Below are 55,748 nucleotides of genomic sequence, written 5' to 3'. Positions count from 1 at the left end.
CATCGCCAGGGCGCTGGCGCTCGACCCGCGCGTGCTGGTGCTGGACGAGCCCGTCTCGGCGCTGGACGTCTCGATCCAGGCGCAGGTCGTCAACCAGCTGGCTCACCTGCAGCGCACGCTCGGTGTCGCGTACCTGTTCATCTCGCACGACCTGTCGGTGGTGCGGCACCTGTGCGACCGGGTCGCGATCATGTATCTGGGCCGGATCGTGGAGGAGGGCGAGCGGGACGACGTCTTCGCCCGGCCCGCCCATCCGTACACCCGGGCGCTCATCTCGGCCGTGCCGATCGCGCATCCGTCGGAACGCGGTTCGCGGCGGCGGATCACACTCCCCGGTGACGTGCCCAGCCCGGCCGACCCGCCGTCGGGCTGCCGGTTCCGTACCCGCTGCTGGAAGGCGCGGGAGCGGTGCGCCGCCGAGGAGCCGCGGCTGGCCGGCGCGGACCACCGCGTCGCCTGCCACTTCCCGGAGGAAGGGCCCTCGTGAGGGTGTCCGGACGCGGCGAAGCGGGCCCGCCCGACTCCGGGACAGGCCCGATCCGTTCAGTCCGCGAACCTCACAGGTTCACGACCCCCTGTGCCGCAGCGGTCAGCACGTGGCCTTGCCCGCGCTGAATCCGGCGTTGTAGCCGTGCATGTACACGGCGTCCTGCAGCTGGGGCGAGAGGCGGCTACGGAGCGTCGGCTTGCACGACTTCACTCCGTGGCTGAAGCCGTCGTTGAAGCCGGTCGTGCACAGTCGCCTCGGCTCGCCCTTGAAGCTGCGCGTGCAGGTGGGCGGCGCGGCCTTCGAGGTCGCCTGGATGTCGGCGCTCACGGGCGCCGGAACGGCTGTGGCTTGCGCGGTTTCGACCGGCCCCACCATGAGGGCGGCGATCAGCGGACTGGCGAAGAGCAGATTCCTTGCGTGCATCTCCGTCTCCTTCCTGGAGCGGACGCTGTCCCGGCGGCCATGCGGCCGGCCGGTGGAACGGGCCCCGGGATGGCTCAGGACGAGCCGATCCCCGTGAAGGCGAACTGTGGATGGTTCTGCTTCCTCGCCCTCCCGGAGGAGGGCAGCTGGTGCGATTCTGGATCTCTGTGGCCGCCCACTGCCGATGTCCTCCGGCACCCGTGCCGGTCGGGGGCGGCCCACGTGATTCAGCGTGCGGCCCGGCTTCCGGCGTGTCCAGGCACTTGACTCTAATCTGGGCACTCCACGTCATCGCAGCTCGCGGATCTTCGATGGCTTGACCCATTCCCCGGCGTTCCGGCCGTTTGCCGCGAGCGAACCGCGCTCACCGATGGTGCCCGTCGGCGGCGGGCTCCCGCCTCGCGCCGTCCTGGGCGGTGAGCAGCCCGGACCGGTGGAGGTGGTCGCGGGCGGCGGCGATGGCCTCGGGCGTGGTGGCGAGGACGCGGCCCGCCGCGTCGAGACGGGCGATGACGCCGAGCGCGTGCAGGGGCTGGTGGTGGTTGTCGCGGATGCCGGAGACGTAGACGGTGATGCCGCGGCGCTCGAGGCGGTCGATGGCGTCGCCGAGTACCAGCGCGCCGGTGGCGTCGACGGTGGTGACCCGGGACATGCGCAGGATCACGGCCGAGACGTCGGCGACCTCCGTCAGTTCCAGCAGGAAGCGGTGGGCGGCGGCGAAGAACAGCGGCCCGTCGAGGCGGTAGGCGATGATGTGCTCGGCCAGCAGGGCGTGTTCCTGCTCGGTGTGGTCGCCGGGCAGGTCGGGGCGCAGCGGCATCTCGTCCAGGCGGGCGTGGCGGGCGACGGCCCGCAGGGCCAGCGCCCCGGCCACGACGAGCCCGACGATCACCGCGGCGACCAGGTCGAGCGCGACGGTGGCCAGCGCGGTCAGCACCAGGACGACGGCGTCGCCGCGGGTGGAGGAGACGATGGCCTTGACCGAGCCGACCTCGACCATGCGGACGCAGGTGGCCAGCAGCACGCCCGCCAGCGCCGCCAGCGGGATGCGGGCGACCAGGCCGGCGGCGGAGTAGACGATGACGGCCAGGATGGCGGCGTGGGCGAGGGCGGCCAGCCGGGAGGTGGCACCGGCGCGCACGTTGACCGCGGTGCGGGCGATGGCGCCGGTGGCGGGCACGCCGCCGAACAGCGGCGCCAGCAGGTTGGCCACGCCCTGGCCGAACAGCTCCCGATCGGGGTCGTGGCGGTGGTTGACGCTCATGCCGTCGGCCACCGAGGCCGACAGCAGCGACTCCAGCGCCGCCAGCGCGGCGACGGCGACCGCCGGGCCGAGCAGCGTGCCGAGCTCGGAGAGGTCGAGGAAGGACAGCGACGGGGCGGGCAGACCGGCCGGGAGCTCACCGATCCTGCCGACCGGCAGGCCGCCCAGTTCGGCCGCCACGGTGGCGGCCGCCACCGCCAGCAGGGAGAACGGCACGGTGGGCCACCGGCGCGCACCCGCCAGGATCACCCCCGCCACCGCCACCGCGAGGACGAGCGGCCACCAGCGGGGGTCGCCGGCGAATTCCTGGACGGCGCGCCAGGCCAGCACGACGACCTTGTCACCCTCCGGGGTGGGCACGCCCAGCGCGGAGGGGATCTGCTGCAGGCCGATCACGCAGGCGATGCCGACGGTGAAGCCCTCGACCACCGGGGCCGGGACCAGCGCCATGTACCGGCCCGCGCGGGCCAGGGCGAGCGCGATCAGCATCAGCCCCGCCATCAGGCCGACCATCAGCACGCCGGACGCGCCGTACGCGTGCACGATCGGCACCAGCACCACGGTCATCGCGCCGGTCGGCCCGGACACCTGCAGGCCCGAGCCGCCGAAGACGGCCGCGAGCGCACCCGCGATCACCGCGGTGGCCAGCCCGGCCTCGGCGCCCATGCCGGAGGAGATGCCGAACCCGAGCGCCAGCGGCAGCGCCACGATCGCTACGGTCAGCCCGGCCAGCAGGTCGCGGCGCGGACGACGGCCCATCGCGGCCAGTTCGGCGCGCTCGGGCAGCACCGAGCGCACCCGGGCCCAGCCCGAGAGGATCAGATCGCTCACGGGGCTCCGGCCTCCGCGAGCAGTTCGTTCAGCAGCTCGTTCCGGCCGACGAGCATCTGGGTCAGCAGGGTGCGCGCGGCCACCAGCAGGTTGGCGACGCCCCCGCCGGCCAGGGCGTAGACCACGGTCGGCCCTTCACGCTGCGCGGTCACCATGCCCGAGCGGCGCAGGACGGCCAGATGCTGCGACAGCCCGGTCGCCTCCACGTCGATCGCGGTCAGCAGGTCGCGTACGGGCATCGGACGCTCGCTCAGCAGTTCCAGCACCCGGATCCGCACCGGGTGGCCGAGCAGCCGGAACATCTCCGCCTTGGCCTGGTACAGCGGCACGGACTTCACAGCGCGGGCTCTCCCCCGGGCCCGGGCGCCTCCTCGTCGAGCGGCACGCCGTGCCGCTGGGCGAAGCGCCGCGCGTCCTCCCATGCGGCCTCGGCCCGCATGCGTTCGTCGGCGTCGTCGCCCAGGCGGGCCGCCTCCAGCGCCGCGTGTGCCTGGTGGACGCGCTCCCTGACCGCGGCAGAGAAGGACTCACTCACCACTTAACTCCTGGGCCAAGATCGATTCAGAACATGCGAGAACCATCATGTAGCAAATTGCAGAAATTTTCAATTGGTGGATTGATGGTTCCATGGAACGGCCCGGAGAGAACGCGCCACAGCCATGAGCGCGCGCCCCGGCCGGGTCGCCGGTCGGGGCGCGCGGAACTCCGCTACGTGGCCGAAGGCGTGCGCTGCGCGAGCTCGAAGCCGAGCTGGCTGAACAGTTCGAGCTGGTCGTAGTACTCGCGATGCGTGACGATCTTGTCGTTCTCGACAAGGATGGCGCAGCAGGCGCGGAGGGTGATGCGGCGGCCCGTCCCGAGCACCTCATACCCGTCCGGCAGCAGGAAGGGGCCTGTGTGGGTGCCCGTGTACGTCCATTCGGTCACCGCGGGGTTGTCGAGTTCGCCGTACTCGTACCACGCCGAGTGATGGAAGTCCGGGAAACCCCTGAAGAACTGCTCGTACAGCCAGGCGATCTGGTCCCGCCCTTCGGCGACGCCGGAAGGCGTCACGTAGACGGCGTCCGGGCTGTAACAGTCGAGGATCGCATCCAGGTCATGAGCGTTGACCGCGTCCCTCAGCCGATGTTTGAGCTCCCAGAAGTCAGACATAGAGTCGTTCCCCAGCTGAAATCAGGTTGTACGTATCAATGTCACGCTATGCGGTGACAGGTCATCGGCTCGTGATGGTCCACCGGCGGCAGGAACATTCGAGACCATGGTTTCCTCAGACCTTCGCCAAGCCGGGCCGGGGCCGCCGCTCGTCAGCGCTTCGTACGGCTTCCGTCCGCTCTGCTGTGAAAGGTGCGCGCGCCCGCGCGATGCACGGCGGCCTTGATCAGGCCGAAGATCGCGCCCTGCACCGCGGCGGCGACGAGGACCTCCTTCCAGCCGCGGTCGAGGTCGCCGGCATCCGGCGCGTCGTCCTGGCCGGACACCAGCGTCCAGACCCGCTTGAAGAGCGCTGCCGCCAGCGCGCCGCTCAGCATGCCCATGCCGAGCGACGCGGCCTTCTCCACCGATCGCATGTCAGCCTCCCTACGCCGACTTCTGCTTGTGCCCCGTTCCACGCGCCTAAACGACCCAGATGTCGGCCAGCCGACCGGCTCCCAGGTCAGGGTGGGCAATCGTCGGCGGCTGCGCGGCGCGCACCTGACCGCTAGGGTGCGGACCATGTCGCCGTTAGCTCGAACCCTGCAGGTCCTCCTGATGGTCTCCGGATTCGCCGTGCTCGGGTATGCCGTCCTTTGGCACATGGACGACGCCACCGGGTGGCAGTGCCGGGCCGAGAAGGTCGGGAAGGAGACGGTGCAGATCTGCGACACCGAGGACGGCGTCGACACCCCGATCCTCCTGGGCATGGGCGGCCTCGCCCTCGAGATCGCGAGCGTCTCCGTCGCAGCGGGAGCCCGCCGCCGGGATGCGCATTCACCGCCCACCACTCCAGCCCCCGTTCCCCCGACCCCCTTCGCCGCGGGACAACCGCCCCAGGCACCCGCCGCTCAGCCCGGCCCATGGCCACCCCAGCCCCATCCCGGACAGCGCTGAGCACACGTGTCTGCCGGAAGCGTCTGACACCCGAGACCGCACGGGGGCGTGGATGACCGTTCCGCGACCTGGCGCAAGGCTGCCGCCAGCGATAATGAGCACTCCGGAGTGCGGACGTGACGGAGTGGAGGATCGTGGATCGCTACGAGGGTGCAGATCACGCGCAGGACGCGCCCGCGTCCCGTGACCGGCTGACGATCGCGCTGATCGACTCCGGCATCGGGCTGCTGGCGGCGGCCGCCGCGATCCGGCGGTTGCGTCCCGACGCCGATCTCGTGCTGTCGTCCGACCCCGAGGGCATGCCCTGGGGGCCGCGCGGCGTGGCGGATCTCGCGGCGCGGGCGCTCGCCGTCGCCGAGGCGGCGGTGGCCCACCGTCCGGACGCGCTGGTCGTGGCCTGCAACACGGCGACCGTGCACGCGCTGCCCGCCCTGCGCGCCCGTCTCGAACCGGACATCCCGGTCATCGGTACGGTTCCGGCGATCAAGCCCGCCGTCGCGGGCGGCGGGCCCGTCGCCGTGTGGGCCACCCCGGCCACCACGGGCAGCCCCTACCAGCGCGACCTCATCGCCCGGTTCGCGAACGGCGCGAAGGTCGCCGAAGTGCCGTGTCCCGGTCTCGCCGATGCCGTGGAACGAGCGGACGCGCGGGCCGTCGCCACGGCGATCACGGCCGCGGCGGAGCTCACCCCCGACGACGTCACGGCCGTCGTCCTCGGCTGCACCCACTACGAACTGGTCGCCGAGGGCATCCGCGCGGCCGTGCGGCGCTCGGGCCTGGTGGCGCCCGCGTTGCACGGCTCCGCCGACGCGGTGGCCGCCCAGACCCTGCGCCGGCTCGGCGTCGAGCCCGCTCCCGGCTCCCCCGTGACGGGAGACCTCACAGTGCTTCTCAACGGCCGGGAGGCGGCGCTGCCCGCACCGGCGCTGGCCTACGCGGAAGGCCGCCGCCTGCGCGCGTGAAGTCGTTGCCCGGCCGTGACCGGCCTTCGGCATGATCACCGGGCAGGTAGAAGACGATCATCGCGCCGGCCGCCTGCGGCTCGCTGCTCGCCACCGCCGCGCCCGCGTACGCCACCCCCAAGGACCCCTTACACGCGCTGAAGGGTGTCCTGAAGTCGGGTCACGGAGTGCGCTTCACCGAGACGACGACCCTCGCCACCCCGTCCGGCCGCGACAAGAAGAAGCTCCAGGACCGCAAGGGCACGTTCCCGTTCTCCGCCAAGGGCATCGCGGCCTCCGACATCACGGCGAACCAGGTCGGCGGCCTCCGCGAGCGCGCCGTCTCCGTCGGCAAGACCGGGTACATCTCGGGCGGCATCCTGGCGAACCGGCTTCCGCCCGGCGCGAGCTGGTACAGGACCAACCTGCGTGCCGGCACCAGCGGTTTCCACGGCCAGGTGATCACGATCGACAGCCGTTTCACCGGGTGGGGTTCCAAGGCGTCGATCAAGGCGCCGGACCCGAAGGACGTGGCTGACCTGGCGGACTGACCACCCGAACCGTACGGCTCGGGTGGTCGGCCCGTCCCCGGTCAGTGGGCGCGGCGCGGCGCCGGGATGCCCTCGGCGGGGGTGTCGCGCAGCAGCCACACGGGGTTGGACAGCGCGAGGACCTGTCCGGTGCGATCCCGTACCTCGATGCGGACGAACCGCGGCGACCACGTGTCGATCGGCAGGTCGACGTAGCCGGGAGCCCACTGGGAGGCCGGCATCTCGGTGAAGGTGGTGCCGGGCTCGGGCTTGTCCGGCCCCGCGAGGTCGACCGTCCCCTGCACGACGCGCACGACGCCGTCGGCGGGCAGGCCGGTGAGGATGGCGCGCACGTTGCGGGTCGCGGCGGTCGACGTGGTGACCGAGCCCATGGGGGCCGAGCCGTCCACCTGGAGGTCGACGACGCCGGAGAACCTGGCGGGGTCGCCGAAGAACACGCGTCCCGAGGCGAGGGCGGCGAGCAGGTCGGGCAGCTCGCGGCTGGGGGCGTGCGCCCAGGTGACGAAGTTGGAGTCCTGGCCGAGCCAGTTCTGTCCTGAGTGGTCGTCGCTGACGCCCGTACCGGTGAGGAAGATCGCGTTGCGGGAGCAGACGTCCCAGACCTGGGCGTGCCGGTCGAGGTCGACGCCGCCGCGGCTGGGGTAGCCGACCTCCAGGATGTCGCACCCCATGGCGCGGTCGGCGAGCACCGTCTTGGCGACGCTCGCGCGCAGCGCGTCCTGCTCCGCCGGGGACAGCTCGGCCGGGTGGGACGTCCCGAAGGGGTGGTTGTAGGAGACGAGACCGCCGGTCGAGTGGATCATCTCGACGGCGGAGAGCGCGGCCTTGGGGTCGGGGTTGGCGACCGGCTGCGGCTTGGCGAACTCCGGCATGGTGATGCGCGGCCCGAACCAGTTGAAGTGGGTGGGCTTGAACAGGGAGACCTCGAGGCCCTGGTACTGGCGCACGGCGGGGAACCGGTGGGCGTACCCGGCCATCAGGTCGGCCTGCACCTGCAGCACGTCGTCGGCCGAACGCGTCGGACGGGAGATGCGGAGCAGGTCGAACCAGCCTTCGGCGCGGCGCTCCTTCGTGCTGACCGCGCCGAGGGTCAGCGAGAGCATCGCGGCGTCGCGGCTCTCGAGGTCGGGCCAGAACCGCTTGAGGTCCTCCTCCGGGGAGAAGCGCAGGGTGTTCCACCGTCCCTGCCGCGCGGGCAGGTGCACGACGCCTTCCAGCCCGGACGCCTTGCGCGCCTTGCCCTGGGTGCCGTCCACGATGTAGGTGAGCTTGTACTGGCCGGCGGGCCGCCCGGCGGTCGCCGGGCGCCAGCTCGTGGAGATGACCACGGCGAGGTACGCGTGCGGCGACACCTCGGCGGGGAAGACGTCCAGCTCGATGGTCTGGTCGTAGAGGGAGCGCTGGTGCACCGTGTTGGCGCCCGTGCCGGAGATCCGCACGGCGGCCTCGTCGCGGCCGGCGGACGTCGCCGAGAGCCGCACCGAGCCGGGCGTGGTCTCGTCGCCGGGCGAGGCCATCGCCTTGTCCCACAGCACCTCCGACGACGCGAGGGTGCCCTGGCGCTGCTCCGCCCACTTCCACTCGACGCCGTTGACCTGCTCGGAGGGGCCGTTCATGTGGATGAGGCCGGGGTAGCCGTGCTCGGCCATCCGGAAGTCGTGCTCGGTCCACCACATGACGTCGATGCCGGCCTTGGTCGCCTGCTCGAGGTGGCCCTGCATGCTGCCGGCGCCTTCGCTCCAGGAGGCGTGGATGTGCATCGCCATCGAGACGGGCCGGGGGGTCACCGCGTCACCGGCGTACCGGGTGGCGGCCGCCGCGGGCTGGGGTCCGAGCATGAGCCGCCCGGCTCCCACGGCGGTCATCGCCGCCGTCGCCTTCAGCACGTCCCGCCGCGATATCCGATTCATCCTGCTTTGCTCCTCAATGTCGATCTGCGGGAGGAGCATGTCACCCACCGGTAAAACCGCCGGCTACGCCGTTCTCTACATAAGACATCCAGTACATGAACAAACGCCGGTACGGGCCCAAAGGGGCGCGCCGCGTACGTTGGCCATGGCTTCCAGAGGTGAGCTGAGCCGGGTGACGCCGTGACGGTCAGAGCCGGCGAGCAGCCCAGAAGCGGGGCGAACGGTCAGTAGTACAGGGCTGAGCGGGCGGCTTCCCTGACGGTCTTGGCGACGTGAAGTGCGGGGCGCTCCAGCTCAGCCTGCACCTTCTCCATCGCCGCCTCGATCTCCGCAGTCGTCAGCATCCCCTCGTACGGCAGCCCTTCCACCCGCTCCTTCCTCAGGTGCGTCGGCGGATGGCTGGCGTCCACACGGGCCTTCTCCTCGAGGGCCTCCCTGCGGCGGTCTTGCAGCGTCTCCTCAGGGACCGCGTCCACACTGGCCAGCAGCTTGCCCCACAGGTCCTCGGCCCCGACGACGGCCGCGCTCGGCTGCAGGAAGCTCGCGACCGACGGCAGCCGGGTGGTCATCGTGTCGAAGGCGGACGCCATGGCCCGCGCGCCCGCGACGCGAGCGCCCAGCTCGTCCGCTCGGTACTCGGCGCGCTGCGACGAGCGGTACAGCAGCCGCCGCAACGCCCACCGCAGACCCCGCGCGGGCAACCCTGCCACCGCCAGCACGGACTCACTGACCAGATCCTGCAACGAATCGTCCCATGTCCAGGTAAATCTGGTCATCCCGTACAACTCCTCAAGAGCGTACAGCGCACCACCCACGACCCACCCGTGCCTGGCATCCCCGTTGCTGGAATGTCCCAGCTCATGAGCAAGAACCGCGACCCGCTCCCGCGGACCGAGGACCAGCCAGAGCGGATACCCGATCACCACCAGACGCCGCCGCCGCCACCCGTACGTGGCCAACGCCGCGTTGGCCATCCCTCCGAGCGCCACCGTGTCGACCTTCGGAGCCCCGACCCCCTCACCGATCCGATCGATCAACGCGTGGAGCTCCGGAGCGTCGGCACGCGTCAGCACCTGAACGTCGGCCGGCAGACGCGCGGCACGAGGACGGACCAACCACGCCACCCCGAGGGCCACGAGCCCAAGAAGAAAGGCGAAGAGATTCATGAGCGACAGCAGGTACACCCCGCTGACCAGAAAAGCCGGACAGAGGAGGTGGACCATCCACGCGAGCACGTAAGAAGCGACACGCGACACACCCGCTGACACGCCGGGCACGGGCCCGGCAGAGGAATCGGGCACGAGGGACGGCACAGGAGGCAGCGCTGCAGACATGTCACAGCAACGTGCCAGACCCCGAACACGGCCGAATAACGATCTACCCGTCCCCCTCCCCCACCGTTCCCGAGCATGGAGCAGGACGGCAGCAGCGTCCCACGCTCATAGCGACGGAAAACACGGCGCCGCGCAGGAAGAGACCAAGGGACGAGGTGAAGAACCAGGCAGGCTGTCTGCTGGAGCCAACTGCCTGGTCGAGGCCTCACGCTTGTAGAGCTCGAAGCCACTGGTCGAGGACGGCGAAGTCTTCCTCGGCCAGTCCGCGGAACGACTCCACACGATGAAGGAGAGCTCGGCCGTCATGGTGCGCGATGACCCAGTCTCGATCGGCGTCGGTGATCTCGTCGTCAACCCAGGCGAATGGGCGCCCAGCTGACCAGGTCACCAAGGGCCGGGTCTTCCAGTGCAGCCCGAACCAACGGTCTTGGCGTTCGTCCTCAAGGGACGGCTCCGGCCAGTTGACGACGGGCAGTCGCGGCAGACCGATTCGCGGCGCTATCTCGGCATTCGCTTCGTCTTCCCAAGTTGTCGCCCAGACGAGTGCACAAGGCAGCGCCGCCAGTCGACGCCCTACTTCGGCGGTCAGCCGCGAAAGGTGCGAGTCCGGCGTGGTACCCCGTACTTCGCGCTGTGGTCCCGCACCGTAGGGCAACAGCGGCCCGTCAACGTCAAGGAAAAGCAGCGGGCGTCCCGCATGATCGGTCATACCGCCGTACCCACCTCCCTACATGTAGCTGCCCTCTTTGCGACCACGTCCCGCACTGCGGCGATCCTCCCTCACGCAGCCCGGTAACCCTGCGTCACCTGGCCTCGTGCATGGTGATCGACGGTGATCTGCGCCATCCAAGTGGCAGGCGATCGTTGCTGGTCACAGCACTAGCCGATGTCGACCACCCGTGCCCATGAGGGTGGTGTGTCCGGCACGTAGTCGGGATCGCTCTCGTACGACGGCTTGATCCGGGGGAACAACCCCACCACCATGCGGGACGCCGGCCGTTCCCGCGGCCATGGGGTCTGCCCGTCGGTCAGCACCACGATGACGTCCGGCCGGTGGCGCGCCCGCAGCGCCGCGGCGATGCCCGTGCGGAGATCCGTGCCTCCCCCGCCCACCAGTGTCATTCCCTCGGCCCGGCACAGCGGTTGCGCGACCCGGGCCGCCGCGTCGCAGGACAGGACGCTGACCAGGTCGCGCCGCCCGCCCACGGCTCGGACGATCGCGGCGACCTCCAGCAACGCGCTCCCCAGCTCGGCGTCGCTGACCGACGCGGAGGTGTCGATGACGACGCTGATCCGCGGGGGCCTGCGCCGCAGGCTCGGCAGGATGACACCGGGCAGGCCCGCCGAACGCCGCGGCGGCCGGCCGTAGGCGTAGTCCTCGCCCACGCCCGGTCCTGACACCGCCGCGCGGATGGCCGTGCCGAGCAGTTCCCGCCACGACTGCGGCGGATGGAAGGCCTCCTCAGCCCACCGCCTCCACCCCTTCGGCACCTTCCCCGGGTGGGCGTTGATGCCCCGCGCCACCCGGAACCGGACCGCCTCCCGCTCGTGGTCGCTCAGCCCGTACGCGCCCTCCGGCCCGAGATCCCAATCCCGCTCGAGTCCGTCGGCGCCGCTGCCGCAGTCCAGCCAGACCAGATCCTGCGTGTACGGCCCGAGCCGGAATTGGCGCAGATAGTCCTCCATGAGCTCGCCTTCGCGCAGCCCCAGCGTCTTCGGTTCGACGGCACCCTCAGGCCGGACCAGCCCGTCACCGTACACGTCGTCGTTGATCTCGAGATCGGCGGCGATGTTCATCCGTAGCCGCTCTCCCCGTCCCGTCAGCTCCCGCTGCCGGGCGACCCGGTCGCTGCGACCGTGATGGTCGCGCAGCAGGTGGGAGACCTCGTGCACCCACACGCTCGCCAGTTCCTCGACGGGGGTCCGCGCGACGAACGCCGGTGACGCATAACACCGCCAGTGCCGATCCACGGCCATCGTGGGCACGAACCTCGATTCCACCGGGTGCAGCGCGAACAGCGCCGTCGCGAGATAGGGCCGTGCCCGCGCGGCGTACAACCGGGCGGTGAAGAGCTTCTCGAGGTCCATCAGCCCGCCACCCGCGCCGCGACCTCGTCCGTCTTCCTGCTCAAGGTGGCCACCCCGGCGAGCTTCTCGATCGAGGCCGGGACCTCCCAGTCCGCGCGGCGCAGCGCGGCGAGCGTGGAGGCGGGCACGACCACCAGATCCGGGGCGCCGGTCTCGAGCGCTCGCGCCAGCAGCGCCCATGCCGCGTCCCACCTGCCCTTCTCCGGCCGTTTCCGCACGGCCGTGACCACACCGTCGAGAACGGCCTGGCGCAGGTCGCCCCGCTGGGGCAGCTCGGCCGTCGCCGGGTCGGCCAGCAACGCCTCCGGATCGGGAAGGTCCATACGATCCATGGCGGCGAGCAGCTCCAGCCCAGGCCCGTCCCCCACCGTGCCCCTGACCAGCATGGACAGAACGTCCTTGGACGCTTCGGCCGCGGTGGCGAAGGCGATCAGGTGCAACGCCATCTCCCAGCTGCGAGGTGAGGGCCACGCGCCGCCCCGGTGCGCCTCGTTGTTCGGCAGCCGGTGCACGAGATCAGGGCGGGCGGTGAGGAGCCCGCACACCGCACGCCGGGCGAACGCCACCGCCTCGGACAGCCGCTCCGGGTCCAGCCACGGCAGGCTCGCGCGCGGCCAGACCCCGCCGAGGCCGCGTACGACGACATCGTGTTCGTGACGCCATTGCAGGTGGACGAACCGGTTCGCGAGCGGCGGGCTCAGCTCCCAGCCGTCGGCGGCAGAGGAACGCGGGTTGGCGGCCGCGACGATCCGGACACCTGGCGGGAGCCGCAGGGCCCCGACCCGCCGTTCCAGTACGAGGCGGAGCAGGGCTGCCTGTACGGCGGGCGGCGCCGTGGAGAGCTCGTCCAGGAAGAGCAGTCCCCTGCCCGATCGAGCCAGACGTACGGCCCAGTCCGGCGGCGCCATCGGGACACCCTGCACGGCAGGGTCATCACCGACCACCGGCAGGCCGGAGAAGTCGGACGGCTCGTGCACGCTGGCGATCACCGTCGTGAGCGGCAGGTCGAGCGCCTCGGCGAGTTGCTGCAGCGCCGCCGTCTTGCCGATGCCCGGCTCCCCCCACAGCAGGACGGGCAGATCGGCCGCCACCGCCAGGGTCAAGGCCTCCAACTGCGTGTCGGTACGCGGCTCCGTGGTGGTGTCGCGGAGCAGGGAAAGCAGATCGCCGGCGACTTCGATGCGCGAGGCGTGAACAGAAGAAGACATGAAGAATCACCTTGAGGTTCAGGAAGGTCTCAGCGGAATGTGGCGTGGCGCGGGTGAGCGCGTCCCTTACGGGAGCGGCGGTCCGGTCGCTCGGCCGGTCCCGGCCCCGACCCGAGCCCGGCACGGAACAGACCGTGGTCGATCCGCCGCCGCGACGCCTCCTGCAGCACGTCGCGCAGCGCTCCCTCGGGCAGCCGCGCACCAGGTCCGAGAAGTCCGTCGACGGTGGCCTGGGCGCCGGCGGCGTCGCCGTGCTCCAGCCGCGCGCTGACGTCGGAGAGGCGCTCCGGGGAGCGGTGGGCCTCCTCGATCAGCCGCAAACAGGGCAACGGGGTACCGGTCAATTCGGCCAGCAGCTTCTCGCGCCGGATCTCGGTCGCGTCGTGATCCAGGGCGACGAGCACACCGTTCACGAGCGCGATCCTGTGCTGGGCGCCGCGACACTCGACCATTCGGGGCCCGCTCCGGTGGCTGTGTGGCCTGGCGTCCGGCGGATGGCCGGGTACCAGCGAAGCTGCGACGAGCGGGTGCAGTTTGCCGGCCTCGATCAGGCCGGCACGCAGCAACGCCAGGTCGGGCAGCACCCAGGTCGCCGCGTCAGGCAAGATCAGCGGCGGCGCATCGCCGATCCGGGACGCGTCCACATCGAGGATCACCCGACGCCGACCGCCGACCCGGACGGTGACCGTACCCCCGCCCTGTCCATGGGCGCCGAGCAGCAACCGGGCCTCGGCCGGCCACCGATCGACGGCCCAGCCCCGTGCGTGCGGTGCCGTTGCGGACCGTGTACGCAGCTCACCGGCCCTGCGCGCATCCCACAGGTGGCGATGCAGGTCGAGGCGGAAGCGCCGATGCGGATGGGGGTGCGGATGCGGTCCTGACCGGGAGCCGTCCCAGAGCGCCAAGCTGATCCGCTGACCGGCGTCCGCCCAGGCCGGCGGGGTCCTGGCCACGAGGTGCAGCGTGTCGCGCCCCTCGTTGTACCGAGCCAACGAGAGGGTCAGACCCGGACGTAGCAGGCCGTTGGGGGCGATCCTTGGCATGTGCCAGCGAAGCAGGTCAGGCGCCAGGTGGCGGAGGTCAGTGCGAAGGTGGGTGGCCAGTTCCTGGCCGTGAAGGCGCGCTATGCGGCGCAGGTCGAGATCGACGTCCACGTGTGCCGCTGCGCACGCTGCTGCCCAGTCTCCGGTCGTACGGCGGGCGGTCGCTGACTCGATCATGGTGGGCGGCACGGCGAACTCACGCACGCGCAGCCAGAGGGTCAGGCGGGAATCCTCGTTCGAGGTCGAGTGCGGCATCAGCACTCACCTTGCGCGAACGGGTCCCCCAATCTGCTGTTGGAGGTATTCATCGTGATCAGCGTAGCGTCCTCCGGCCCGCACGAACAGAGCCGTTCCGGAGAGCACTTCGTTCGACCAGCATGACGGCCGCGCGGACCGCCCGATGGGCGCAGGCGTGTGCGGGTCGATCGGTCGTGATGGCCGGCGCAGGCGCGTGACCGAACCGGCCCCCACCATAGGCAGCATCTTCCTCAAGCGTCACACCCCACTGGTGATGGAGTGGACCTCACTCCGCTGACCGGAATGATCTCGGCCATTCACCAGCGGTTCTGAGGCGATGACGCGCACATTGTGGCCAACTTCAGGAATGGCCCCGGTCAGGGCGTATATGGCAGCCCCGACTACGACGACGTAGTCGGGGCCGGACGCCATCCGACTGCGGGCAGGCCCTGGCCAGTGGTATCGGGGTCCAGCTTTTCTACTCGCTGGGTGCTGTTCCCTTGTCCACCACCCGCTTGCGGGCCAAGAGCGCCACGAGCAGTGCAACCACGAGACCCGCGCCTGCCAGGAGGGCGGTTCCCGGGGAAGCGACTTCGATGACCAGGCCCGCGGCCGCCGCGCCCATCGCCACGCCTACGTTGTTGGCGGTGTTCACCCATGTGGTCGCTTCGGTACGGTTCGCCGGGGGAATGGTGTCGTCAACCGCGATGTACACCACGATGAGAGCGGGAGCGATCGCTATCCCCATCAACGCCAGACACAGGCCGAGCGGGAGGAGATCGGAAACGAACCCCGTCACGGCCGTGGTGCAGGCGATGACCGCCAAGAGGCCGCCCAGCTGCGTCGACAGTCGTTGTCTGTGCCGGATGCGTCCCCACAACAGCCCTCCCAGGCCGCTCCCGACCGCCATGGCCGCCAGCAGGACACCTGCGGCCACGGGGTTCCCCGCGTCGTTGGCCTTGGCGACGACCACGACATCGATCGGCCCCAGTCCAGCGCCGAGTCCCAGCACGATCAACACAAGAAGGATGAAGCCGCCCGACGTGAACGGCCCGAGCAGGTTCTTGTGCCGAGAGCCTTGCTCCTTGACAGTGACGGCCTGAGGAGCGGCGGGAGAAGTGGCCAGGCCGATCGTGCCGACCAGCAGTAGCACGCCCATGGCCAGCGTCGGTACTTCGGCGCCGGCCACGCTGGTCAGCGTTCCGGCGATGACTGGTCCGACGGCGTAGAGCGCCTCCTCGGCGACGGTGTCCAGGCTGTAGGCTCGCTGGCGGGCGTCGAGGTCCGGAGTCAGGGCCGCCCAGACGGCGCGCATCGCCGGCCCGAGTGGCGGCGCGCAGATCCCGATCATGGCACCTAGCGCGATGTGAACGAAGGCCGTAGCGCCGGTGGAGAACGCCAGGGCGAACAGGCAAAGGACGAGGGTACAGGCCAGGGCTAAGGGGATCAGGACCTTGCGCTGGCCAGAAGTGTCGACGAAACGCGACTTCACTGGAGCTACGAGGCTGGCGAGTGAGTAGGCGCCCAGGGCGCTGCCGGCCACCGCGAACGAGCCGGTCGCGTCCTCCACTCCGAAGAGGAGGACCAGCGGGAGCATCGCGTACGAGAGCCGACCCGCGATCGCCGCCGCGAAGGCGCGAGATACGCCAGGAAGGCGCAGAATCGCTCCATAGGTGAGCGTGACCGGAGCCTCTTGCTGGGTCATCGATGTTTCCTTGGAGATTGAGGTCCCAATATGACGGGTCAGGTAGGTCCCGCACGGGAGCGCTCAGGGTCATCAGGCTGGTGATGTCCAGCGCGAGGTGGGTGATGACGTCCTGGCAGGCGTCCCGAACGAAGAAATGACCCCTGGGGAAAACGCGCAGTCCGAGCTGGCCGACGACCGCTGAACGCCACTGTCTGTTCAGACGGTCGGGGTCAAGGACTCCGTCGATTCCGTAGTAGACACGCACGGGTGCGTCGAGCAGCGGCTCAGCCGGACATACCGGTAGTCAGAGACGACTTGGAGGTCGGCCAGGAGAACCGGCAGCACCAGAACTCATCAGCCGTCGTTGGCCAGGAGTTCGGCTGGAGCGACGTCGTCCGCGCGCATTTCGGCTAGGCGCCTGCGGCGCTGACGCTGGGATCCCGGACGCTACGACGAGCCTGGTGGGACGGCCTCGCGCGTCGAGTCGCGTGGCGACCTCGACGGCGAGGAGGCCACCCCATACTGTGCCCGAAAAGGGTGACTTCGACGTCGAGATATGGCTCTGAGCTCTCTGCCAATTGACCGACGAGCGGCGCGTATCGCGTCGCGGACGGCTGCTGAATCGGCTCGCTTTGCCCGGCAGGCATGCCGCGACGATGTCTACATCGGGTATTCTCCCCACCCATTCGCGGTAGCCATTGGCAGAACCTCCCGCATACGGGAGACATATTAGGCGATCATCCCGAACGAATGGTCGTCCGAACGCCGTGCATTCACGCCGTTGTGGCGATGCGGACACGGCCTGGCCGAGATGGTCGCGGCGTGACTCATGGAAGGGATCGGCGTGCTGCCGGCTCGTGTCGGGGCGTGACCATGAGCGAGTTCCCGCCGAGGTCGAAGAAGTTGTCTCGCGCTCCCAGCCCGCTCACGTTGAGGACCTCGGCCCACACGGTGGCGAGTTGTCGCTCCGTGGTGGTGCGTGGCTCGACGGTCGCGGCCGAGACACCTGCTCTGCCCGGTACGCCGGGCGGCGGCAACGCGGCGACGTCGAGCTTTCCGTTGACGGTCAGCGGAATCGACCGCACAGGCAGGCCCACCTGCGGCACAAGATGATCAGGTAGCCGGTTCGACAGGTTCCGCTTCAACTCGTGCACGAGCAGATCGGAGGAACGAGCCGGCAGCGGGTCATTCGTAATCGCCGTGCCCGCACTACCTGGGCCCTGCCCTCACTGGCATTCTGTCGTCCGTGTCATGAGCAACGGCGGCTTCGGCCCCGCCCACACCCTTCTGGGACTGCCACCCGGCGGACATCGGGCAAACGGCACCGGCCCGGACGCGCTCGAACAGTACGAGAAGCACCCGGAGTTGAGCAGTGTGCTCGGGTTCCCCCTCGTAGCCGCCGGATGCTCCATGTACTGGTAGATGTCGCTGACTCAGCCCGGCAATCCTGTCTACCTCTGGGATGGCGACGGGTGGGACTTTCCCGAGGAGCAGTCGCCCGAAGTGGGGATCGTGGCCATCTGCTCGTCCCTGGCAGAGTGATTCGACCGCTGGGCCGACGGACGCAGCCTGGTATCTGCATTTCCTGTACGCCAAGATCAGCCGCGGCATGGCGGCACCGTAAGCGGACACGACCTGGCGCCCTCGCGTGCGGACGGCGCCCCTTGGATCATGTCCGAGAATGACCCATGGCTAGCGGCCACGGGATGGGAGCACGAGGACGTTCGGGATCTCACCCGCGAACCTGGGGAGGAATCGCCGTGTGGAGGGAACTGATCGGCGGGCTGTACGACGATGCGGAGTTCGCCGTACCTGCTTCCGATGAAGCCATCGATCAGATCGAGCGGCTGCTCAACCAGACGGTGCCGGACGACCTGCGAGAACTGCTGCGTGAGACGGACGGCGTTCAGGCCGAGTACGGCTCTGGGCTGGTGTGGTCGGTGCAGGACATCATCACGGAGAACACACGCTTCCGGCAGAGCGCCGACTTCGCCGAGCTCTACATGTCGTTCGACCAGCTCATGTTCATGGGGGACGACGGCGGCGGGAACCAGTTCGCGCATGTCCGCGTCCCTGCGCGAGGGCCTGACCTGTTCGTGTGGGATCACGAGACCGACGAGCGCAAGTGGGTCGCCGGGTCACTGGAGGAGTATCTGCGGCGTCGGGCGAGCTCGTACATGTGAGAGGAATGCCTCAGCCCCGAACACCCGCCTCCTGTACGGTCACCCGCATGCATGATCGACACAGCCCGGTGGCCGCGGCCAACGCGCTGACCGCCCGATGGGCGCAGGCGTGTGCGGGTGGATCGGTCGCGATGGCCGGCGCAGGCGCGTGGCCGCTGCTGGCGTACCTGGCAGCGGCAGCCACAGGGCCGGCGCGTACGGAACTGCTGGACGCCGTCGGAACGGACGCCGCCACCGCCTCTCAAGCGGCCCGAACCGTACTGTCGATCATGGACGGTTCTCCGGCGATCCGATCAGCGCTGGGCCTGTGGTCCCGGCCGGACCTGCCGCTGCGTCCGACCTGGACCGCTACCCTTCCCTCCGGGATGTTCGGGGAGCTGACCTCGGACCTAGCTGCCGACCAGCGCCGGCTCGACAGGTGGGCGCACGAACGGACCGGCGGGCTCATCCCCACCATGCCGCTCCAGCTGACCGACGACACGCTCCTGGTCCTGGCCATGGCGCTCACCGTACGCACCACGTGGCTCCGCCCGTTCACCGAGGACATCGGCGGGTTCGACACAGGGCCGTGGGCCGAGCGCGAGATCCACGTGTTAAGCCGCAGCACCCGCGTGCTCGACCGGGCCCGGATCGCCGACACCCCGGCCGGCCCGCTGACCCTGCTTCGCGTCATGGGGACAGGCGGCATCGACGTCCACCTCCTCCTCGGCGAGGAGTCGATGAAACCCGCACACGTTCTCACCGCGGGCATCGACGTCCTGGCCGGACGCCACCCCTCGACGGGCGTCGACGTCCTCGGCGTGGGCGAGCCAGGACCTGGCCTGACCGTTCGCCTGGTCCGGGATCACACCCCTGACGACGCGTTGAACGTCACCGTGCCGCGGTTCACCGTCACCTCAGAACATGACCTGCTGGATCTGCCGCAAGTGTTCGGCCTGGCGACGGTGACCGACGTGACCCACGGACATCTCCCCGGCGTCAGCCCCGTGCCCCTCGCCGTCACCCAGGCCCGGCAGAACGTCGTCGCCTCCTTCGAGGCGACAGGCTTCGAGTCCGCCGCGCTCACCGCCGTGGGTGCCGTCGGGGCCGGACCAGCCCCTCGACCCCCGTACCGCGTACGGCACGTCGGCCTCGACTACGCCCGCCCCTTCGGCTTCCTCACCGTCGACCGCCGCAGCCATCTCATCCTGACCGCCGGCTGGATCGACGAGCCCGAGACGATCAAGGCAGAACACCTGACCGCCGACCCCGCAGCACCGGCCTGTACCTGACGACGGTCATTCGCGACCGGTATCGCTTTCCTTTCCATCAGAGCGTCGCTCGATGCGGCGATCTCGGGGGCGTTCGCGGGTGATCAAAACCGCGACCAGATTGAGGGTGTCACCGATGGTGCATGTAAAAAAACTTTGACACCATGTCCGGCGCGCTTTACCTTGAGTGATGTCAGCTTTGTTTTACATGAGGAGCGGGCATGGCCTTCGAGGAGAAGCGCGCCTGGGTGATGATCGTGGTCTCCTTCGGCGCGTACGCGATCTACGTGGCGATCGTCCTGGGCCGGACCGGCGACGGCCCGCTCGCCGACGTCGCCTACGCGGGAACTCTGCTGTGGACCATCGGTGGCGCCATCGTCGCCGCGATCGTGGCCAACATCGCGATGGCCATCGCGGGCGGCCACGGCGCCGACCGCACCGACGAGCGCGACCGTGAGATCAACCACGTGAGCGAGCGCATCGGGCAGTCGATCCTCGTCATCGGCGCGCTCGCCGCACTGGTCATGTCCATCGCCGAGCTGCGCCACTTCTGGATCGCCAACGCCGTCTACCTGGCGTTCGTGCTGTCCTCGGTGCTCAGCTCGTTTGCCAAGATCATGGCGTACCGCAAGGGCGGCTTCCAGACGTGGTGAAGCCGACGCGGGTCACCAACGCGATCAGGGCCCTGCGGTTCGCGCACGACGAGATGACCCAGGCCGAGCTGGCCGACCGGGTCGGCGTCACCCGCCAGACCATCATCGCGATCGAACAGGGTCGCTACTCCCCCTCGCTGGAGATGGCGTTTCGCATCGCCCGGGTGTTCCGGGTCGGACTCGACGACGTCTTCCAGTACCCCGACATCGAAGGAGACCCCCCATGAGGGCGATCGTCCAGGACGAGTACGGCCCGCCGCACGTGCTGAGCCTCGGTGAGGTCCCGACCCCGACGCCCGGCGCCGACGATGTGCTGATCCGGGTGCACGCGGCCGGCGTCGACTACGGCGTGTGGCACGTCATGACCGGGCTGCCGCTCATCGGCCGCCTCGGCTTGGGCCTGCGCCGGCCCCGCAACCGCGTGCCGGGCATGGACGTGGCCGGCGTCGTGGAGTCCGTCGGCGCCAACGTGACCGCGTTCCGTCCCGGCGACGAGGTGTACGGCGCGGCGACCGGCGCGTACGCGCAGTTCGCGCTCGCCCGCCCGGGCAAGCTCGCCCGCAAGCCCGCCAACCTGAGCTTCACTGAAGCGGCGGCCGTACCCGTGTCAGGGGTGACCGCGTTACGGGCACTCGGCCAGGTCGCCGCCGGAGAGAAGGTGCTGGTCATCGGCGCCGGCGGTGGAGTCGGCAGCTTCGCGACGCAACTCGCGGTCGCCGGCGGCGCCCACGTCACCGCCGTGTGCAGCACGGCCAAGGCCGACCTCGTCCGGTCGCTGGGCGCCCAGGCCGTCATCGACTACACGTGCGAGCCGCTCACCGGGACGTACGACCTGATCATCGACATCGCGGGCATCCGGCCACTGGCGCTCCTGCGCGGACTGCTCACCGAGCGCGGCCGGCTCGTCATCGTCGGCGGCGAGGGCGGCGGCCGGTGGTTCGGCGGGCTCGGCCGGCTGCCGGCCGCCCGGCTGATCTCCCTGTTCACGCGCCGGCGCCTGGACACACTGATCGCGCTGACCCGCACCGCTGACCTGAACGCGCTGCGCGACCTCATCGAGGCCGGCACCGTGCGACCGGCCGTTGGACGCACCTACTCCCTGGCGGAGGCCTCCACCGCGGTGGCTGACCTGGCGGCGGGCAACGCGCCCGGCAAGCTCGTCATCACGGTTGACTGACCCCGGGACTCACACGCCCCCGAATCGGCGCAGCCGAGCGTTACCCGGGCGGTGATGTGAGCCTTGCCGGCACCCGACGTGCGGCATCAACCCCCGTCCCTACACGCGGGCCACTCATCGCCGGGCGCGCAGCTTCGGTATGAGAAGGCGTCCACCACCATCCGGCTCTGACCCGTCGTGCCCTTCCTGATCACCAGGTAGTACTGCTCGGGCACCGGCACTCGCTGGTGGACCGGCACCTGCCTACGCTGATAGCAGTTGCCCCAGCTCGAGAGTGTCAGGCACTCACCGTCGACGTAGACGATCTCGGTGCGCGTGGTGGCCGGCTGGAAGTCCTTGTCGACGACCACCGTGATGTTCGGATCATCATTCATCGTGGCGGAGACCTCCTCGCCTGCTGACGTCGCCTCACGTGACTTCGTCGCCGATGCCATCGCGAGCACGCCAGCAAGCAGCACGGCAACCAGCACGGCGGCCATACCCGCGCCAATATAGGAAGGTTTGACGCGGATCCGGCGCGGCGGCAGGACCAGCGCCGGCACCGGCGGCGCGGCGTGCGGTCCTGACCCAGGCGCCGGACCCGGCTCTCGGCCGGGCGCGGGATCCGCCCCGGGCAGCGCGGTCGTTGCGGAGCCGGAAGCGGGGACCTCGCCGTCGTACTCCTCGACCCACCACGACCAGTACGGCGGCGCGGACGGCCACGAGGGGTCGGGCCTGCCCCAGCCTTCGGTGGGCTCCCATCCATCGGGGGTGGGAGGCCAGCCCGGAGGCGCGTTGAACCTCCACCCGGGTCCGGGTCGCGGCGGAATCTTCATTGTGATCCTTGTGAGTCAGCGGGTAGTTCACCAATGGAGGGAATCGTGATCATCTGGCCGCCCAGCGCCTCCACGATTCCCTGGGCGGCCTCGGTGCACGCCTCGACGGGCCCGCAGTTGACGGCCCATCCCTCTCCGACGGCGAGGTGGTTGTCGGGCCCGTAGGTCCGGAAGCCCTTGATTCGAGCCACTGCATCGTCCTGGGTTCGGCGGCTACCGAAAGTCATGACGGCCGGATGGTGTCCGAGTTCCTCGTGGCACGCGATGGCCTCGTCGCCGTCGAAGCGCACGGCCGGCTGCGGTGCAGAGCAGCGGTAGTCGCCCTCGCCGAGCGCGGTGACCAGGGCGTCCACGGTGATCGGCGGCTCGATCACGAGTGGCGGACGTTTTCCGCCGCCGACCAGGACCACCACGACGCCGGCGGCGAAGAGGACTCCTGCGAGGGCGTAGATCAGGGTGTGGAGCAGGGGCAGCCCGCTACGGGTAGCGGCAGTGCTCGACCCGCCCTCTGCACTGATCCACCACGTCCAGTCGGGGGGCGGCACAGGCCAGCCGGCCTCAGGTCCGGGCCAACCGGCGTGCGGCTCCCACTCCTGCGGGGGGACCGGCCAGCTTGGAGGTGGGTTGAACAACCATCCGGCACCCGGACGTGGTGGGATCCGCAACGAGCACCTTGCCTGTCGAGACGCCGACGATCGTCAAACGGCATTATGCATACCGGCGATCCCTCAAGTCATCAATCGTTCCAAAAGTGCAATCCACCACCATTGCCGCCTAACGATCGCACAGCGATAATCCAAACTCGATTGTGATCAAGTCGGAAGTGGAATCAGGTGAACATCCCTCCGCGCCCCGGCCCTGAATGGCGGTTTTGCTCGCCACCTGGCTGGCCCACGCCTCCGGACGGCTGGGTACCCACGCCTGCCTGGGGCGGCCCCGAGGACGACTGGCCCGAAGCGCCGCCGTACTGGATCTGGTGGGTGCGCGACGCGGAAGCCGCGGCGGCCCCCGGCCAGGCCGCTGCCCAACTTCCTCCCACGGTGATCGAGCCCTCCCCGGCGACGACGGCGGTTCAGCCTGCTCGCCACGGACTCCTGCGGCCGCTGGTCGCATTGGGGGTCGCGATCGGATGCCTGGCCGGAGCAATCGTGTTCGTCACCACCGACCGCGGTGATCCCAGCACACCTATCGCTGCCGCAACCGAACAGGCGGCCGCCGCCGCGTCCTCCGCCCCACCGTCCAAGACGCCCCCGGCACCCTCGCCGCCCTCCCCATCCTCTCCGCCCGAGACCGTGACCAGCCAGGAGGCACACGAACAGGCACTCGCGATCGACGACCTTCTCGACGAGAGCAAGCCCAGCCGGGGAAGTCTCACCCGCGCGATCCAGACGATCCTGCGCTGCTCGAACGTTGATTCCGGGATCAAATCCATCGAGCGAGTTACCCGGCAGCGTGCGGAGCAGGCAGCAGCAGCCGGCGAGCTCGACACGGACGCGCTCGCTTCAGGGCAGCAACTGGAGTCCGCCCTGGTGGAGGCGCTGACCGCCTCGCACCGAGCCGACCAGGCGTACCTGAAGTGGGCCAAGCGGTACAAGGCCCACGACTGCACGGGCCCGACGGTCGGCGACGCGGACTACGACGCCGGCAACGTCGCCTCTGAAGAAGCCACCGCCGCGAAAACCGAATTCGTCGATTTATGGAATCCCGTCGCCCGGCAGGAGGGCCTGGCTGAGCGCACCGAGGACGAGATTTGAGCATTCCCGCTCGCCCAGGTGATGGCTGGTCTTTCAATCCGCCGCCGGGTTGGATCGCTGCCGAAGATCGGTAACCGCCCGCCGGCTGGGAAGGCCGGATCCCGGCTGGCCGGCGGGCCCGCCTTACTGGCTCTGGTGGACCATTTCCGCGTCGCTAGGTTGCGGTGCGATACTCCACCGTTGGCCGCCAGGGGGTGAGCTGCGGCGAATCCTTCAGCAGGTCGTCGGTCTTCACCTGGAGTGCGGTCGCGATGGAGTCCAACCCTGACTTCACACACCGACGTTGGACTCCCTCCTCGCTGGCGATCTGCTGGAATCGGTGCCTATGCGGTAGTGCGCCGGCGGGCCAGTTCCTTCTCCTCCTCCGGCAGCGCGTCGGCGACCAGCAGCCGCGGCAGCAGTTGCGGCTCCAGAGTCATCGCCCGGAAGACGAGCGCGACGGTCACGTCATGGTGGGGCCGGTGCACGACCTGAACCGGGTCAGCGGCGCGGATTTCGCCAGGCTCGATCACGCGCAGATACGCGCCCGGCCGTGCGGCATGGGTGAACTGCTTGATCCAGCCCTCACGCTCCAGCCAGCCCTGAAAGGTGGCACACGGGATACGCGCGCACGACACCTCCAGGACGACATCAGGCCCGATCCGCCAGCGCTCACCGATCAGGGCGCCGTTGACGTCCAGGCCCAGGGTCGTGAGGTTCTCACCGAAGACCCCGTTCGCGAGCGTCCTGCCCAGTTCGGCCTCCCACCCGTCGAGATCCTCGCGGGCATACGCGTAGACGGCCTGGTCAAAGCCACCGTGGTGCTTCACGTCATAGACCCGATCACCGGCGAGGCCGACCGCGCCGGTGCCCTTGGGGCCGGGGGCGGTGACGGCGACCGGACCGTCGACGGGCCGCTTGTCGATGCCCGTCAAACTCAGCCCCTTCCACGGGTTGGGGCGGGGCCGGCCGATATTGACGGAGAGCAGCTTCATAGTGGCGACGGTACGGTCCGTTGCTCGCTCAGGCGACACGTTTTCCCTGCGATTGCCGCGTCTGCGGTACGGCCGTCCGCGTCCTGCAGCGCATCCTCACGCTCACCGCCGCCATCTGTGAAAACGACCACACCGGCCGGCCAGTCGTGCGCGCGCCAACCGAGGCAGCCGACAACGCCCGGACGTCGCCATAAGGCCAAGATCGGAAATTTGCTCCAGGCGGTGGCTTGAGGATGGCGGGACCGTGCGCCCGGTGGGCGCACGGTTCCCACGTGACGTTACGGTTCGCGGATCAAGTGGATGAGGGTGCTGGCGTGGTCGCCGCCCGGCAGGTCGAGGGGGAGGCCGTGGAAGGTGAGGACCGCGCCGTGGTGCACGGCCCCCGTGGCCGCGTCGCGGTAGCGGGACGACGGGTCAAGGCCGGCCAGGCGCAGGTCCTCGGCGGGATGGCCGAAGCGGGCTGACACGCGGTAGGCGAGGACCACGATCTGGTCGTCGAGGACGTACTGCACCGCGCTGACCGGGCCGTCGGTGTCGCCGAGGCGGTACAGCTCGCCGTGCTGCACCACCGGACGGATCTCCTTGTAACGAGCCACCAGCTCGGCCGCCTCGGCCAGCTCGTCCGGCGTCCACTCGGGCAGGTTGCCGCCGAGGCCGAGGACGCCGGCCATGGCGACGTGGAAGCGGAAGCGCAGCGGGACGAGCCGGCCGGTCAGCGGGTTGGGGCTGTCGGTCACCCACGCGGCCATCGTGCGGGACGGGTAGAGCTGGCCGTACCCGTGCTGGATGCCGATCCGGTCGACCGCGTCGGTGTTGTCGGAGGTCCACACCTCGTCGGTGCGGGCCAGGATGCCGAGGTCGGCACGTCCGCCGCCGCCCGCGCACGACTCGATCCGCAGGTGCGGGTGGTCGGCGCGGAGGCGGTCGATGATCGCGTACACCGCGCGGACGTGGTCGATCCACAGCCGGTCGGGGTCGTCGTGCCCGGGGTGGCCCGCCTCGGTGAAGGCCCGGTTGAAGTCCCACTTGAGGAAGTCGATCTCGTGGTCGGTGACCAGCCGGTCGAGCCAGTCGTGCGCCCAGGCGGCCACGTCGGGACGGGCGAAGTTGAGCACGAGCTGGTTGCGCAGCGTGGTGCGCGTACGGTGCGGCATGTGCAGCACCCAGTCGGGGTTGCGACGGTACAGATCGCTGTCGGGGTTGACCATCTCGGGTTCGACCCACAGGCCGAACCGCATGCCGTGGCCGTGCACCGCCGCGATCAGCTTGTCGAGACCGCCGGGGAAGCGGTCGAGGTTGACCTGCCAGTCGCCGAGACCGGCGCGGTCGCTGGCGCGCGCCCCGAACCAGCCGTCGTCGAGCACGAACAGCTCGGCGCCGAGGGCGGCGGCCTGCTCGGCGAGCCGCACCTGCCCGTCGAGGTCGACGTCGAAGCCGGTCGCCTCCCACGAGTTGTACACCACCGGCCGGAGCTCCTGCGGGTGCGGCAGGACGTGCCGCAGCGTGTAGGCGTGCCAGGCCCGGCTGATGCCGCCGAAGCCCGAGGCGCCGTACAGGCCCGCGAACACCGGGGTGGTCCAGGTCTCGCCGGGGGCGAGCCGCCAGCTCAGTCCGTCGTGGCCGAATCCGCCGGTGAGGGCGACCGGGCCGGACGGCGGCCGCTGCACGGTGATCTGCCAGCTGCCGCTCCAGGCGAGGGCCGCGCTCCACACCTCGCCGTGCTCCTCGCCGGCTGTGCCGGCGTCGAGCATGAGCCACGGGTTGGCCTGGTGGCCCGTGGTGCCGCGCCTGTTCGTCAAGACGGTCTCCCCGTACGGCAGCGGCTCGCGCTTGAGCTGGCTCTCGCTGGACCAGCCGCCCACCACGTGGCTGACGCGGACGCCGGGGAGCACCGGCAGGGTCCACGAGGCCGAGTCGGAGCGTTCCAGCCGGATGGGCTCGCCGTCGCCGGTGTGCCGCAGCTCGGTCCAGCGCTCGATGACGTCGGTGTCCTCGCGGACCCGGTAGTGCAGCGTGATCTCGAGCGGGTGGTGCCGGTCGGCGAACCGGACGGCGAGGTGGCCGCCGTCGATCTCGTGCCCCAGGTGACGCCACTCCACGCCGGCCCCGCCGTCGGCGTACCGGAGGAGCAGGGAGGGAGCACCGAAGCCGGGGCCCTCCAGCTCGCCGTAACCCTCGGTCTGGAAGCTGCTGCCGTCGCGGCAGACCGGGCCGGGCACCGTGGCGGCCTGCTCGGCGGTGAGCGGCGGTCCCCAGTACACGTGCCGCGGGCGGTCGTCCGCGTCGAGGCGTAGCGCGTAGGAGGTGGCGGGCGTGCGCAGCAGCCACAGCCGGTGCTCCGCCAGGTACGTCACGAGGCTCATGAAGGTCCTTACCTAGGGTGGCAGGAGCGTACGGCCGCCCCGGCCCCCGATTCAATTCTTGACACAATTAATTAATGATCCTACGTTACGACCATGTTTCAACCGCCGACGTTCACCCGGGGTTCCATCGGTAGCCCCGCGGAGGCCACCGTGATCACCACGGTGCTCACCCGTGGCCCCATCTCGCGGGTCGACATCGCCCGCATGACGGGGCTGTCGCAGGCCGCGGTGACCAAGGCGGCCCGGCCGTTCATCGACGCCGGCTACATCGAGGAGCTGCCCAACCGGGAGCGGACGGCCGGCGCCGGCCGGCCCGCCAGCCCGCTCGCCTTCCGCGCCGACCGCGAGTTCTTCGTCGGCATCAAGATCACCTCGGACGAGCTGATCGGCGTGGTCACCGACCTGCGGGCGCAGATCCTGCACTCCCGGCACCGGACACTCGGCTCCCACGTGTTCGACCACGTCGCCGCCCAGATCGTCGACCTGGTCGGCGAGCTGCTCGGCCACGACCCGGCCTACCGCGAGCGGACGCACTGCATGGGCGTCGCCCTGTCCGGGGACGTCGACCGCGCCTCGGGCACCGTCCGCTACTCCCCCTTCATCGGGTGGAAGGACGTCGAACTGGCCGCCCACCTGACCAGGGCGACCGGCCTCATCACCACGCTGGAGAACGACGTCAAGGCGCTGACCGTGGCCGAGCAGTGGTTCGGCGAGGGCGTCGACACGGCGACGTTCGCGCTCGTCACGGTGGGCGCCGGCATCGGCTGCGGGCTGGTCGTCGGCGGCCAGGTGGTCGGCGGCGCGTACGGCGTGGCCGGCGAGATCGGGCACGTCCCGGTGGCCGACGGAGGGCCGCCGTGCCACTGCGGCGGGCGGGGCTGCGTCGAGGCCATCGCCTCGACCGAGGCCATCGTCGCCGCCTCCCGCCGCGCCGCCGGGCGCGAGAACCTCACCATGGACGACGCCGTAGCCCTGGCCCGCGGCGGTCACGAGGGCGTGCGCGAGGTCTTCTCCCGGGCCGGGCACGCCATCGGGCTCGGGCTCGCCGCCATGGTCAACCTCGTCGGCCCCGAGCGGGTCGTGGTGTCGGGCGAGGGCGTAGCCAACTACGACCTGTTCGAGGAGCAGATCAGGCAGACCTTCGTGGCCCAGGCGTTCGCCGCGGCCGCGAAGTGCCCGCTCAGCATCCGGCCCCTGCCCTTCGAGGCGTGGGCCCGCGGCGCCGCGGCGGTCGCCGTACAGACCCTGTTCACCCTCTGACCTCTCGAGACTCCTTCAGCGGACCGCCCGCGGCCGGCGGCCCGCCGGATCACCCTTGCCTCTCTCGGCCGCAGAACCGGAAGGAATGCACGATGAAAGACGGACTCACCCGGCGTGGCTTCCTCGGCGCCTCGCTGCTGTTCGCGGGCGGCAGCCTCGTGGCGTGCAACGCCGGTGACCCCACCGGCAAGGCGACCGCCAACGGCGCCAAGATCACACTGAACCAGTACTACCACGCCTACGGCGAGAAGGGCGTCCAGCAGGCGGTCCAGCGCTACGCCGCGGAGTACACCAAGGCCAACCCGGACGTGGCGGTCAACATCACCTGGGTCGGCGGCGAGTACGAGACGCGGCTCAACGCCGCCCTGCTCACCCCGCAGGCGCCGGACATCTTCGAGATCGGCGACTTCCGGTACCAGATGATCAAGAACGGCCAGCTCGCGCCGCTCGACGACATCATCAACCCCGCCGAGTACGTCAAGGCCAACGTCGACAACGTCACCGCCGACGGCAAGGTCTACGGCGTCAAGATGATGGACGACATCATGATGCTCTACTACCGCAAGAGCGTCCTGGAGGCGGCCGGCGTGACCCCGCCCACCACCTTCGACGAGCTGGCCGCCGCCGCCAAGAAGCTCACCACCGACAAGATGAAGGGCCTGTTCGTCGGCAACGACGGCGTGGGCGACGCGGGATACCTGCTGCTGTGGTCCGGCGGCAGCGACGTGATCAAGGACGGCAAGGCCACCTTCCAGGAGGGCGCCGAGGCGATCTCCGGCCTGCGCCGCCTGCACCAGGACGGCTCGCTGCTGCTCGGCTTCCCCACCGACTGGTACGACCCGGGCGCGATCGTGCAGAACGCCGTCGCCATGCAGTGGTGCGGCCTGTGGGCTATGCCCGACATCCAGAAGGCGCTCGGCGACGACTTCGGCGTGATCCCGTGGCCGGCGTTCACCTCGGGCGGCACCTCCGTCGGCCGGCTCGGCGGCTGGTACGAGCTGGTCAACGCCAAGAGCCAGCACGTCGACGAGGCCAAGAAGTACGTCCAGTGGCTCTGGGCCAAGCAGGACGAGCTGCAGCAGGACTTCTGCCTCAACTACGGCTTCCACGTGCCGGCCCGTACGCCCGTCGCCGAGAAGGCGCTGCAGGGCGGCAAGCTCGCCTCCGGCCCCGCCAAGGAGGCCGTCGCCATCTCCCAGCAGTCCGGACGCTCGTTCCCCGCGCTGTGGAACACCGCGATGGGGACCGCGTTCGGCCAGGCCGTCGCCGGGGTGGCCAAGGGCGAGGGCGACGCCGCCGGGCTGCTCGGCGACGCGGCCGCGAAGGTACAGGCCGAGCTCGACAAGCAGCTCGCCTGATGACCAGCACCGCCGCGCCGGCGACGGCCGCCAAGGCCGTCGCCCGCCACCCTCGGCGCCGGGTCGACCGGCACGCCGTGGGTGCGTTCATCCTGCTCACCGCGCCGACAGTGATCGGCCTCGGCCTGTTCAAGTACGTCGCCATCGGGTGGAGCCTGCTGCTCAGCCTGAACGACGCCCGCGGCACGCTGGAGCTGGGCTCCTGGGCCGGCCTGGACAACTACGCGTTCCTGCTGTCCGACGACGGATTCCGGTCGTCGCTCGGCACCGTCGTCGCGTTCACCGCGTTCATCGTGCCGGTGACCTTCGTGGCGTCGCTGGCGCTGGCCGTCCTGGTGAACCGGGTACGGCGCGGCCGTGCGTTCTTCCGCACCGCCTTCCTCATCCCGGCGGCGGTCTCGTACGTGGCCGCCTCCCTGGTGTGGAAGATGAGCCTGTTCAACGGCCTGCCCTCCGGGATCGCCAACACCCTGGGCGACCTGTTCGGCATGTCGCCCGTGCCGTGGATCGGCACCGAGCAGCCGCCGCTGTACTGGATCGTGCTGGTCACCCTGCGGCTGTGGCTGCAGGTCGGCCTCTACATGATCCTGTTCCTGGCCGGACTGCAGGCCATCCCGCAGGAGCTGTACGAGGCCGCCGCGATCGACGGGGCCGGCGCCTGGCAGACGTTCCGCCGGATCACGCTGCCCCAGCTGCGCAACACGTCGGTCGCCGTCATGCTGCTGATGCTCATCGCGGCGTTCCAGGCGTTCGACGAGTTCTACAACATCTTCAGCTCCGGTCTCGGCGGCAGCTCGACCGCTCCGGTGCAACCGCCCCTGGTCTACCTGTACGGCATCGCCATCAAGGACCAGAACTACGGCCTGGCATCCGCCGGTGCGTTCCTGCTCACTGTGGTGATCGTCCTGGTCACCCTGCTGCAGGGCCGTCTCGTCGGATTCGGCAGGAAGGACTGAGGCCTGATGACCGCGACTTCGGCGAGAGCGGGCGGCGCCCGCGGCGTGGCCGGCACGATCGCGACGTACCTGGTGCTCGGTGTGGCATCGGTGCTGTTCCTGCTGCCGTTCTACATCATGCTGCGCAACTCGATGATGACGCAGATGGAGGTGAGCTCGCCCGACTGGCAGTGGCTGCCGGCCATCTTCTCGCTGGACAACTACCTCGAGCTGTTCTCCGATCCGTCGGTGCCGATGGCGAGCGCGCTCGGCAACTCGCTGCTCATCGCCGTCGTCACCGCGCCCGTCTCGACCATCTTCGCGTCGATGGCCGGGTACGCGCTGGCCCGCCTGCCGGTGCCGGGGCGCGGCGCGGTGCTGACGTACGTGGTGGTCACCATGATGATCCCCGGGTCGGTGACGTTCGTGCCGACGTTCGTCGTGGTGGGCGCCATGGGCGGCGTCAACACCACGTGGGGCATCATCGCCCCTGGTCTGTTCAACGCCTTCGCCGTCCTGCTGTTCCGGAACTTCTACCTGCGCTTCCCCGCCGAGATCGAGGAGGCCGGGCGGATCGACGGGCTCGGCTACCTCGGCGTGTACCTGCGGATCGCGTTGCCCAACTCGGTCAGCATGCTGGCCTCGCTCGGAGCGCTGTCGTTCATCGACGCGTGGAACGCGTTCCTGTGGCCCCTGGTCATCGGCCAGGACCCGGCCTCCTGGACGGCGCAGATCGCGTTGTCCACCCTCCTGACCGCCCAGTCCGTCAACCTGCCCGGCCTGTTCGCGGGCGCGGTGGTCACCGTCGTCCCGCTGGCCGTGATGTTCCTCGTCGCCCAGCGGTACATCGTGCAGGGCCTCACCACCTCCGGTCTCAAGGGCTGAGCCCGGAGAACCGCACCTTCGATCCACTCAAGGGAACCGAATGCGACACTCCCCACCTGTCCGTGCCCTTCTCACCTTGCTCGCCGCCATCGGGCTGACCGCCGCCCTCGCGGTGGTGAACGTCAGTCCCGCGCTCGCCAAGAGCGACTTCTCCGTCCGGCCGTTCATGGGCTGGAGCAGCTGGAGCGTCCAATCATCCACCCGTGAGGGCTACGGGACCGACTGGCTGAACGAGCGCAACATCCTTCGCTCGGCCGACGCCATGGCCAAGCACCTGAAGAAGGCCGGCTACCGCTACATCAACATCGACGCCGGCTGGAACGCCAACCTGGACTGGGTCTTCGAGTTCGACGGCAACGGCATCCCCACGCCGGACAAGGGCCGCTTCCCCCGCGGCATCAAGCCCGTCGCCGACCACGTCCACGGCAAGGGCCTCAAGATCGGCCTGTACGGCGCCGCCGGGCTGGAGAAGACGGTCTACGACCGCAACTCGCCGATCCTCGGCACGAACTGCCGCGCCCAGGACATCGCCGTGCAGCCGCTCACGCCCACCAACATGTGGGGCGGCAACTGGAAGATCGACTACTCGAACCCGTGCGCGCAGAAGTACGTCGACTCCATCGTCGCCCGGATCGCGTCGTGGGGCGTCGACTTCATCAAGATCGACGGCACGACGGCCGACAACGTCGCCGACATCGCCGCGTGGTCGAAGGCCATCGACAACTCGCGCCGCACCATGTGGCTGACCGCGAGCGCGTGGCCGGTGCCGCGTGAGGCCGGCGAGGGGCTGCAGCCGCACGCCAACAGCGTCCGCGTCGACACCGACATCGAGTGCTACTGCGACACCGTCTCCAGCTGGACCAGCTCGGTCGACGACCGCTGGAACGACCTGCCCGCGTGGCTCGACGTGGTCGGCCCCAACTACTGGCCGGACCTCGACTCCATGCCGATCAACAACAACACCGGCAAGGGTCTGCAGGACGGCATCACCGACATCGAACGGCAGAGCGTGATGACGTTCTGGTCGATGGCGTCGTCCCCGCTGTACGTCGGCGGCGACCTGGCCAACCTCGACAGGAAGGCCATCTCGATCCTCACCAACCCCGAGGTCGTCGCGGTCGACCAGGCCGGGCGCATCCCCAGCCGGGTCACCGGCGGCACCCAGCAGATCTGGAAGAAGCAGCTGAGCGACGACACCCTCGCGGTGGCCGTCTACAACATGGGCGACACCCCCGCCGACATCACCGTGCGGTGGACCGACCTCGGCATCGCGGGCAAGGGCCAGGTCCGTGACCTGGTCGCCCGCAAGAACCTGGGCAAGGTCACCGGCAGCTGGCAGGCCACCGGCGTCCCGCCGCACGGCTCCCGGCTCGTCTCCATCAAGCCCGACGTCATCCTGCCGCCGGACACCTCCGCCCCCACCACTCCGGCCGGCCCGCAGGCCACGGACGTGACCGCCACCGGCGCCACCCTGTCGTGGACCCCGTCGACCGACGACGTCGGCGTCATCGCCTACGACGTCTACCAGGACGGCACCCTCAAGGTCTCCGTCACCGACCCCACCGCGCAGGTGACCAACCTGAACCCCGGCACCTCGTACGCGTTCACGATCCGGGCCAGGGACGCGGCGGGCAACGTCTCGTCGCCGTCGGGCGCCGTCACCGTCACCACCGCCCCGGCCAATCCCGGCACCGGCTACGAGGCCGAGTCGGGGACTCTGAGCGGACAGGCCAAGGTGGTCTCCTGCGAGGCGTGCTCCGGCGGGCAGAAGGTCGGCGACCTCTACCAGGGCGGCGCGATGTCGCTCGACGTCACCGTTCCCGAGGACGGCACCTACGTGCTGGTCATGACCTACATCGCGGGCGACCCCACCCGCGGTGTGTTCCTGGCCGTCAACGGCGGCCCGGCCGCCACGCTGTCGTTCCCCTCCACCGGCAGCTGGGACACCCCCGGCGACTTCAGCACCACGGTCGAGCTGCACGCGGGGGTCAACACCCTGACCTTCGACAGCGGCACGGGCTACAGCCCCGACTTCGACAAGTTCACCGTCAGCCCCGCCTGATGACATGACGAAGGCCCGGCGCGATGCGATCGCGCCGGGCCTTCGTCACGTTTCAGGTCGTGTTTCAGACGCTGCGCAGGACCGAGACGACGATGCCCAGCACCACGGCGCCGGTGCCGTCGATGACACCATAGGCGGGGTTGCGGGGTTCGAGGAGCACCTTCCCGTCGCGCCGGCGATAGACCTTCACGGTGGCCTCGCCGTCGATCATCGCCGCGACGATCTGGCCCGAGTATGCCTCGGGCTGCTGCCGCACCACGACGACGTCGCCGTCGCAGATGGCCGCGTCGATCATCGAGTCGCCGCGCACCCGGAGGGCGAACACCTCGCCCCGCCCGGTGAGGTCGCGCGGCAGGGTGAGCGTGTCGTCGACGTGCTCGACGGCCGTGATGGGCGTGCCCGCGGCGATGTCGCCGACCACCGGCACGGTCACCAGGTCACTGGGCTGCTCCTGGGCCGGGGGCCGCAGGAACAGCCGCACGTCCATCGGCCGGGTCACCGTCGCGCCCCGGCGCAGCAGCCCCTGCTCCTCCAGGCTCCTCAGGTGCTTCGACACCGACGAGGACGAGCGGAGCCCGACCGCCCTGGCGATCTCGCGGGTGCTCGGCGCGTACCCGTAGCGGACCACCCAGTCGCGGATCACGGCCAGAATCCGCTGCTGTCGCTGCGGCAGGGCCGAGAGGTCGAGGTGCTCGAACGCGTCATGATCGTAGGTGGTCACCCGCGACATGCTAACGCCGCCGGTGACCCACCCGACGCGCCTTTCCGCCTGTCACAGCCACATCCCGAGCATCCGAGCGGCGGCTGCTGCCCGGCGCCCCGGCTGGCGAGCCTTTCCAGCCGGGGCGGCCGCATGGCGGTGCGGCCAAGCCGACGCCTTTACGTTGTAGATTCCTGAAGGACGCGTCCGGCGCGTACCCAGTCGCGGTTCTCGCGAACGACGGTGAACCCGACCGCTCGGTAGAACGCCACCCCGGCCTCGTTCGATGCCGGTGTCACGACGGCGACCGCGCTCGCGCCCCGCTCGACGAGGGCCGCGCACACGCTCAGCACGGCGTCGCGCCCGTAGCCGTGCCCGCGATGGTCCGGATCGGTGCCTACCGGCTCCAGCAGCCCGCACCTGCCCACACCCGCGAACCAGCCGGTCGCGGCGGCGGCGGGCTCACCCGCGGGCGTGCGCACGAGCGCCTCCACCGCCAGCTCGCCCGCCGGTGACCGCTTCATCCGATGCCAGCGTTCGACGGTGAACGTGGAGCCCGCGAAGGCCGCCCGCTGCACCAGCACCCGGTCGGGCGCATTGGCCGCGTCGACCGGCTCGGCGCGGCTCGACACCGGACGCGGTGCCCACGACAGGACGACCCAGGACTCCTTCTCACGCTCCCACCCGGGCACGGGCAGGCCGTCGCACCAGTCGTTGCCGGCGACGAGGAGCTCGTCGGCGTCGGCCGCGAGCGCCCCGAGGTCGGCGCCGGGCGCGGTGGTCACCCGGAGCACGGGGCCGTCGAGGAAGCCGACCGCCGCCGGCGCCGTGCCTTCGGTCCACAGGAAGAACTCCGCGTCCTCCAAGCGCAGCTGCCAGCCGACGTCTCCGGGGTGCAGGCCGCCGCTCGGGGCGTCGGGCGGTGTCCACTCGCTCAGCGCGCGCAGCGCCGGGCCGGTTTTCTCGGGGGTCAGGCGGTGCCGCGTGAGTGCACTCATGGGCTGCACGCTAACCACCGCGCCACAACGGCTCAACACCTTTTCCGCCCACCGCCGAAGGCACTCCTTCGCCCCGAGGCCGCTCCGTCGGGCCGGCGAGGCGGTGGGGGGTGATGGGAGTGGCGGGAGGAGGTGACTGGGGGTGGTGTGGGTCGTGTGGGCGAGGGCGGCGGGGGTGTCAGGGTATGTCGTACGGGATCTCCACCCGCAGCACCGTCGGCCCGCCGGCCGGGCTGGACAGCGTCAGCACGCCGTCCGTCACGGCGACCCGGTCGGCGAGCCCGGCCAGGCCGGACCCCGCCGACGCGTCGGCGCCGCCCACCCCGTCGTCGCCGACCTCCAGCACCAGCGTGCCGTCGTGCAGCCGGCCGCGCACGAAGCCGCGTCGCGCCCGGCTGTGCTTGGCGACGTTCGCGAGCGCCTCCGACACCACGTAGTAGGCGGCCACCTCGATCGAGGGCGGCAACCGGCCGGGCAGCGAGACGTCCACGTCGACGGGGACCGGCGAGCGGCCCGCCACGTCGTGGACGGCCGCGCCGAGACCCCGGTCGGTGAGCACCTGCGGATGGACGCCCCTGATCAGCTCGCGCAGCTCGGCCAGGGCCCGCTTGGCCTCCTCGTGCGCCTCGGCGAGCTGCGCCTCGGCGGGCGACCCCGGCGGGAGGTCGAGCCGGGCCAGGCCGAGCTTCATGCTGAGGGACACCAGCCGCTGCTGGGCGCCGTCGTGCAGGTCGCGCTCGATGCGGCGGCGCTCGGCCTCGAACGCGTCGACCAGCCGGGCGCGAGACCTGATGATCTCGGCGTCGCCCGGCGCGAGGACGGCCCGCACGATCAGCGCCCGGGAGCCCGCCCACGCGGCCGCCAGGTAGGCGAACAGCGGGAGCAGCAGCAGCCCCGCGGCGACCAGCGGCAGGCCCTCCAGCGCGGTCATGCTCGGCTGGAACGGCCCCGACATCAGCAGCAGCGGCAGCCAGAGCGCCGAGGCGACCAGCCCCACGTCCATCCAGCACATCGCGAACACCGCGACGACCGTGAACCCCAGCTCGCGCCAGGTCGCCTGCTCGCGCAGCCGGGTGGTGAGCCAGGCCCGCGGGCCCGGCCGTGGCGGCGGCACGTGCGGGTCGCCCGCGGGCACCCGGTCGACCAGCCGCAGCCGCCATCGCTCGAACGCCGCCGACGGCAGGGCGAGCGCCGCCACCGCGAGCAGCCCCGCGAGGGTCGCCACCCCCACGCCGTACGCGTACGCCGCGTAGATCAGCACGCACGCCGCCACCGCGTGGACGGCGCTGCCCGCCAGATAGGCCAGCGAGCGCCACGGCCACGACGAGCGCAGGAACGCCGACGGCCGTCGGGTCATCGCCGCCAGAGCGGTACGGGCGAGCACTCCCCCGACGCTAGCCGACCCGGCGCACGGGCGCGGTAGTGCTGGGTCTACCCCCATGTCTCGCCCCCGCGCCCGTGCGCCCGCCGGGCGCGGGCGGCTTTCCTGAACGTATGCAACCGACAGACACACAGCGCGCCGATCTCAAGGAGACCGTACGGCTGGAGGAGGTGCGGCGGCTGTACGGCAAGGGCGACCGCGCGGTCAGAGCCCTCGGCGGGGTGACGGCAGGCTTCCGCGCGGGCACCCTGACGGCGATCATGGGCCCGTCGGGCTCCGGCAAGTCGACCCTGCTGCACTGCGCGGCCGGCCTGGACCGGCCGACCGGCGGCACGGTCGTCATCGACGGCACCGACCTCGGCTCGCTGAGCGAGCACGGCCTCACCCTGCTGCGCCGTGAGCGGGTGGGGTTCGTCTTCCAGGCGTTCAACCTGGTCTCCGCGCTCACCGCCGAGCAGAACGTGGCGCTCCCGCTGCGCCTGGCCGGGCGGGCGGCGCCGTCCGAGCTGGTCAGGGCGGCACTGGCGGAGGTCGGACTCGCCGACAGAGCGGGGCACCGGCCGAGCGGACTGTCCGGCGGCGAGCAGCAGCGGGTGGCCATCGCGCGGGCGCTGATCACCCGGCCCGCCGTGGTGTTCGCCGACGAGCCGACCGGCCAGCTCGACACCAGGGCGTCCCGGCAGATCCTCGGGATGCTGCGCGCGCTGGTCGACGACCACGGACAGACGATGATCATGGTGACGCACGACCCGGTGACGGCCTCCTACGCCGACCGGGTGGTGTTCCTGGCCGACGGCGTCGTGGTCGACGAGTACGCGGGAACCGTCACCGCCGAGCTGGTCGCCGCCCGGATGGCCGCCCTGGAGACCGCGTCATGACGGCCTTCGCGACGTTGCGGGAGCGGTGGCCCTCCTTCGCCGGGGGGTTCGCCGTGCTGTTCCTCGGCATGGCGATGGTGTCGACGAGCTTCCTCGCGCTGGCCTCGTCCGGGGCCGAGGTGCCCGACCGGCTGGCCGGAGCGCCGGTGTTCGTCTCGGTGCCGGTGCTCGAACGCGACGACGGCAATTTCGCCCCGGACCGCCCGTGGTCACCCGAGACGGTCGCGGCGCTGGAGGAACGGCTGGGCGCGATCCCGGGGGTGGCGCGGGCCGTACCGGACCGGACGTTCTACGCGCAGCCGGTCATCGACGGCAGGCCGGCGGTGAGCGACCGGGGGTACGCGTGGTCGGCGGCTCTGCTGGCGCCGTACCGGCTGGTGGAAGGGCGCGCGCCGCGGGACGGAGAGGTGGCGCTGGACCGGTCGCTGGGGGTCGCGCCGGGGGCGCGGGTGTCCGTGCTGACCGTGCACGGCCCGGCGACGTACGCCGTCTCCGGCACGGTGGACGGGCCTGGCGTGTACCTGAGCGACGCGCAGGCGGCGCCTCTGTCGGCGGGCGTGCGGGCGATCGGCCTGGTCACGAAGCCGGGGGCGGACGTGAGCGCGGTCGCCGAGGCCGCGCGGACGGCGGCGGGCGCGGACGGCACGGTGCACACCGGCGACGGGCGGAGCGTGCTGGAGCCGCGCGCGGACGAGCGGACCCGCTGGATCGGCCTCCAGGTGCTCACCGGCATGTCCGCGCTGTCCGCGTTCGTGTCCATGCTCGTGGTGGGGTCGACGTTCGCGGTGGGCGTGGCGCAGCGGCGCCGCGAGTTCGGCCTGCTGCGGGCCGTCGGTGCGACGCCGCGCCAGGTGCGGCGGATGGTGTACGGCGAGGCGCTGCTCGTCGGTGTCACGGCGACGGCGGCCGGGGTGACGGCCGGCGCGGCGCTCGGCCCCGTCCTCGGGGACGTGCTGGTCGCGGCCGGGTTCGAGCCGCCGGGCTTCACGGTGCGGCTCACGCCGCTCCCGCTCGCGGGCGCGTTCGCGGTGGGCGTGCTCGTCACGCTGGCGGGCGTGTGGTCGGCGTCGCGGCGGGCCGCGCGGGTGCGTCCGCTGGAGGCGCTGCGCGAGGCCGAGGTGGACGACCGTCCGATGCCGCGCGCGCGGTGGATCGCCGGGGCGGTGTGCTGCGCGCTGGGCCTCGCGGCAGCGGCCCGCGCGGGCTCCTCGGACGGCTCGGACTCGTTCGTGATGTCGGGCCTGGTCGCGGCCATGGGGGTGATCGCGGGGCTGGCGCTGCTGTCGCCCGCGGTGGTGCCGCCGGTGGCGCGGCTGGTGTCGTGGCCGCTGTCCCGTGGTCGCGGCGCGACGGGGATGCTCGTCCGCGAGAGCGCGCTGACCGCGGTGCGCCGTACGGCGGCCACGGCCACGCCGGTGCTGGTCACGGTGGGGTGCGCGGTGCTGATCACGGGGATGGTGCAGACCACCGCCGCCGGGTTCGCGGCGGTGCGGGCCACCACGATCCGGGCGGACGCGGTCGTCGTCCCGGACGGCACACCGGGCCTGACGGACGCGGCGGCGTCGGCGGGCGGCGCTGAGTCGTACCTGTTCACCGGCGTGTACGAGCCGGACGGCGACCCGCTGAGCGCCATCGGCGCCACCCCGGAAGTGCTGGCGCGGGTGGGTGAGGCCGAGGTGGTGTCCGGCTCGCTCGACGCGCTCCGCGACGAGGACTGGGTGCTCGTGGCCGACTGGCTGGCCGAGGACCGGGGGCTGCGGCCCGGCTCGACGCTGCGGGTGTCGTTCGAGGACGGCACCTCGGCGTCGCCGACGGTGGCCGGTGTGGTGCGGGACGCGGGCGCCGACGTGCTGCTGTCCCGTGAGTGGCTGAGGAGGCACGACCCTGCGGCGCTGGCCTCCGAGGCGTACCTCGCGGGCACGTCCGCGCCGGTCGGGGCGGGCGCGCGGGTGGTGGACGTGCCCACGTACGCGGCGGAGGCGGACGCCGCCGAGGACCGGCTGGTGTGGATCGCCACCGTGCTGCTCGTCGTGGTGACCACGGCGTACGCGGGCGTGGCCCTCGTGAACACGATGGTGACGTCGGCGGCCGGCCGGGCCCGCGACCTCGCGGTGCTGCGCCTGGCGGGCGCGACGCGGCGGCAGGTGCTCGGCACGGTGGCCGCGGAGTCGGCGCTGGCGGTGCTGCTCGGCACCGGGCTCGGACTCGTGGTGGCGTTGCCGGCGCTGCTCGGCATGCGCGGCGCGTTCGCCACGGCCATGAACGCGGACGTCCCGCTCGTGGTGCCGTGGCCGCTCATCGCCGGGGTGGTCGCCGCCTGCCTCGTCCTCGCCGCCTGCGCCACCGTGCTGGCCGCACGTCCCTCCGCACGCTGAGGGCCCTCGCCGCAACGTCCCTTCCGCACGCTGAGGGCCCTCGCCGCCCTGCTCGCCGTGCGCTGAGGGCCTCAGCGCAGCAGGGGCAGCCGGGCGGTGAGGCGCTCCACGACCGCGCGGGGGCCGAACAGGCTGACCGCGTGGTACGCGGGCTCCTCCGTACGCGCCAGCTCCGCGAGGTAGTCGTCGTAGACGCCGGTCCGCTGCGCGATGTCGACCATGTCCGACACCACCAGCTCCGGCTCGGCCGCCGCGTCGTTCCTGATCCGGCGGACGATGGCGGCGGGGGCGGCGAGCACCGCGCACCCCGTCCACGGCAGCCCGGCGTGCGCGCCGCCCGAGGCGTCGGGCCCGCCGGACCCGACGATCGCGGGCACGGCCGCCGCGACGGAGGCGGCCAGGCAGGCGACGGCGTTGGCCTGTAGCCCCCGGTGCAGGTCACGGTCGACCACGACCACCCACTTGACCGCGAGCTGCCTGGTGGGCAGGTCGCTGCGCCGTTCGAGTGTCTCCATGCGTCGGCTCCTCTCTCCGAAGTTCCCCCAGAAGAGTCGACGAGAAGCCGTCCTTCATTCAACCTCAATGCCGAGTTTCCGAAGATAATTCGGAAAATCGTGCGAGGATGTGTGCGTGGACGAACTTGATACGGCGATTCTCGGCGAGCTCCAGCGCGACGGGCGCCAGACCAACCGTGAGCTCGCCGAACAGCTCGGCATCGCCCCCTCGACCTGCCTGGAGCGCGTACGCTCGCTGCGCGCCGACGGCGTCATCGAGGGCTTCCACGCCGAGGTGAGCCTCGACGCGGTCGGCCGTCCGGTCCAGGCGCTCATCAACGTACGCCTGCACCCCAAGATCCGTGAGGCGGTCGAGGAGTTCCGCGACTACGTGGTGGCGCTGCCCGAGACGCTCGCCGTGTTCGTGGTCTCGGGCGGCGACGACTTCATCATCCAGGTGGGCGTGCGCGACGCGAGCCACCTGCGCGACTTCGTGCTCGACCACGTCGCGCGGCACCGCACCATCGCCGACGTGCGCACGGCGCTGGTCTACGACCACATCCGCAAGACCTCGGTCGAGGTCCTGCCGCCCGCACCCCCGACCCGCCGCCGCTCCGGCCGCAAGCGATGACCGCACAGGTCAGCCAGGACGGCTGCGGGAATGGGTCCTGCGGTAGTGGGAGGGCGCGACACCGTACTTGGCGGTGAACGCCTGCCGCAACGTCTCGGCCGAGCCGAATCCGCAGCGGGCCGCCACGGCGGGCATCGTCAGCGAGGTGCCGGCCAGCAGGTGGGCGGCGGCTTCGAGGCGGGCTTGCCGCACGTACTGACCAGGCGTCTGGTCGAGTTCGGCGAGGAACAGCCGGGTCAGATGGCGGGCGCTGAGGCCGGCCACGGCCGACAGGGCAGCGGTCGACAGGTCTCCGCTCAGGTTCGAGCCGACGTGGTCGGCGACCCGGCGGACCACGTCGTTGCCGGGCGGCGCGGTGGTGAACATGCTCATCTGCGTCTGGTTGCCCGGGCGCTGGAGATAGATCACCAGCTCGCGTGCCACCAGCCTGGCCAGCTCGGCGCCGTGGTCCTCCTCGATCAGCGCGACCGTCAGGTCGAGCGCGCTGGTGACGCCGGCCGAGGTGACGAGGGCGCCGTCGCGGATGTAAATAGGGGCGGGGTCGACCTGCACCTCGGGGTGGCGGGCGGCCAGGTCGCGGGCGTAGCGCCAGTGCGTGGTGACGCGGTGGCCGTCCAGCAACCCGGCGGCGGCCAGGACGGCGGCGCCCGTGCAGACCGACGCGACGCGCCGGCTGTCCCGGGCGACGCGTCGTACGTGGGCGACGATCAGTGGGTCGGCGGCTGCCGCGCGGTGACCCAGGCCGCCGGAGACGAGCACGGTGTCGAAGGGGCCGGTGACGCGTTCGAGCGCGTCACCGCCGCCCAGGACCAGCCCGGTGGGTAAGCGGATCGGACGCCCGCCGGGGGTGAGGAGTTTGATCCGGTACGGCTCCTCCAGCGAACCGGCCGAGTTGGCCATGCCCAGGCTGGTGGTGACGGAGGCGATGTCGATCAGTTCCGCGCCGTCGTAGCCGACCACGACGACCAGACGTTCGCGCACGCCCACAGCGTAGTCCAGCAGGACATGCATCCCAAGATTTGCGACATATGGCTGCATCAGGCCCGGTCTACCGCGGCACGATGGCTCAGGCTCGGGTGCATGACCGACACTCCACACACCTCGATCGCCACCGACGCGTCGTCGCCCAGGCGGGTGTCCACCGCGATCGGGCACCGCTGGCCCACCTGGTTCGGGTTGGCGTTCGCCGCGCTGAACCTCGCGGATTTCCAGGACGGTCGCGCCCTTGGACTGATCGTTTACCTGGCCGCGCTGATCTACCTGGCCACCGCCGTGATCGGCCGGCCAACGACGGTGTGGACACTGTTCTGGCTCTCCGTGGTGGCGGTGGCGCTGCTGAGGGTGTTCGACGTGGATCCGTGGCCGCCGCTGGTCGCGGGCGCAGCGTCCGTCACTGTCGTCGGCCTGGTCGGCGGGCTCCTGCGACAGCCCCGGCTCACCGCCGCGCAGTTGCCCGCGATGCTGGTCTTCGGCACCGCCGTCCTGCTCGCGCTGTCGCTTCCTCCTCAGCTCGGCGGCTACCTCGTGGCGGCGGCGCTGATCGGCCACGCCGTGCAGGACGTCGTCGTCTGGCGGGCCGGCAAGGTCGTGGCACGCTCGATGGCCGAGTTCTGCGCCGTCCTGGACTTCACGCTGGGGGCGGCGATCATCGTCCTGAGTCTCGCCTCGTGACGGCTTTGCGCGGGCAAGCGGGTCCTTGAACGTACGCGGAGGTGTGTCGCGCCGGATGACCGGGTTCCGGTGATTACGGTGAAAGCACCTTTCGGGCCATTTACCCCCGGGTCCGCTTCTCCTGTGACGACGTCCCATGGCGACAGAAGGAGCCGCGTGTGAGCCCGCAGACCGGGGAGCGCCGGTGAGCCCCGTGGTGGTCGTCGGTGCCGGGCTCGGCGGCCTGTCGGCGGCCGTCCACCTGGCCGCCGCCGGTCGCGACGTCACCGTGGTGGAGGCACTCGACCGGCCCGGCGGCTGCTGCGGCACCGCGCGCGTCGGGGCGTACCGCTTCGACACCGGACCGTCCGTGCTGACCATGCCGGGAGTGCTCGCGGAGGTCTTCGGCGCGGCCGGGCAGGAGCTGCGGCACTGGCTGCCGCTGCGCCGGCTCGACCCGTCGTACCGGATGGTCTTCCACGACGGGTCGCGGCTGGACGTGCTGCCGGACCGCGAGGCGATGACCGAGCAGGTGCGCACGGTGTGCGGGGCCGCGGAGGCGGCCCGCTACGAGCGCTACCGGCGGCTGCTGGACGAGCTGTTCCGCGTCGAGTGGCCGGCGTTCATCGACGCGGACATGACGCGGCTGCGCGGCATGGCCCGCCCTGCCGCGCTGCTGCGGCTGGCCGCGCTCGGCGGCTTCCGCCGGCTCGACCGCCTCGCGGCCCGCCACCTGACGGACCCGCGGCTCATCAGGGCCCACACGTTCCAGGCCCTGTACGTGGGCCTCGCACCGCACCGCGCGCTCGGCATCTACGCCGTCATCGCCCACATGGACACCGTCGGCGGCGTCTACTTCCCGGAACGCGGCGGCATGCACGCCGTCCCCGCGGCCATGGCCGCGCTGCTGGAGAAGCTGGGCGCGAGCATCAGGTACGGCACCCCCGCCGCCGAGGTCGAGACGGACGGCGACGGCGTCACCGGCGTGCGGCTGCGCGACGGGGAACGGCTCCCTGCCCGCCACGTGGTGGTCGCCTGCGACCGGCTCGCCGCCCGGCGGCTGCTGCCCCGCCAGGCCGACGACTGGCGGCTGAGCCGTCCCCGTCACTCCCCCTCGTGCCTGGTGCTGCACGCCGGCCTGGACCGCGAGCTGCCCGGGCAGGCCCATCACACGCTGCACTTCGGCCGGTCATGGCGGCGGACGTTCGCCGCGCTGGCCGAAGGCCTGCCGCAGCCCGACCCGAGTCTGCTCGTCACCTGTCCCGCCCCGGACGGCGAGGCCGCGCCCGCCGGGCACGTCACGCTCAGCGTGCTCGAGCCCGCGCCCAACCTGCGGGTCGCCGACTGGGAGCGACTGCGTCCCGAGCTGGAGACGCGGCTCGCCGGCCGCCTGGCCGAGCTCGGTTACGGCGACCTGTCCGGCGCGCCCCGGCTGGTGCTGGACCCGCCCGCCTGGGCCGCGCGCGGGCACAGCGCCGGCACGCCGTTCGCGCTGGACCACCGCCTCACCCAGACGGCGTGGCTGCGCCCCTCCGGCGTGGCCCGCCGGGTGCCGGGGCTGCACTTCGCCGGCATGTACACCGCGCCCGGCGTCGGCGTGCCGCCGGTGCTGATCTCCGGCCGGCTCGCCGCAGAACGCATTTTCAGGGAGTCCCGTTGACGCTCACCGCGAGCTACGAACGCTGCCGGCTGCTGCACGCCCGCTACGGCCGCTCCTACTACCTGGCCACCCGGCTGCTGCCCCGGTGGAAGCGACGGCACGTGCACGCGTTGTACGGTTTCGCCCGCTACGCCGACGAGATCGTCGACTCCTTCACCATGACCGCCGACCGGGCGCGCGCGCTCGGCGAGCTGTCGGCCGCCGTCGAGGCGGGGTTGGCCGGTGCGGACGTGGACGACGCGGTGCTGCCCGCGTTCCTGCACACCGTCCGCTCCTTCGGCATCGCCCACGACGACGTCGCCGCCTTCCTGGCGTCGATGCGCGCCGACCTGTCGGTGACCCGGTACGCCACCTACGACGACCTGCTCGGCTACATGGACGGGTCGGCCGCCGCCGTCGGCACGATGATGCTGCCGGTGCTGGAGCCGGCGCCGGGGTGCGCGCGCCGGGCCCGCGAGCCCGCCCGGCAGCTCGGCCTGGCCTTCCAGCTCACCAATTTCCTGCGGGACGTCGCCGAGGACTTCGCGAGGGGCCGCGTCTACCTGCCGGTGGAGGACCTGGAGAAGTTCGGCGTCGAGCCGTCCGAGCTGGGCGCCGCCCGCGCCGGGCGGGCCGTGCGGGAGCTGCTCGCCTTCGAGGCCGGACGCGCCCGCGACCACTACCGCGCCGCCGCGCGCGGCATCGACCTGCTCGTCGCCTCGTCGCGCCCGTGCGTGCGCGCCGCCTTCGACCTGTACGGCGGCATCCTGGACGAGATCGAGCGCCGGGGATTCGAGGTCCTGTCCGGCCGGGTACGGGTGCCGCGCCGCCGCAGGGCCGCCGTGTTCGCCCGTCATCTGCTGGCCGCCGCCGGGGCCGGACGGGCCGAGCGGCGCGTCCACGTGGAGATGCCGTGACACCGCCCGTGGCCCTGGACGCGATGGGCGGCGACCACGGGCCGGCCGAGACCGTCGCGGGCGCGGTGGCGGCGTGCCGCGCGCACCGCGTGCCGGTCGTCCTGGTCGGCGAGGAGGCGCGGCTGACGGCCGAACTGCGCAGGCACGGCGCCACCGGCGAGATCGCGGTGGTGCGCGCCGACGACGCCGTGCCGATGACCGAGCGCGGCCCGGCCGCCGCGGCCATGACGGCCTCCAGCCTCGCGGTCGGCTGCCGGCTCGTCAGCGCGGGCGAGGCCGGGGCCCTGGTGTCGGCCGGATCCACCGGCGCGGTGGTCGCGTGCGCGATGCGCGGCATCGGCCGGGCCGACGGCGTGCTGCGGCCCGCGCTCGCCGTGGCGCTGCCCACGCTCGGGGGCGGGGTGAGCGTGCTGGTGGACGCCGGCGCGACGGCCGACCCGAGCCCGGCCATGGTCGCCCAGTTCGCGCTGCTGGGCGCGGGCTACGCGCGGTCGGTGCTGGCCTGTGCCGATCCGGTGGTGGGGCTGCTGTCGATCGGCTCGGAGCCGGGCAAGGGCAACCGGCTGAGCCGGCAGGCCGAGGAGCTGCTCGCCGCCGCGCCGGTGCGCTTCCACGGCACCGTCGAGGGCCACGACGTGCTGACCGGCAGGGTGGACGTGATCGTCACCGACGGCTTCACCGGTAACGTCGTGCTGAAGAGCGTCGAGGGCTGCGTCCGCACGGCGCTGGCGATGGTCGCCGAGGAGGGCATCGCCTCTCCTGAGCGGCTGGCCGCGGTCGCCCGCCGCTACGACCCGCAGACCCACGGCGGTGCCGCCCTGCTCGGCCTGCGCGGCACCGTCGTCGTCGCGCACGGGTCGTCGGGGGCGGCCACCGTCGCGCGGGCCTGCGTGATGGCGTACGCGCTGGCGGGGCAGGGACCGGTCGCCGGGATCGGGTCCGCGGCGGCGGAGCCGGTGCCGTGACCGCGTCAGCGCAGCGGGTCGGTCCCGTCCCAGGTGCCCTCGCTGCCGTACGGGATGAACCGGGCGAACAGCTCTTCGGCGTACCAGTCGTGCGACCGTACGCGCTCGATGACCTGTTGGTGTTCCGCGCCGCGGTAGGCGAAGGCGCGCACGGACGCGCTGTCGCGCCACAGCGAGAAGGTGGCCTGCCGGGCGAGCGGCCACTCCCCCATGCCGATCGAGGCGAGGCAGCCGTCCTGCCGCCGCAGCAGCTCGTCGACCGCGGGCACGGACCGGTAGAAGGCGGCCAGGCGGCTGAAGCGGATGGACGCCCTGGTGAGCACCGCCACCGGTCCCTGGACGCCTCCGGCGCCGCCTTCGATGGCGATCGGATTGCGTCCCGCCCACGCGCCGCGCGCGGCGAGCGGCGTCAGGCGCACGTGCCAGCTCTCGCGGGCCTCGGACCGCCAGCGGGCCGCGATCGGCGAGGTGGCCAGGAACTCCTCCAGGTCGGCCGGACCGCGCCAGACCGCGTACAGCGCCCACCGGCGCAGGTCGGCGCCCAGCGACATGGACCGTCCCCGGCCGGTGCCGAGCAGCCGCCAGAAGGTCAGCCCTTCCGTGCGCCGCAACAGCGGCCGGTCGAAGGCCATGTGCCGCATCGCGCCGAGGGTGTCGTAGCGCAGGAGGTGGAAGGAGGCGATGGTTGACGTGCTGGTGTCGGTCATCGCCGGTTACCTGCTCGGCTCGGTGCCGGTGGCGGTGCTGGTGGCGCGCGCGCACGGCGTCGACCCCAGGGACGTCGGCGACCGCAACCCCGGGTACTGGAACGTCAAGGAGCAGCTCGGCCGCCGGGCCGCGGTGCCGGTGTTCGCGGGCGACACGCTCAAGGGGGCGCTGGCCGCTCTGTGCGGGCTGGTGGTCAGTGGCTTCCACACGGCCGGGTTCGCCACGGTGGCGGGGGCGAGCGTGGTGCCGGTGTACCTCGCCGTGGCGGCGGCGATGGCCGGGCACGCGTGGCCGGTCTTCGCCTCGTTCCGTGGCGGCCGGTCCGTGCTCACCTTCGCGGGCGGCGTGGCCGTCATCTGCCCGCCGGCGTTCGTCCTGGCGGTGGCCCTGCTCGTGGTGACGGCGTGGGCGCTGCGCTCGTTCGCGGTGGGCGCCCGCCTCGCGGTGTTCGGCGTGCCGGTGCTGCAGCTGCTGTTCGCGCCCGTGGAGCTGGTGGCGGCCACCGGAGGGCTGATGTGCCTCATCGGGCTGCGTTTCGGCCAGGCCGCGCTTTTCGCGCGGCATCGGTGATCGCGGGGTACGTACGGCCGCGCCACGTGCGTACGGGACGCAGCGTCGCCTGGGTCAGGCGGACCGCGGACGCCGGGTCGAGCAGCGGCGACAGCAGTAGGCCGGCGCCGGGGTCGCGGTAGCTGCCGCGCAGCGCTGCCGTCAGCAGCAGCCGCGTGCCGAGCAGCGCCGCGTCCAAGGCGGTGGGACGGCCGGCGACCAGGCGCAAGACGGGCAGCGCCCCGGCCAGCCAGACGACGGCCAGGTCGGCCGCCTGCCAGCCGGGGCCGGTCACGTCGCTCAGCGGCAGGGAGCGGCCCCACTCCCGCCACACCTCGGCCGCCGAGTCGTGCATGTCCACCTCCAGCAGGCCGCCCGCGTCCAGGAAGCCGACCGTCCAGCCGCGCCGGGCCAGGCAGCGGGCCAGCGCGACGTCGTCGGCCATCCGGTCGCGGACGAGGGCGAAGCCGTCCGCCTCGGTCATCCGGTCGCGGCGGAAGGCCAGGCACTGGCCGTTGGCGACGACGCGGTGCGGGGGCAGGGGGCGTGCCGGGCCGACCGGCCCGAACCGGTGGACGAGCGTCGCCAGCATGGAGGCGTGCAGGGCCTGTTCCAGCACCCCGTCGCAGACGAACCGGGGGGCGGCGCTCACCAGGTCGTACCGCTCCAGGGCGGCTGTCAGCGCGCCGACCAAACCGGGCGCGGGGCGGGTGTCGGCGTCGAGGGTCACCACGACGTCGCCTGCGGCGGCGGCGACCCCCTGGCGCAGCGCCCACTGCTTGCCCACCCATCCGCCGGGCAGCGGGGCGGCCGTGACGACCTTGGCCCCGAGCGCGGCCGCCAGCTCGGCGGTGCCGTCGCTGGAGCCGTCGTCCACCACGATCACTTCGGTGACGGCGGGGTCGGCGAGCACGGCCCGCAGGCACGGCCCGATCCTGGCCGCCTCGTCGCGGGCGGGGACCACCACGGAGACCGTCACGCCGGACGCGCCCACCGGCCGCAACGGCGGCAACCGCCGCCGCCCCCGCGCCAACCTGGCGATCACCACACCGGCCGCCACGACTTGCGCCGCGGCAAGCCCCCCCACCACAACCCGCCCGACAGCACGCACAACTACCGGTCCCTTTCGGGTGTGAGAGGCAGGCGCACCAGGGGTGGCTGAGGTTCGCGGATGGTGGGCGGTGGCGGGGGTTGCCTGCATGGGGATGGGTGGGGTCATTCGGGGGTGCCTGGGAAGTCCTGTGCCACGAGGGTGGCGACGATGTGGGCGCCGAGGGTGACCATGGGAAGGCCGCCGCCGGGGTGGGCTGAGCCGCCTACCAGGTAGAGGCCGCGTCGGGGGCCGCGGTTGCCCGGGCGGAGGAAGGGGGCGAGTCTGCCTCGGCAGGCGCTGCCGTAGATGGCGCCGCCCCAGGCGCCGTAGCGGTCGCGCAGGTCGGCGGGAGTGAAGACGTCCACGAAGCGCAGCCGGCCCGCGAGGTCGTATCCGCGCTCGGCCAGCCGCTCCAGCACGAGGTCGCGGTACGCCGCCACCCCGATCGGCCAGCGCGCCGGGTCGCGGGCCGGCACGTTGACCAGCATCGTCCAGTTCTCGGCGCCCACGGGGGCCTGGGAGGCGTCGTCCACGGAGGAGCAGCCGACGTACACGGTCGGGTCGCGCGGCGGACGCCCGTGGTCGAAGATGTCGGCGAACTCCCGCCGGTAGTCGGCCGAGAACAGCACCGAGTGGTGCGGCAGCCCGGGCGTGCGTCCCTCCACCCCGGCGAGCAGCAGGAACGCCGACGAAGAGGGCCCGAGCCGGGCGATCCTGCGCAGCCGGGCGCGGTCGGGCAGCAGGCGGCCGTACAGGGCGGCGGCGTCGACGTTGGCCACCACGACGTCGGCCCGCACACGTTCCCCGCTCGCCAGCCGCACCCCGGTGACGCGGGAGGTCCCGGCTTCGACGGCGGCGACCGGCTCGGACAGGTGGACCCGTACGTTCGCCGCCTTCAGCAGCAGGGCGAGGTCGTCGGCGAGCCGGGGCAGGCCGCCGGGCGCGTACCAGACGCCCTGGTCGTGCTCCAGCGCGGGGACGCAGCCGAGTGCGGCGGGCGCGCGGTACGGGCTCGACCCGGCGTAGGTGGCGTAGCGGCCGGCGTACTGGCGCAGGCGGGGGTCGCGGAAGTAGCGGCGGGCGAGCCCGTCGAGCGTGCGCGCGGGCGCCACGGCCAGCAGGTCGGACAGCCGGGCGGCGCCGTCGGCCCTGAGCAGCGGCCCGGCGAACGCCGTGCGGCCGGCCGCGCGCAGGCAGCCGCGCGCCCAGGCGTGGAAGGCGCGCCAGTTGCGTCCTTCGCCGGGGGCCAGCCGCTCCACCTCGGCGGCCATCAGGTCGGGGTCGCGCCGCGCGTCCAGCACGGTGCCGTCGGCGAACCGGTAGCGGCACAGCAGTTCGGGTTCGACGAGCTCGCGTTCCAGGCCCAGCTCGCGGAACAGCTCCGGCATGGTGAGCAGGGACGGTCCGAGGGAGAAGGCGAAGCCGTCGCGGCGGTGCTCGGCGAGCTTGCCGCCCAGTCGCGGCAGCCGCTCGTACAACCGGACCTCGTGCCCCTGCCTGGCCAGCAGCAGCGCGCACACCATGCCGCCGACGCCGCCGCCGATCACCGTCACCTCGGCCATGACCGCCTCCAGGCGAGCGCCGCGAACGCGCCCATCGTGATGCCTCCGGCCGCCGCGACCACCGGGTCGGGCGGGTCGAACACCGCCGCGAAGGCGACCGTCTCCATGACCGCCATCACGGTGTACAGCACGAGCAGCCCCCTGGCAGGCGCGCCGCCGCGACCGTGCCCGACGGCGAGCGTGACGACGCCCATCACGAGGGCGGACACCAGCAGCCAGCCGGCGAAGTTGCTGAGCGGGATGCCGCGGTAGAAGCCGTCCCGCACCCAGGTCCACAGGCCGAGCCGGACCATCTGCGGGTCGAGGAACAGGTCCCACGCGGTCAGCGCGCCCGCTCCGGCGCAGACGCGCACCCACCCGCGCGACGGCGCGACGGCGGACGCGACCGCGTACGCGGCGAGCCCCATGCCGCCCCACGCCAGCGCCACCACGACGGGTACGCCGCCCACCTGCGGCCACAGCACGTCGCTGTAGCGGTACTCGCCGAACGGGAACCCCGTGAGCACCCCGGCCACCTCGGCCGCGTACCCGGTCAGGACCGCCGCGCCGAACGCCTTCGCCGCCCTCGCGGTCCCCCACGCGCCGGACGCGAAGGCGAGGGCGCACGCGGCCAGCAGCAGCACGATCGGGCCGGTGAACCGCTCCGGGCGGGCGCTGAGCCCGGAGGCCACCTGGCAGACCGTCATGACGGTCAGGAACAGCGTGCCCAGCGCGTTCGCGCGCCCGGCGGGCACGCGGCCCACCCATGAGCCTCGTGCCGGGTCGTCCCGTGTCCGGTGGTCTCGTGTCTGGTCCACACGCCGTCTTTCGCCGCAGCCACGTCTTCCGATGCACGTGCCCGTCGGCGGCTCAAGCGAGCCTCATGGCCGCACGAGCATCGGGGCAAGATTCCCCTCCCGCACAGTTCGCTCTACACTTGCTATTCGCATCGCTACGTATATGTAGCATTTCCACGGAGAGGGAGCCTCGGTGAGCGGCACGCTGAAGGTCGAGGAAGGCCGGGATCGGGTGCTTGTCCAGCTGGACCGCCCGCACGTGCGCAACGCGATCGACGCGGAGATGGTGGCCGAGCTGCACGAGGTGTGCGACGGGCTGGAACGCCGGCCCAGGATCCTCGTGATCACCGGCACCGACGGCGTCTTCGCGGCGGGCGCGGACATCCGGCAGCTGCGCGAGCGCCGCCGCGAGGACGCGCTCGCGGGCATCAACTCCGGCCTGTTCGACCGGATCGCCCGGCTGCCGATGCCGACGATCGCCGCCATCGACGGACCCGCGCTCGGTGGCGGCGCGGAGCTGGCGTACGCGTGCGACTTCCGCCTCGCGACGCCGCGCGCCCGCTTCGGCAACCCGGAGGCGGGGCTCGGCATCATGGCGGCGGCCGGAGCCTGCTGGCGGCTGCGCGAGCTGGTCGGCGAGCCCCTCGCCAAGGAGATCCTGCTGGCCGGGCGGGTGGTGTCGGCCGAGGAGGCGCTGGCGGTCAGGCTGGTCAACGAGCTGGTCGCCGAGGACGAGCTGCTCGCGGCGGCCGATCGGCTGGCCGCCCGCATCGCGAGGAACGCGCCGCTGGCGCTGCGCCTGACGAAGCTCGCCCTCGCCGCTCCCCCGGGCGCGCACCCCCGCTTCGACGACGTCGCGCAGGCCGTGCTGTTCGAGACCGAGGACAAGCACGAACGCATGACCGCGTTCCTGGAACGGCGCCGCTCCGACCGGTGACCTCGCCGCTCACCAGCGGCAGCGCGCCGGGCGCGCGGGCCTCACATGCGGGCGCGGAGCACGTCGATCTCGCAGCCCGGTGAGGACGGGTCGAAGCCGTTCTCCGACAGCCAGCGGACCGCAACCAGGCTGCGCCACGACCACCAGCCGCGGATGACGTCGAGGTCGACGTCGGCGCCGTAGCCGGACACGACGTCGTCGAGGCGGTCCTCGTGGCCGAGCGTGAGGACGGCGAGGTCGTACAGGGCGTCGCCGCGGGCCGCCTCGGACCAGTCGAGCACACCCGTGACCTCGTCGCCGTCGACGAACACGTGGCTGAGCTGGAGGTCGCCGTGCGCGAACACCGGCGTCCACGGACGCAGCGCGGCCTCGGCGACCTCGCGGTTGCGCTTGACCAGGTCGCCAGGCAGGACGTCGTTCGCGAGGAGCCACGCGCACTCGCCGTCGAGGCGCGCGACGAGGTCGTCGAGGCTCGGGCCTGGCCAGGGGGGCAGCGGCGCGTCGTGCAGCGCCCGTACGGCGGCGCCCGCCGCGCCCCACGCGGAAGGCGGCGCGGTGGACGGCTCGCCGAGCCGGCCGAGCGCTGTGCCGGGCAGGGCGGCGAGCGCGAGCACGGGCGGCTTGCGCCACAGCACTTCCGGCGTCGGGACCGGCGCCAGGGCCATCGCCTCGACCTCGACATCGATGCGCTGCTGATCGACGTCGACCTTCAGGAAGACATCACCGACGCGCAGGGTGGCCCGCTCGGTGTGGGCGACGACGACCTCAAGCTGCTCCATGCCGGCCATTATCGACAGGTGATCATCGAGGTCACAACGGGTTTTCCAGCCTGCCACCGCCTGGCCGGGCCCAGGAACGCGACAGGTCCATTCGCCCGCACCGCCGAGCCGCGCGCCCTGTCCGACCGCACCGCCGAGCCGCGCGCCCTGTCCGACCGCGCGGCATGCCAGGCGCGAGGACCGGCGCGAGAGCACCCCGGTCAGGGGTCGAGCCTGCGGAGTTCCTTCCGGTAGCGTTCGGCGTTGCCGAGGTACTCCCGCACGCCGTGGTCGATCCACCGTCCCTGGGCGTCGTCGTCCATGGGCCTCGGACGGGCGGGCACGCCGAGCGCCAGGTGGCCCGGCGGCACCTCCAGCCCCTCGGGGACGAGCGCCTGGGCGCCGATCACCGACCCGGTGCGGACGACCGCCCGGTTCAGCACCACCGAGCCGGAGCCGATGAGGCAGCGGTCCTCGATCGTGCAGCCTTCCAGGTGGGCGTTGTGGCCGACCACGCAGCCGCTGCCGATCACGGTGGGCCACCGCTCGGTGGTGTGCACGACGGTGCCGTCCTGGATGGAGGTGCGGGCGCCGATCTCGATGCGGCCGAAGTCGCCGCGCAGCACGGCGCCCGGCCAGACCGACGCCTGCGCCCCGATGTCGACGCTGCCGATGACGACGGCGTCCGGATGGACGTACGCGTCCGGGTGGATGCGGGGCGTCTGGTCCCCGAGTGCGTAGACGGGCATCGGTCACACCCCGCCCGGCAGGCCCGCGTACACCTTGGCGGCGTTACCGCCGAGCACGGCCCGCGCCACCTCGTCGGGGAGCAGCCCGGCGACGGCCCGCGCGTTCGCCGCGGTGCCGGGCACGCCCGGCCAGTCGGTGCCGAAGATCCACTTGCGGGCCAGGCGGGTGAGGTCGTGGCGGGCGTAGTACTCGGGCAGCCGCTTGGGCGGCAGGCCGGACAGTTCCAGCCACACGGTGTCGTTCGACAGGGCGAGGAACGCGGCCGCGTCGTACCACCAGCCGCGCCCGCCGTGGGCGAGCACCACGTTGAGCCCGGGGAAGTCGCGCACGACGGGGATGAGGAAACGCGGGTCGGCGTTCTCGTTGGCCGAGCCGGGGAAGGAGCTTGTCCCACAGTGCACGACGAGCGGCACGCCGCGCTCCTCCAGCACCTGGTACGCCGGGTACAGGGCCGCTTCGTCGCAGCGGAAGCCGCCGTGCACGGGGTGCAGCTTGAGGGCGGCCGCCCCGAGGTCGAGCTGCCGGCGCACCTCGGCGGCGAGCGGGAAGTGCAGGTGCGGGTTGACGTTGGCGACCGGGCGGAACCGGTCCTGGTTGTGCTCGACGATCGGCAGCAGGTCCTCGAAGGCCTGCGTGCCGGTCGCCTTCGGGCTGTACTCGCAGAACAACAGCGCGACGTCCACGCCCTCGGCGGCGAAGAGCTCGTCCAGGCGGGCGGGGCGCGGCCGGCCGTCACCGTCCCAGACGTCGGCCATGACGCCGTCGGCGCCGAAATCGTCCGCCCACCGCAGCCACGCCGGTTTGAGTGTGCCGAGCAGCGGCACGTGGACGTGCGCGTCGATGAGCGGCATGCCGTCGATCATGGCCGCCCCGCCACCATGGACGTGTCCACGCCGATGCGGCCGGTCTTGTTCGCCCCGCCGGGCGCGCCGAGCGGGGCGTCGCGGCCGGGCAGCACTTCGACGAAGAAGCGGCGGTTGTCCTCGACGAAGTCGGTGTGCTCGGGGGCGACGCGGCGGTCCTGGCTGATGGCCTCCACCGGGCACGCGGGCTCGCAGGCGCCGCAGTCGATGCACTCCTTGGGGTTGATGTAGAGCTTGCGCTCCCCCTCGTAGATGCAGTCGACCGGGCACTCCTCGACACACGACTTGTCCATGACGTCGATGCAGGGTGCGGCGATGACGTACGGCATTGCGGAAACTCCTGGACTAGACCGGGGCGGGGTTGTCGGTCGAGTGCCCCGGGAAGAGCTGGGCGCGGGGGTCGAGGTGCACGGCCGCGTTGTTGACGGCCGTCGCCACCTCGCCGAAACCGACCGCGATGAGACGGACCTTGCCGTCGTAGTCGGCGATGTCGCCGGCGGCGTAGATGCCGGGCACGTTGGTGCGCATCGCCGAGTCGACGACCAGGTGGCGGTTGTCGCGCAGGTCGAGCCCCCACTCGCGCACCGGCCCCAGGTCGGCGGTGAAGCCGAGGGCGGCCACGAGCCGCCGGCACGGGAGTGTGCGTCCCGTGCTCAGCTCGACCTGTTCGAGCTCGTCAACGCCGGTGGTGGCGACCACCTGGGCGTCGGTGACGATCTCGACGGGCGAGGACCTGAGCCGCTCGACCGTGCCGCGGTGGGCGCGGAAGGCGGCGCGGCGGTGCACGAGCGTGACGCTGCGCGCGACGGGCTGGAGCATGAGGGCCCAGTCGACGGCGCTGTCGCCGCCGCCGACGACGACCACGTCCTTGCCCGCGTAGCCGGAGCTGTCGGGCACGAAGTAGGCCAGGCCCCGGCCGAGGAACTCCTCCCCGGCCGGCAGCGGGCGCGGGGTGAAGGTGCCGATGCCGCCGGTCACGACGACGGACCCGGCGGTGATCTCGGTTCCGGCGCTGGTCTTGACGACGAGCAGGTCGGGTCGTCCGTCCTGCGGGACGCGGTCGAGCCGCTGCGCCTCCTGACCCATCAGGTACGCCGGTTCGTACGGCGCCGCCTGCTCGACCAGGCCTGCGACGAGGTCGCGGCCGGAGACGGCGGGGAAGCCGGCGATGTCGTGGATCTGCTTCTCCGGGTACATGGCGCTGACCTGCCCGCCGACCTGGCTCAGCGAGTCGACGACCGCGGTGCGCAGGCCCCGCACCCCGGCGTAGTACGCGCCGAAGAGCCCGACGGGCCCCGCTCCGACGATCAGCACGTCGACGTCGAGGTCACTCATCCGGGGTCCTCTCCGCGAGGAACTG

58 protein-coding genes and 1 pseudogene (2 of these 59 only partly in view) are annotated in these 55,748 nt (G+C 71.8%); 24 read left to right on the top strand and 35 right to left on the bottom strand.

Annotation, left to right across the window (positions count from 1 at the left end):
- Positions 1-487, top strand: partial view of an ABC transporter ATP-binding protein gene (locus BLR04_RS14610; RefSeq protein WP_245740254.1) — the 3' portion only. 479 nt of this gene lie to the left of the window's left edge; the window shows 487 of its 966 coding nt (coding positions 480-966); its start codon lies off the left edge, out of view; the stop codon is at positions 485-487.
- A gap of 102 nt (positions 488-589) precedes the next feature.
- Here the strand turns inward: BLR04_RS14610 and BLR04_RS14605 are convergent, their stop codons facing one another.
- From BLR04_RS14605 to BLR04_RS14585, 6 genes are all read right to left on the bottom strand, one after another.
- Positions 590-913 carry a hypothetical protein gene (locus BLR04_RS14605; RefSeq protein ID WP_090764233.1) on the bottom strand — a complete coding sequence of 108 codons (324 nt, stop codon included), beginning with the start codon at positions 911-913 and terminating at the stop codon, positions 590-592.
- 364 nt (positions 914-1,277) lie between these two features.
- Positions 1,278-2,936, bottom strand: coding sequence for a SulP family inorganic anion transporter (locus BLR04_RS14600; RefSeq protein ID WP_176903106.1), 1,659 nt, complete (start codon positions 2,934-2,936; stop codon positions 1,278-1,280).
- A 68-nt stretch (positions 2,937-3,004) separates the two neighbouring features.
- On the bottom strand, positions 3,005-3,310 hold the full coding sequence (locus BLR04_RS14595; protein WP_245740272.1) for an ArsR/SmtB family transcription factor: 306 nt from the start codon (positions 3,308-3,310) through the stop codon (positions 3,005-3,007).
- Positions 3,311-3,342: 32 nt separating this feature from the next.
- A complete protein-coding gene (locus BLR04_RS39685; RefSeq protein WP_143022048.1) occupies positions 3,343-3,543 on the bottom strand; it encodes a hypothetical protein in 201 nt (66 codons plus the stop codon).
- 173 nt (positions 3,544-3,716) lie between these two features.
- Complete coding sequence (locus BLR04_RS14590) at positions 3,717-4,160, bottom strand: ester cyclase (RefSeq protein WP_090764224.1); 444 nt, start codon at positions 4,158-4,160, stop codon at positions 3,717-3,719.
- A 152-nt stretch (positions 4,161-4,312) separates the two neighbouring features.
- A complete protein-coding gene (locus tag BLR04_RS14585; protein ID WP_090764222.1) occupies positions 4,313-4,576 on the bottom strand; it encodes a DUF4235 domain-containing protein in 264 nt (87 codons plus the stop codon).
- 145 nt (positions 4,577-4,721) lie between these two features.
- On the opposite strand from BLR04_RS14585, the gene BLR04_RS14580 reads away from it, so the two are divergent.
- The 3 genes from BLR04_RS14580 to BLR04_RS14570 all read left to right on the top strand — a co-directional run bounded on the left by BLR04_RS14580 (position 4,722) and on the right by BLR04_RS14570 (position 6,588).
- The gene (locus tag BLR04_RS14580) at positions 4,722-5,096 is read left to right on the top strand and encodes a hypothetical protein (RefSeq protein ID WP_143022047.1); all 375 of its coding nucleotides are present in this window, start codon (positions 4,722-4,724) and stop codon (positions 5,094-5,096) included.
- 191 nt (positions 5,097-5,287) lie between these two features.
- Positions 5,288-6,058, top strand: coding sequence for a glutamate racemase (locus tag BLR04_RS14575; protein ID WP_090764767.1), 771 nt, complete (start codon positions 5,288-5,290; stop codon positions 6,056-6,058).
- 167 nt (positions 6,059-6,225) lie between these two features.
- Entirely contained in the window at positions 6,226-6,588 is a 363-nt protein-coding gene (locus tag BLR04_RS14570) for a hypothetical protein (protein ID WP_090764217.1), read from the top strand.
- 41 nt (positions 6,589-6,629) lie between these two features.
- Here BLR04_RS14570 and BLR04_RS14565 read toward each other — a convergent pair whose 3' ends face one another.
- The 9 genes from BLR04_RS14565 to BLR04_RS14530 all read right to left on the bottom strand — a co-directional run bounded on the left by BLR04_RS14565 (position 6,630) and on the right by BLR04_RS14530 (position 17,180).
- Entirely contained in the window at positions 6,630-8,498 is a 1,869-nt protein-coding gene (locus BLR04_RS14565) for a twin-arginine translocation signal domain-containing protein (RefSeq protein WP_176903089.1), read from the bottom strand.
- A gap of 224 nt (positions 8,499-8,722) precedes the next feature.
- Positions 8,723-9,613, bottom strand: a complete 891-nt coding sequence (locus tag BLR04_RS14560; RefSeq protein WP_176903088.1) for a M48 family metallopeptidase — start codon at positions 9,611-9,613, stop codon at positions 8,723-8,725.
- A gap of 424 nt (positions 9,614-10,037) precedes the next feature.
- Positions 10,038-10,541, bottom strand: coding sequence for an HAD domain-containing protein (locus BLR04_RS14555; protein WP_090764207.1), 504 nt, complete (start codon positions 10,539-10,541; stop codon positions 10,038-10,040).
- A gap of 170 nt (positions 10,542-10,711) precedes the next feature.
- Positions 10,712-11,920, bottom strand: coding sequence for a vWA domain-containing protein (locus BLR04_RS14550; RefSeq protein ID WP_090764204.1), 1,209 nt, complete (start codon positions 11,918-11,920; stop codon positions 10,712-10,714).
- On the bottom strand, positions 11,920-13,128 hold the full coding sequence (locus tag BLR04_RS14545; protein WP_090764202.1) for an AAA family ATPase: 1,209 nt from the start codon (positions 13,126-13,128) through the stop codon (positions 11,920-11,922). The genes BLR04_RS14550 and BLR04_RS14545 overlap by 1 nt, the downstream gene beginning before the upstream one ends.
- A gap of 29 nt (positions 13,129-13,157) precedes the next feature.
- Positions 13,158-14,426 carry a hypothetical protein gene (locus BLR04_RS14540; protein ID WP_090764200.1) on the bottom strand — a complete coding sequence of 423 codons (1,269 nt, stop codon included), beginning with the start codon at positions 14,424-14,426 and terminating at the stop codon, positions 13,158-13,160.
- Between the two features lie 460 nt (positions 14,427-14,886).
- Positions 14,887-16,113 carry an MFS transporter gene (locus BLR04_RS14535; RefSeq protein ID WP_090764197.1) on the bottom strand — a complete coding sequence of 409 codons (1,227 nt, stop codon included), beginning with the start codon at positions 16,111-16,113 and terminating at the stop codon, positions 14,887-14,889.
- 286 nt (positions 16,114-16,399) lie between these two features.
- The gene (locus tag BLR04_RS42735; RefSeq protein ID WP_425413436.1) at positions 16,400-16,894 is read right to left on the bottom strand and encodes a thioesterase domain-containing protein; all 495 of its coding nucleotides are present in this window, start codon (positions 16,892-16,894) and stop codon (positions 16,400-16,402) included.
- A gap of 28 nt (positions 16,895-16,922) precedes the next feature.
- A complete protein-coding gene (locus BLR04_RS14530) occupies positions 16,923-17,180 on the bottom strand; it encodes a phosphopantetheine-binding protein (protein WP_176903087.1) in 258 nt (85 codons plus the stop codon).
- Positions 17,181-17,855: 675 nt separating this feature from the next.
- On the opposite strand from BLR04_RS14530, the gene BLR04_RS14525 reads away from it, so the two are divergent.
- The 5 genes from BLR04_RS14525 (at position 17,856) to BLR04_RS14505 (ending at position 21,358) form a co-directional block, all read left to right on the top strand.
- Positions 17,856-18,278 (top strand): SMI1/KNR4 family protein, encoded by a 423-nt coding sequence (locus BLR04_RS14525; protein ID WP_090764192.1) that lies wholly within the window; start codon positions 17,856-17,858, stop codon positions 18,276-18,278.
- Positions 18,279-18,325: 47 nt separating this feature from the next.
- Entirely contained in the window at positions 18,326-19,549 is a 1,224-nt protein-coding gene (locus BLR04_RS14520) for a serpin family protein (protein ID WP_090764189.1), read from the top strand.
- 200 nt (positions 19,550-19,749) lie between these two features.
- Positions 19,750-20,181 (top strand): hypothetical protein, encoded by a 432-nt coding sequence (locus tag BLR04_RS14515; RefSeq protein ID WP_090764186.1) that lies wholly within the window; start codon positions 19,750-19,752, stop codon positions 20,179-20,181.
- Complete coding sequence (locus BLR04_RS14510; RefSeq protein ID WP_090764184.1) at positions 20,175-20,408, top strand: helix-turn-helix transcriptional regulator; 234 nt, start codon at positions 20,175-20,177, stop codon at positions 20,406-20,408. Before BLR04_RS14515 ends, BLR04_RS14510 begins: the two co-directional genes overlap by 7 nt.
- Positions 20,405-21,358 (top strand): NAD(P)-dependent alcohol dehydrogenase, encoded by a 954-nt coding sequence (locus BLR04_RS14505; protein ID WP_090764182.1) that lies wholly within the window; start codon positions 20,405-20,407, stop codon positions 21,356-21,358. Before BLR04_RS14510 ends, BLR04_RS14505 begins: the two co-directional genes overlap by 4 nt.
- Positions 21,359-21,444: 86 nt before the next feature.
- On the opposite strand, the gene BLR04_RS14500 is transcribed toward BLR04_RS14505, so the two are convergent.
- Together BLR04_RS14500 and BLR04_RS14495 are read right to left on the bottom strand one after the other, a co-directional pair.
- The gene (locus BLR04_RS14500) at positions 21,445-21,900 is read right to left on the bottom strand and encodes a hypothetical protein (RefSeq protein WP_143022045.1); all 456 of its coding nucleotides are present in this window, start codon (positions 21,898-21,900) and stop codon (positions 21,445-21,447) included.
- Positions 21,901-22,169: 269 nt separating this feature from the next.
- On the bottom strand, positions 22,170-22,586 hold the full coding sequence (locus tag BLR04_RS14495; protein ID WP_143022044.1) for a hypothetical protein: 417 nt from the start codon (positions 22,584-22,586) through the stop codon (positions 22,170-22,172).
- A 567-nt stretch (positions 22,587-23,153) separates the two neighbouring features.
- On the opposite strand from BLR04_RS14495, the gene BLR04_RS39680 reads away from it, so the two are divergent.
- A complete protein-coding gene (locus BLR04_RS39680) occupies positions 23,154-23,927 on the top strand; it encodes a hypothetical protein (RefSeq protein ID WP_143022043.1) in 774 nt (257 codons plus the stop codon).
- A 138-nt stretch (positions 23,928-24,065) separates the two neighbouring features.
- Here the strand turns inward: BLR04_RS39680 and BLR04_RS42730 are convergent.
- The 3 genes and pseudogenes from BLR04_RS42730 to BLR04_RS14480 form a co-directional block, all read right to left on the bottom strand.
- A pseudogene (locus tag BLR04_RS42730) lies at positions 24,066-24,201 on the bottom strand (IS982 family transposase); the annotation flags it as partial.
- A 49-nt stretch (positions 24,202-24,250) separates the two neighbouring features.
- Complete coding sequence (locus BLR04_RS14485) at positions 24,251-24,901, bottom strand: MOSC domain-containing protein (RefSeq protein WP_090764167.1); 651 nt, start codon at positions 24,899-24,901, stop codon at positions 24,251-24,253.
- Between the two features lie 278 nt (positions 24,902-25,179).
- On the bottom strand, positions 25,180-27,264 hold the full coding sequence (locus BLR04_RS14480) for an alpha-galactosidase (RefSeq protein WP_090764164.1): 2,085 nt from the start codon (positions 27,262-27,264) through the stop codon (positions 25,180-25,182).
- 93 nt (positions 27,265-27,357) lie between these two features.
- Here BLR04_RS14480 and BLR04_RS14475 point away from each other — a divergent pair, with 93 nt between their 5' ends.
- The 5 genes from BLR04_RS14475 to BLR04_RS14455 all read left to right on the top strand — a co-directional run bounded on the left by BLR04_RS14475 (position 27,358) and on the right by BLR04_RS14455 (position 33,764).
- Complete coding sequence (locus BLR04_RS14475) at positions 27,358-28,524, top strand: ROK family transcriptional regulator (protein WP_090764161.1); 1,167 nt, start codon at positions 27,358-27,360, stop codon at positions 28,522-28,524.
- A gap of 92 nt (positions 28,525-28,616) precedes the next feature.
- Entirely contained in the window at positions 28,617-29,882 is a 1,266-nt protein-coding gene (locus BLR04_RS14470; RefSeq protein WP_090764158.1) for an ABC transporter substrate-binding protein, read from the top strand.
- On the top strand, positions 29,882-30,838 hold the full coding sequence (locus BLR04_RS14465) for a carbohydrate ABC transporter permease (protein WP_090764155.1): 957 nt from the start codon (positions 29,882-29,884) through the stop codon (positions 30,836-30,838). The genes BLR04_RS14470 and BLR04_RS14465 overlap by 1 nt, the downstream gene beginning before the upstream one ends.
- 6 nt (positions 30,839-30,844) lie before the next feature.
- Positions 30,845-31,702, top strand: a complete 858-nt coding sequence (locus BLR04_RS14460; RefSeq protein WP_090764153.1) for a carbohydrate ABC transporter permease — start codon at positions 30,845-30,847, stop codon at positions 31,700-31,702.
- 76 nt (positions 31,703-31,778) lie between these two features.
- Positions 31,779-33,764 (top strand): fibronectin type III domain-containing protein, encoded by a 1,986-nt coding sequence (locus BLR04_RS14455; protein ID WP_090764151.1) that lies wholly within the window; start codon positions 31,779-31,781, stop codon positions 33,762-33,764.
- Between the two features lie 64 nt (positions 33,765-33,828).
- Here the strand turns inward: BLR04_RS14455 and lexA are convergent, their stop codons facing one another.
- The 3 genes from lexA to BLR04_RS14440 all read right to left on the bottom strand — a co-directional run bounded on the left by lexA (position 33,829) and on the right by BLR04_RS14440 (position 36,846).
- Positions 33,829-34,494: a transcriptional repressor LexA gene (lexA, locus tag BLR04_RS14450; protein ID WP_218128918.1), complete on the bottom strand. Its 666-nt coding sequence runs from the start codon at positions 34,492-34,494 to the stop codon at positions 33,829-33,831.
- A gap of 149 nt (positions 34,495-34,643) precedes the next feature.
- Complete coding sequence (locus BLR04_RS14445) at positions 34,644-35,462, bottom strand: GNAT family N-acetyltransferase (RefSeq protein ID WP_090764149.1); 819 nt, start codon at positions 35,460-35,462, stop codon at positions 34,644-34,646.
- 178 nt (positions 35,463-35,640) lie between these two features.
- On the bottom strand, positions 35,641-36,846 hold the full coding sequence (locus BLR04_RS14440; protein WP_090764146.1) for a sensor histidine kinase: 1,206 nt from the start codon (positions 36,844-36,846) through the stop codon (positions 35,641-35,643).
- Between the two features lie 110 nt (positions 36,847-36,956).
- Here BLR04_RS14440 and BLR04_RS14435 point away from each other — a divergent pair, with 110 nt between their 5' ends.
- Positions 36,957-37,721 (top strand): ABC transporter ATP-binding protein, encoded by a 765-nt coding sequence (locus BLR04_RS14435; RefSeq protein WP_090764143.1) that lies wholly within the window; start codon positions 36,957-36,959, stop codon positions 37,719-37,721.
- Positions 37,718-40,096, top strand: coding sequence for an FtsX-like permease family protein (locus BLR04_RS14430; protein ID WP_090764140.1), 2,379 nt, complete (start codon positions 37,718-37,720; stop codon positions 40,094-40,096). Before BLR04_RS14435 ends, BLR04_RS14430 begins: the two co-directional genes overlap by 4 nt.
- A 71-nt stretch (positions 40,097-40,167) precedes the next feature.
- Here BLR04_RS14430 and BLR04_RS14425 read toward each other — a convergent pair whose 3' ends face one another.
- Positions 40,168-40,611: a DUF2000 domain-containing protein gene (locus BLR04_RS14425; protein WP_090764137.1), complete on the bottom strand. Its 444-nt coding sequence runs from the start codon at positions 40,609-40,611 to the stop codon at positions 40,168-40,170.
- Positions 40,612-40,726: 115 nt separating this feature from the next.
- Here BLR04_RS14425 and BLR04_RS14420 point away from each other — a divergent pair, with 115 nt between their 5' ends.
- The gene (locus BLR04_RS14420; protein ID WP_176903086.1) at positions 40,727-41,221 is read left to right on the top strand and encodes an Lrp/AsnC family transcriptional regulator; all 495 of its coding nucleotides are present in this window, start codon (positions 40,727-40,729) and stop codon (positions 41,219-41,221) included.
- A gap of 9 nt (positions 41,222-41,230) precedes the next feature.
- Here the strand turns inward: BLR04_RS14420 and BLR04_RS14415 are convergent, their stop codons facing one another.
- Entirely contained in the window at positions 41,231-42,202 is a 972-nt protein-coding gene (locus BLR04_RS14415; protein ID WP_218128914.1) for a GlxA family transcriptional regulator, read from the bottom strand.
- Between the two features lie 99 nt (positions 42,203-42,301).
- Between BLR04_RS14415 and BLR04_RS14410 the strand changes: the two genes are divergently transcribed.
- The 4 genes from BLR04_RS14410 to plsX all read left to right on the top strand — a co-directional run bounded on the left by BLR04_RS14410 (position 42,302) and on the right by plsX (position 46,392).
- Entirely contained in the window at positions 42,302-42,892 is a 591-nt protein-coding gene (locus BLR04_RS14410) for a hypothetical protein (RefSeq protein ID WP_090764125.1), read from the top strand.
- Positions 42,893-43,076: 184 nt separating this feature from the next.
- Positions 43,077-44,531: a phytoene desaturase family protein gene (locus BLR04_RS14405; protein ID WP_245740253.1), complete on the top strand. Its 1,455-nt coding sequence runs from the start codon at positions 43,077-43,079 to the stop codon at positions 44,529-44,531.
- The gene (locus BLR04_RS14400; protein ID WP_090764120.1) at positions 44,528-45,427 is read left to right on the top strand and encodes a phytoene/squalene synthase family protein; all 900 of its coding nucleotides are present in this window, start codon (positions 44,528-44,530) and stop codon (positions 45,425-45,427) included. The genes BLR04_RS14405 and BLR04_RS14400 overlap by 4 nt, the downstream gene beginning before the upstream one ends.
- Positions 45,424-46,392 carry a phosphate acyltransferase PlsX gene (plsX, locus tag BLR04_RS14395; protein WP_245740252.1) on the top strand — a complete coding sequence of 323 codons (969 nt, stop codon included), beginning with the start codon at positions 45,424-45,426 and terminating at the stop codon, positions 46,390-46,392. Before BLR04_RS14400 ends, plsX begins: the two co-directional genes overlap by 4 nt.
- Positions 46,393-46,397: 5 nt before the next feature.
- Here the strand turns inward: plsX and BLR04_RS14390 are convergent, their stop codons facing one another.
- The gene (locus BLR04_RS14390; protein WP_245740251.1) at positions 46,398-47,099 is read right to left on the bottom strand and encodes a spheroidene monooxygenase; all 702 of its coding nucleotides are present in this window, start codon (positions 47,097-47,099) and stop codon (positions 46,398-46,400) included.
- Between BLR04_RS14390 and BLR04_RS14385 the strand changes: the two genes are divergently transcribed.
- Positions 47,074-47,670 (top strand): glycerol-3-phosphate acyltransferase, encoded by a 597-nt coding sequence (locus BLR04_RS14385; protein WP_090764756.1) that lies wholly within the window; start codon positions 47,074-47,076, stop codon positions 47,668-47,670. The genes BLR04_RS14390 and BLR04_RS14385 overlap by 26 nt on opposite strands.
- On the opposite strand, the gene BLR04_RS14380 is transcribed toward BLR04_RS14385, so the two are convergent.
- From BLR04_RS14380 to BLR04_RS14370, 3 genes are all read right to left on the bottom strand, one after another.
- A complete protein-coding gene (locus tag BLR04_RS14380; RefSeq protein WP_245740250.1) occupies positions 47,621-48,694 on the bottom strand; it encodes a glycosyltransferase family 2 protein in 1,074 nt (357 codons plus the stop codon). The genes BLR04_RS14385 and BLR04_RS14380 overlap by 50 nt on opposite strands.
- Before the next feature lie 170 nt (positions 48,695-48,864).
- The gene (locus BLR04_RS14375; protein ID WP_176903084.1) at positions 48,865-50,304 is read right to left on the bottom strand and encodes a phytoene desaturase family protein; all 1,440 of its coding nucleotides are present in this window, start codon (positions 50,302-50,304) and stop codon (positions 48,865-48,867) included.
- Positions 50,292-51,038 carry a carotenoid biosynthesis protein gene (locus BLR04_RS14370; RefSeq protein WP_245740249.1) on the bottom strand — a complete coding sequence of 249 codons (747 nt, stop codon included), beginning with the start codon at positions 51,036-51,038 and terminating at the stop codon, positions 50,292-50,294. The genes BLR04_RS14375 and BLR04_RS14370 overlap by 13 nt, the downstream gene beginning before the upstream one ends.
- A 235-nt stretch (positions 51,039-51,273) precedes the next feature.
- Between BLR04_RS14370 and BLR04_RS14365 the strand changes: the two genes are divergently transcribed.
- Positions 51,274-52,017, top strand: a complete 744-nt coding sequence (locus tag BLR04_RS14365) for an enoyl-CoA hydratase/isomerase family protein (RefSeq protein WP_090764114.1) — start codon at positions 51,274-51,276, stop codon at positions 52,015-52,017.
- Positions 52,018-52,058: 41 nt separating this feature from the next.
- Here BLR04_RS14365 and BLR04_RS14360 read toward each other — a convergent pair whose 3' ends face one another.
- The 6 genes from BLR04_RS14360 to BLR04_RS14335 form a co-directional block, all read right to left on the bottom strand.
- Positions 52,059-52,796: a phosphotransferase family protein gene (locus tag BLR04_RS14360; protein ID WP_090764747.1), complete on the bottom strand. Its 738-nt coding sequence runs from the start codon at positions 52,794-52,796 to the stop codon at positions 52,059-52,061.
- Between the two features lie 200 nt (positions 52,797-52,996).
- A complete protein-coding gene (locus BLR04_RS14355) occupies positions 52,997-53,524 on the bottom strand; it encodes a gamma carbonic anhydrase family protein (RefSeq protein ID WP_090764111.1) in 528 nt (175 codons plus the stop codon).
- A 3-nt stretch (positions 53,525-53,527) separates the two neighbouring features.
- Entirely contained in the window at positions 53,528-54,376 is an 849-nt protein-coding gene (locus BLR04_RS14350) for an amidohydrolase family protein (RefSeq protein ID WP_218128913.1), read from the bottom strand.
- Positions 54,377-54,384: 8 nt separating this feature from the next.
- Positions 54,385-54,717 (bottom strand): ferredoxin, encoded by a 333-nt coding sequence (gene fdxA / locus BLR04_RS14345; protein ID WP_090764106.1) that lies wholly within the window; start codon positions 54,715-54,717, stop codon positions 54,385-54,387.
- A 16-nt stretch (positions 54,718-54,733) separates the two neighbouring features.
- Positions 54,734-55,723, bottom strand: coding sequence for an NAD(P)/FAD-dependent oxidoreductase (locus tag BLR04_RS14340; RefSeq protein WP_090764103.1), 990 nt, complete (start codon positions 55,721-55,723; stop codon positions 54,734-54,736).
- Positions 55,716-55,748: the end of a benzoate-CoA ligase family protein gene (locus BLR04_RS14335; RefSeq protein WP_090764099.1), read on the bottom strand. Its footprint extends 1,536 nt past the window's final position; the window shows 33 of its 1,569 coding nt (coding positions 1,537-1,569); its start codon lies beyond the right edge, outside the window — the gene reads right to left on this strand; it ends in the stop codon at positions 55,716-55,718. Before BLR04_RS14335 ends, BLR04_RS14340 begins: the two co-directional genes overlap by 8 nt.

It is taken from the genome of Nonomuraea maritima, from assembly GCF_900100395.1.
Taxonomy (GTDB): domain Bacteria; phylum Actinomycetota; class Actinomycetes; order Streptosporangiales; family Streptosporangiaceae; genus Nonomuraea; species Nonomuraea maritima.
Note: the sequence above shows the minus strand (reverse complement) of the source record. Positions and strands in the feature narration are given on the sequence as shown.

Bases quoted from the DNA above. Each gene is read 5' to 3' on its own strand.
- BLR04_RS14350 (WP_218128913.1), bottom strand. From the start codon at position 54,376: ATGCCGCTCATCGACGCGCACGTCCACGTGCCGCTGCTCGGCACACTC.
- BLR04_RS14475 (WP_090764161.1), top strand. From the start codon at position 27,358: ATGTTTCAACCGCCGACGTTCACCCGGGGTTCCATCGGTAGCCCCGCG.
- BLR04_RS14540 (WP_090764200.1), bottom strand. From the start codon at position 14,426: ATGCCGCACTCGACCTCGAACGAGGATTCCCGCCTGACCCTCTGGCTG.
- BLR04_RS14595 (WP_245740272.1), bottom strand. From the start codon at position 3,310: ATGTTCCGGCTGCTCGGCCACCCGGTGCGGATCCGGGTGCTGGAACTG.
- BLR04_RS14445 (WP_090764149.1), bottom strand. From the start codon at position 35,462: ATGAGTGCACTCACGCGGCACCGCCTGACCCCCGAGAAAACCGGCCCG.
- BLR04_RS14425 (WP_090764137.1), bottom strand. From the start codon at position 40,611: ATGGAGACACTCGAACGGCGCAGCGACCTGCCCACCAGGCAGCTCGCG.
- BLR04_RS14565 (WP_176903089.1), bottom strand. From the start codon at position 8,498: ATGAATCGGATATCGCGGCGGGACGTGCTGAAGGCGACGGCGGCGATG.
- BLR04_RS14580 (WP_143022047.1), top strand. From the start codon at position 4,722: ATGTCGCCGTTAGCTCGAACCCTGCAGGTCCTCCTGATGGTCTCCGGA.
- BLR04_RS14465 (WP_090764155.1), top strand. From the start codon at position 29,882: ATGACCAGCACCGCCGCGCCGGCGACGGCCGCCAAGGCCGTCGCCCGC.
- BLR04_RS14460 (WP_090764153.1), top strand. From the start codon at position 30,845: ATGACCGCGACTTCGGCGAGAGCGGGCGGCGCCCGCGGCGTGGCCGGC.
- BLR04_RS14470 (WP_090764158.1), top strand. From the start codon at position 28,617: ATGAAAGACGGACTCACCCGGCGTGGCTTCCTCGGCGCCTCGCTGCTG.
- BLR04_RS14480 (WP_090764164.1), bottom strand. From the start codon at position 27,264: ATGAGCCTCGTGACGTACCTGGCGGAGCACCGGCTGTGGCTGCTGCGC.
- BLR04_RS14600 (WP_176903106.1), bottom strand. From the start codon at position 2,936: ATGGGCCGTCGTCCGCGCCGCGACCTGCTGGCCGGGCTGACCGTAGCG.
- BLR04_RS14590 (WP_090764224.1), bottom strand. From the start codon at position 4,160: ATGTCTGACTTCTGGGAGCTCAAACATCGGCTGAGGGACGCGGTCAAC.
- BLR04_RS14550 (WP_090764204.1), bottom strand. From the start codon at position 11,920: ATGGACCTCGAGAAGCTCTTCACCGCCCGGTTGTACGCCGCGCGGGCA.
- BLR04_RS14605 (WP_090764233.1), bottom strand. From the start codon at position 913: ATGCACGCAAGGAATCTGCTCTTCGCCAGTCCGCTGATCGCCGCCCTC.
- BLR04_RS14385 (WP_090764756.1), top strand. From the start codon at position 47,074: ATGGTTGACGTGCTGGTGTCGGTCATCGCCGGTTACCTGCTCGGCTCG.
- BLR04_RS14340 (WP_090764103.1), bottom strand. From the start codon at position 55,723: ATGAGTGACCTCGACGTCGACGTGCTGATCGTCGGAGCGGGGCCCGTC.
- BLR04_RS14375 (WP_176903084.1), bottom strand. From the start codon at position 50,304: ATGGCCGAGGTGACGGTGATCGGCGGCGGCGTCGGCGGCATGGTGTGC.
- BLR04_RS14585 (WP_090764222.1), bottom strand. From the start codon at position 4,576: ATGCGATCGGTGGAGAAGGCCGCGTCGCTCGGCATGGGCATGCTGAGC.
- BLR04_RS14410 (WP_090764125.1), top strand. From the start codon at position 42,302: ATGACCGACACTCCACACACCTCGATCGCCACCGACGCGTCGTCGCCC.
- BLR04_RS14515 (WP_090764186.1), top strand. From the start codon at position 19,750: ATGGCCTTCGAGGAGAAGCGCGCCTGGGTGATGATCGTGGTCTCCTTC.
- BLR04_RS14520 (WP_090764189.1), top strand. From the start codon at position 18,326: ATGCATGATCGACACAGCCCGGTGGCCGCGGCCAACGCGCTGACCGCC.
- lexA (WP_218128918.1), bottom strand. From the start codon at position 34,494: ATGTCGCGGGTGACCACCTACGATCATGACGCGTTCGAGCACCTCGAC.
- BLR04_RS14485 (WP_090764167.1), bottom strand. From the start codon at position 24,901: ATGAAGCTGCTCTCCGTCAATATCGGCCGGCCCCGCCCCAACCCGTGG.
- BLR04_RS14555 (WP_090764207.1), bottom strand. From the start codon at position 10,541: ATGACCGATCATGCGGGACGCCCGCTGCTTTTCCTTGACGTTGACGGG.
- BLR04_RS14360 (WP_090764747.1), bottom strand. From the start codon at position 52,796: ATGGAGCAGCTTGAGGTCGTCGTCGCCCACACCGAGCGGGCCACCCTG.
- BLR04_RS14545 (WP_090764202.1), bottom strand. From the start codon at position 13,128: ATGTCTTCTTCTGTTCACGCCTCGCGCATCGAAGTCGCCGGCGATCTG.
- BLR04_RS14430 (WP_090764140.1), top strand. From the start codon at position 37,718: ATGACGGCCTTCGCGACGTTGCGGGAGCGGTGGCCCTCCTTCGCCGGG.
- BLR04_RS14390 (WP_245740251.1), bottom strand. From the start codon at position 47,099: ATGACCGACACCAGCACGTCAACCATCGCCTCCTTCCACCTCCTGCGC.
- BLR04_RS14505 (WP_090764182.1), top strand. From the start codon at position 20,405: ATGAGGGCGATCGTCCAGGACGAGTACGGCCCGCCGCACGTGCTGAGC.
- fdxA (WP_090764106.1), bottom strand. From the start codon at position 54,717: ATGCCGTACGTCATCGCCGCACCCTGCATCGACGTCATGGACAAGTCG.
- BLR04_RS14435 (WP_090764143.1), top strand. From the start codon at position 36,957: ATGCAACCGACAGACACACAGCGCGCCGATCTCAAGGAGACCGTACGG.
- BLR04_RS14355 (WP_090764111.1), bottom strand. From the start codon at position 53,524: ATGCCCGTCTACGCACTCGGGGACCAGACGCCCCGCATCCACCCGGAC.
- BLR04_RS14535 (WP_090764197.1), bottom strand. From the start codon at position 16,113: ATGACCCAGCAAGAGGCTCCGGTCACGCTCACCTATGGAGCGATTCTG.